Annotated in this window: 53 protein-coding genes, 1 tRNA gene and 1 other RNA gene (2 of these 55 only partly in view); 24 read left to right on the top strand and 31 right to left on the bottom strand. The window is 50.9% G+C overall.

Annotation, left to right across the window (positions count from 1 at the left end):
- The 4 genes from glnB to CWE21_RS09250 all read right to left on the bottom strand — a co-directional run.
- Positions 1-60, bottom strand: the 5' portion of a protein-coding gene (gene glnB / locus CWE21_RS09265; protein ID WP_126834147.1) for a nitrogen regulatory protein P-II. The gene continues 279 nt to the left of window position 1, outside the view; 60 of the gene's 339 nt are visible here — the first part of the coding sequence; its start codon is at positions 58-60; its stop codon lies off the left edge, out of view.
- A complete protein-coding gene (locus CWE21_RS09260; protein ID WP_126834146.1) occupies positions 47-1,723 on the bottom strand; it encodes an NAD+ synthase in 1,677 nt (558 codons plus the stop codon). The genes glnB and CWE21_RS09260 overlap by 14 nt, the downstream gene beginning before the upstream one ends.
- Before the next feature lie 74 nt (positions 1,724-1,797).
- Positions 1,798-2,316 (bottom strand): DUF1285 domain-containing protein, encoded by a 519-nt coding sequence (locus CWE21_RS09255; protein ID WP_126834145.1) that lies wholly within the window; start codon positions 2,314-2,316, stop codon positions 1,798-1,800.
- 4 nt (positions 2,317-2,320) lie between these two features.
- Entirely contained in the window at positions 2,321-2,947 is a 627-nt protein-coding gene (locus CWE21_RS09250) for a response regulator transcription factor (RefSeq protein ID WP_126834144.1), read from the bottom strand.
- Between the two features lie 143 nt (positions 2,948-3,090).
- Here CWE21_RS09250 and CWE21_RS09245 point away from each other — a divergent pair, with 143 nt between their 5' ends.
- Both CWE21_RS09245 and pdxH read left to right on the top strand, forming a co-directional pair.
- Complete coding sequence (locus CWE21_RS09245) at positions 3,091-4,770, top strand: amidohydrolase (RefSeq protein WP_126834143.1); 1,680 nt, start codon at positions 3,091-3,093, stop codon at positions 4,768-4,770.
- A gap of 9 nt (positions 4,771-4,779) precedes the next feature.
- Complete coding sequence (pdxH, locus tag CWE21_RS09240) at positions 4,780-5,421, top strand: pyridoxamine 5'-phosphate oxidase (protein ID WP_126834142.1); 642 nt, start codon at positions 4,780-4,782, stop codon at positions 5,419-5,421.
- Here the strand turns inward: pdxH and CWE21_RS09235 are convergent.
- Positions 5,399-6,472 carry an Ldh family oxidoreductase gene (locus CWE21_RS09235; protein ID WP_126834141.1) on the bottom strand — a complete coding sequence of 358 codons (1,074 nt, stop codon included), beginning with the start codon at positions 6,470-6,472 and terminating at the stop codon, positions 5,399-5,401. The two genes, pdxH and CWE21_RS09235, sit on opposite strands and share 23 nt — an antisense overlap.
- Positions 6,473-6,563: 91 nt before the next feature.
- Between CWE21_RS09235 and CWE21_RS09230 the strand changes: the two genes are divergently transcribed.
- The 4 genes from CWE21_RS09230 to CWE21_RS09215 all read left to right on the top strand — a co-directional run bounded on the left by CWE21_RS09230 (position 6,564) and on the right by CWE21_RS09215 (position 10,733).
- On the top strand, positions 6,564-7,598 hold the full coding sequence (locus CWE21_RS09230) for an ATP-dependent 6-phosphofructokinase (protein ID WP_276567301.1): 1,035 nt from the start codon (positions 6,564-6,566) through the stop codon (positions 7,596-7,598).
- 102 nt (positions 7,599-7,700) lie between these two features.
- Positions 7,701-8,636, top strand: coding sequence for an agmatinase (gene speB / locus CWE21_RS09225; RefSeq protein WP_126834140.1), 936 nt, complete (start codon positions 7,701-7,703; stop codon positions 8,634-8,636).
- Positions 8,636-10,552: a biosynthetic arginine decarboxylase gene (speA, locus tag CWE21_RS09220; RefSeq protein WP_126834139.1), complete on the top strand. Its 1,917-nt coding sequence runs from the start codon at positions 8,636-8,638 to the stop codon at positions 10,550-10,552. The genes speB and speA overlap by 1 nt, the downstream gene beginning before the upstream one ends.
- A 105-nt stretch (positions 10,553-10,657) precedes the next feature.
- Positions 10,658-10,733 (top strand) — tRNA-Phe (locus tag CWE21_RS09215).
- 59 nt (positions 10,734-10,792) lie between these two features.
- Here the strand turns inward: CWE21_RS09215 and CWE21_RS09210 are convergent.
- The 3 genes from CWE21_RS09210 to CWE21_RS09200 form a co-directional block, all read right to left on the bottom strand.
- Positions 10,793-11,443: a LiaF domain-containing protein gene (locus CWE21_RS09210; RefSeq protein WP_126834138.1), complete on the bottom strand. Its 651-nt coding sequence runs from the start codon at positions 11,441-11,443 to the stop codon at positions 10,793-10,795.
- Between the two features lie 11 nt (positions 11,444-11,454).
- Positions 11,455-11,991 carry a nuclear transport factor 2 family protein gene (locus tag CWE21_RS09205; protein ID WP_157982752.1) on the bottom strand — a complete coding sequence of 179 codons (537 nt, stop codon included), beginning with the start codon at positions 11,989-11,991 and terminating at the stop codon, positions 11,455-11,457.
- A gap of 72 nt (positions 11,992-12,063) precedes the next feature.
- A complete protein-coding gene (locus CWE21_RS09200) occupies positions 12,064-12,816 on the bottom strand; it encodes a hypothetical protein (RefSeq protein ID WP_126834136.1) in 753 nt (250 codons plus the stop codon).
- Between the two features lie 244 nt (positions 12,817-13,060).
- On the opposite strand from CWE21_RS09200, the gene CWE21_RS09195 reads away from it, so the two are divergent.
- The 8 genes from CWE21_RS09195 (at position 13,061) to CWE21_RS09160 (ending at position 22,770) form a co-directional block, all read left to right on the top strand.
- Entirely contained in the window at positions 13,061-13,522 is a 462-nt protein-coding gene (locus CWE21_RS09195; RefSeq protein ID WP_126834135.1) for a hypothetical protein, read from the top strand.
- Positions 13,523-13,591: 69 nt separating this feature from the next.
- Positions 13,592-15,730: a sensor domain-containing diguanylate cyclase gene (locus CWE21_RS09190; RefSeq protein WP_157982751.1), complete on the top strand. Its 2,139-nt coding sequence runs from the start codon at positions 13,592-13,594 to the stop codon at positions 15,728-15,730.
- A gap of 15 nt (positions 15,731-15,745) precedes the next feature.
- Positions 15,746-16,543 carry an SDR family oxidoreductase gene (locus CWE21_RS09185; RefSeq protein ID WP_126834133.1) on the top strand — a complete coding sequence of 266 codons (798 nt, stop codon included), beginning with the start codon at positions 15,746-15,748 and terminating at the stop codon, positions 16,541-16,543.
- Positions 16,544-16,697: 154 nt separating this feature from the next.
- The gene (gene nhaD / locus CWE21_RS09180) at positions 16,698-18,134 is read left to right on the top strand and encodes a sodium:proton antiporter NhaD (RefSeq protein WP_126834132.1); all 1,437 of its coding nucleotides are present in this window, start codon (positions 16,698-16,700) and stop codon (positions 18,132-18,134) included.
- A gap of 75 nt (positions 18,135-18,209) precedes the next feature.
- Entirely contained in the window at positions 18,210-19,478 is a 1,269-nt protein-coding gene (locus CWE21_RS09175; RefSeq protein ID WP_126834171.1) for an efflux RND transporter periplasmic adaptor subunit, read from the top strand.
- 16 nt (positions 19,479-19,494) lie between these two features.
- A complete protein-coding gene (locus CWE21_RS09170; RefSeq protein WP_126834131.1) occupies positions 19,495-20,208 on the top strand; it encodes an ABC transporter ATP-binding protein in 714 nt (237 codons plus the stop codon).
- A 10-nt stretch (positions 20,209-20,218) separates the two neighbouring features.
- Positions 20,219-21,532 (top strand): ABC transporter permease, encoded by a 1,314-nt coding sequence (locus CWE21_RS09165; RefSeq protein ID WP_126834130.1) that lies wholly within the window; start codon positions 20,219-20,221, stop codon positions 21,530-21,532.
- Positions 21,533-21,555: 23 nt separating this feature from the next.
- Positions 21,556-22,770, top strand: a complete 1,215-nt coding sequence (locus CWE21_RS09160) for an ABC transporter permease (protein ID WP_126834129.1) — start codon at positions 21,556-21,558, stop codon at positions 22,768-22,770.
- Between the two features lie 3 nt (positions 22,771-22,773).
- Here the strand turns inward: CWE21_RS09160 and CWE21_RS09155 are convergent, their stop codons facing one another.
- From CWE21_RS09155 to CWE21_RS13560, 11 genes are all read right to left on the bottom strand, one after another.
- Positions 22,774-23,709, bottom strand: coding sequence for a LysR family transcriptional regulator (locus CWE21_RS09155; protein ID WP_126834128.1), 936 nt, complete (start codon positions 23,707-23,709; stop codon positions 22,774-22,776).
- 86 nt (positions 23,710-23,795) lie between these two features.
- Entirely contained in the window at positions 23,796-26,996 is a 3,201-nt protein-coding gene (locus CWE21_RS09150; RefSeq protein ID WP_126834127.1) for an amidohydrolase family protein, read from the bottom strand.
- A gap of 16 nt (positions 26,997-27,012) precedes the next feature.
- Positions 27,013-27,174 carry a YqaE/Pmp3 family membrane protein gene (locus CWE21_RS09145; protein WP_126834126.1) on the bottom strand — a complete coding sequence of 54 codons (162 nt, stop codon included), beginning with the start codon at positions 27,172-27,174 and terminating at the stop codon, positions 27,013-27,015.
- Positions 27,175-27,188: 14 nt separating this feature from the next.
- Positions 27,189-28,727, bottom strand: coding sequence for a S10 family peptidase (locus CWE21_RS09140; RefSeq protein WP_126834125.1), 1,539 nt, complete (start codon positions 28,725-28,727; stop codon positions 27,189-27,191).
- 131 nt (positions 28,728-28,858) lie between these two features.
- Positions 28,859-30,070: an NRAMP family divalent metal transporter gene (locus CWE21_RS09135; protein WP_126834124.1), complete on the bottom strand. Its 1,212-nt coding sequence runs from the start codon at positions 30,068-30,070 to the stop codon at positions 28,859-28,861.
- 17 nt (positions 30,071-30,087) lie between these two features.
- Positions 30,088-32,280 (bottom strand): bifunctional diguanylate cyclase/phosphodiesterase, encoded by a 2,193-nt coding sequence (locus CWE21_RS09130; RefSeq protein WP_126834123.1) that lies wholly within the window; start codon positions 32,278-32,280, stop codon positions 30,088-30,090.
- A 5-nt stretch (positions 32,281-32,285) separates the two neighbouring features.
- Positions 32,286-34,328, bottom strand: coding sequence for a hypothetical protein (locus CWE21_RS09125; RefSeq protein ID WP_126834122.1), 2,043 nt, complete (start codon positions 34,326-34,328; stop codon positions 32,286-32,288).
- Positions 34,329-35,054, bottom strand: coding sequence for a PilW family protein (locus tag CWE21_RS09120; protein WP_126834121.1), 726 nt, complete (start codon positions 35,052-35,054; stop codon positions 34,329-34,331). It abuts the gene before it with no gap.
- Positions 35,055-35,066: 12 nt separating this feature from the next.
- Entirely contained in the window at positions 35,067-35,492 is a 426-nt protein-coding gene (locus CWE21_RS09115) for a prepilin-type N-terminal cleavage/methylation domain-containing protein (protein ID WP_126834120.1), read from the bottom strand.
- Positions 35,464-35,940 (bottom strand): type IV pilin protein, encoded by a 477-nt coding sequence (locus CWE21_RS09110; protein WP_126834119.1) that lies wholly within the window; start codon positions 35,938-35,940, stop codon positions 35,464-35,466. Before CWE21_RS09110 ends, CWE21_RS09115 begins: the two co-directional genes overlap by 29 nt.
- A complete protein-coding gene (locus tag CWE21_RS13560) occupies positions 35,934-36,356 on the bottom strand; it encodes a type IV pilin protein (protein ID WP_126834118.1) in 423 nt (140 codons plus the stop codon). The genes CWE21_RS09110 and CWE21_RS13560 overlap by 7 nt, the downstream gene beginning before the upstream one ends.
- Positions 36,357-37,086: 730 nt before the next feature.
- On the opposite strand from CWE21_RS13560, the gene CWE21_RS09100 reads away from it, so the two are divergent.
- Positions 37,087-37,503: a hypothetical protein gene (locus CWE21_RS09100; protein WP_206750250.1), complete on the top strand. Its 417-nt coding sequence runs from the start codon at positions 37,087-37,089 to the stop codon at positions 37,501-37,503.
- Between the two features lie 144 nt (positions 37,504-37,647).
- On the opposite strand, the gene CWE21_RS09095 is transcribed toward CWE21_RS09100, so the two are convergent.
- The 4 genes from CWE21_RS09095 to gcvT all read right to left on the bottom strand — a co-directional run bounded on the left by CWE21_RS09095 (position 37,648) and on the right by gcvT (position 42,626).
- The gene (locus CWE21_RS09095; RefSeq protein ID WP_126834116.1) at positions 37,648-37,965 is read right to left on the bottom strand and encodes a DUF2845 domain-containing protein; all 318 of its coding nucleotides are present in this window, start codon (positions 37,963-37,965) and stop codon (positions 37,648-37,650) included.
- Between the two features lie 166 nt (positions 37,966-38,131).
- Positions 38,132-41,017, bottom strand: a complete 2,886-nt coding sequence (gene gcvP / locus CWE21_RS09090) for an aminomethyl-transferring glycine dehydrogenase (RefSeq protein ID WP_126834115.1) — start codon at positions 41,015-41,017, stop codon at positions 38,132-38,134.
- 92 nt (positions 41,018-41,109) lie between these two features.
- Complete coding sequence (gene gcvH / locus CWE21_RS09085) at positions 41,110-41,499, bottom strand: glycine cleavage system protein GcvH (protein WP_126834114.1); 390 nt, start codon at positions 41,497-41,499, stop codon at positions 41,110-41,112.
- A gap of 47 nt (positions 41,500-41,546) precedes the next feature.
- Complete coding sequence (gene gcvT, locus CWE21_RS09080; RefSeq protein ID WP_126834113.1) at positions 41,547-42,626, bottom strand: glycine cleavage system aminomethyltransferase GcvT; 1,080 nt, start codon at positions 42,624-42,626, stop codon at positions 41,547-41,549.
- Between the two features lie 155 nt (positions 42,627-42,781).
- On the opposite strand from gcvT, the gene CWE21_RS09075 reads away from it, so the two are divergent.
- Positions 42,782-43,651: a LysR family transcriptional regulator gene (locus CWE21_RS09075; RefSeq protein ID WP_126834112.1), complete on the top strand. Its 870-nt coding sequence runs from the start codon at positions 42,782-42,784 to the stop codon at positions 43,649-43,651.
- Here the strand turns inward: CWE21_RS09075 and CWE21_RS09070 are convergent.
- The 4 genes from CWE21_RS09070 to CWE21_RS09055 are packed head-to-tail and all read right to left on the bottom strand — an operon-like array spanning position 43,632 to position 47,927.
- Entirely contained in the window at positions 43,632-44,771 is a 1,140-nt protein-coding gene (locus CWE21_RS09070; protein WP_126834111.1) for an FAD-dependent oxidoreductase, read from the bottom strand. The two genes, CWE21_RS09075 and CWE21_RS09070, sit on opposite strands and share 20 nt — an antisense overlap.
- Positions 44,768-45,991, bottom strand: a complete 1,224-nt coding sequence (ubiH, locus tag CWE21_RS09065) for a 2-octaprenyl-6-methoxyphenyl hydroxylase (protein WP_126834110.1) — start codon at positions 45,989-45,991, stop codon at positions 44,768-44,770. Before ubiH ends, CWE21_RS09070 begins: the two co-directional genes overlap by 4 nt.
- The gene (pepP, locus tag CWE21_RS09060; RefSeq protein ID WP_126834109.1) at positions 45,973-47,298 is read right to left on the bottom strand and encodes a Xaa-Pro aminopeptidase; all 1,326 of its coding nucleotides are present in this window, start codon (positions 47,296-47,298) and stop codon (positions 45,973-45,975) included. The genes ubiH and pepP overlap by 19 nt, the downstream gene beginning before the upstream one ends.
- Positions 47,299-47,324: 26 nt before the next feature.
- A complete protein-coding gene (locus CWE21_RS09055) occupies positions 47,325-47,927 on the bottom strand; it encodes a UPF0149 family protein (protein WP_126834108.1) in 603 nt (200 codons plus the stop codon).
- A 128-nt stretch (positions 47,928-48,055) separates the two neighbouring features.
- On the opposite strand from CWE21_RS09055, the gene CWE21_RS09050 reads away from it, so the two are divergent.
- Together CWE21_RS09050 and ssrS are read left to right on the top strand one after the other, a co-directional pair.
- Positions 48,056-48,364 carry a cell division protein ZapA gene (locus CWE21_RS09050; RefSeq protein ID WP_126834107.1) on the top strand — a complete coding sequence of 103 codons (309 nt, stop codon included), beginning with the start codon at positions 48,056-48,058 and terminating at the stop codon, positions 48,362-48,364.
- Positions 48,365-48,372: 8 nt separating this feature from the next.
- Positions 48,373-48,555: non-coding RNA, 6S RNA (gene ssrS / locus CWE21_RS09045), on the top strand.
- A 15-nt stretch (positions 48,556-48,570) separates the two neighbouring features.
- Here ssrS and CWE21_RS09040 read toward each other — a convergent pair.
- A complete protein-coding gene (locus CWE21_RS09040; RefSeq protein WP_241970268.1) occupies positions 48,571-50,091 on the bottom strand; it encodes an amidohydrolase family protein in 1,521 nt (506 codons plus the stop codon).
- Positions 50,092-50,148: 57 nt separating this feature from the next.
- Here CWE21_RS09040 and CWE21_RS09035 point away from each other — a divergent pair, with 57 nt between their 5' ends.
- The 6 genes from CWE21_RS09035 to CWE21_RS09010 all read left to right on the top strand — a co-directional run bounded on the left by CWE21_RS09035 (position 50,149) and on the right by CWE21_RS09010 (position 54,786).
- Complete coding sequence (locus CWE21_RS09035) at positions 50,149-50,769, top strand: 5-formyltetrahydrofolate cyclo-ligase (protein WP_126834105.1); 621 nt, start codon at positions 50,149-50,151, stop codon at positions 50,767-50,769.
- Between the two features lie 45 nt (positions 50,770-50,814).
- Complete coding sequence (gene rpiA / locus CWE21_RS09030; protein ID WP_126834104.1) at positions 50,815-51,501, top strand: ribose-5-phosphate isomerase RpiA; 687 nt, start codon at positions 50,815-50,817, stop codon at positions 51,499-51,501.
- Positions 51,502-51,527: 26 nt separating this feature from the next.
- Positions 51,528-52,769 carry a phosphoglycerate dehydrogenase gene (serA, locus tag CWE21_RS09025; protein ID WP_126834103.1) on the top strand — a complete coding sequence of 414 codons (1,242 nt, stop codon included), beginning with the start codon at positions 51,528-51,530 and terminating at the stop codon, positions 52,767-52,769.
- A gap of 87 nt (positions 52,770-52,856) precedes the next feature.
- Positions 52,857-53,141 carry a helix-turn-helix domain-containing protein gene (locus tag CWE21_RS09020; protein ID WP_126834102.1) on the top strand — a complete coding sequence of 95 codons (285 nt, stop codon included), beginning with the start codon at positions 52,857-52,859 and terminating at the stop codon, positions 53,139-53,141.
- On the top strand, positions 53,131-54,417 hold the full coding sequence (locus CWE21_RS09015; RefSeq protein ID WP_126834101.1) for a type II toxin-antitoxin system HipA family toxin: 1,287 nt from the start codon (positions 53,131-53,133) through the stop codon (positions 54,415-54,417). Before CWE21_RS09020 ends, CWE21_RS09015 begins: the two co-directional genes overlap by 11 nt.
- An 81-nt stretch (positions 54,418-54,498) precedes the next feature.
- The gene (locus CWE21_RS09010; protein WP_126834100.1) at positions 54,499-54,786 is read left to right on the top strand and encodes a hypothetical protein; all 288 of its coding nucleotides are present in this window, start codon (positions 54,499-54,501) and stop codon (positions 54,784-54,786) included.
- 44 nt (positions 54,787-54,830) lie between these two features.
- On the opposite strand, the gene phoU is transcribed toward CWE21_RS09010, so the two are convergent.
- The 3 genes in view from phoU to pstA are tightly spaced (at most 30 nt apart) and all read right to left on the bottom strand, a layout consistent with a single transcriptional unit that may run on beyond the window.
- Complete coding sequence (gene phoU, locus CWE21_RS09005; RefSeq protein WP_126834099.1) at positions 54,831-55,559, bottom strand: phosphate signaling complex protein PhoU; 729 nt, start codon at positions 55,557-55,559, stop codon at positions 54,831-54,833.
- Between the two features lie 13 nt (positions 55,560-55,572).
- The gene (gene pstB / locus CWE21_RS09000) at positions 55,573-56,391 is read right to left on the bottom strand and encodes a phosphate ABC transporter ATP-binding protein PstB (RefSeq protein ID WP_126834098.1); all 819 of its coding nucleotides are present in this window, start codon (positions 56,389-56,391) and stop codon (positions 55,573-55,575) included.
- Between the two features lie 30 nt (positions 56,392-56,421).
- On the bottom strand, positions 56,422-57,671 hold the 3' portion of the coding sequence (gene pstA, locus CWE21_RS08995; RefSeq protein WP_126834097.1) for a phosphate ABC transporter permease PstA. 406 nt of this gene lie beyond the right edge of the window; only the last 1,250 of its 1,656 coding nucleotides appear in the window; the start codon falls outside the window, past its right edge; the stop codon is at positions 56,422-56,424.

The raw sequence follows: 57,671 nt of genomic DNA, 5'->3' as shown, positions 1-57,671 counted from the left end.
TAAAGCTTCGCGCACGTCATCTAACTTGAACGGCTTGATTATGGCTTCAATTTTTTTCATGGGTTGCCTCTGCAGTTAACTCGCGCTCTAACTCATAGCGAAAGTGATTGGTAATTGGATAACGTCTATCTTTATTAAAGTTGCGTGAGGTTATTTTCGGCCCCACTGCGCCTTGACGGCGCTTATATTCATTAATATCAATCAAGCGCACAACACGCAAGACATCGGCCTTTGCAAAGCCGGCATCAACGATTTCACTCGGTGACCAGTCCTGCTCGACATAGAGACTTAAAATCTTATCCAACACAGCGTAGTCTGGCAGGCTATCCTGGTCGGTCTGGCCAGGTGCAAGCTCTGCCGAAGGTGGGCGCTCGATAACCCGCGTCGGAATCAATTCCTCCGCAGCCGTCTCATTCATGTGACGCGCTAAAGCAAACACCATCATCTTCGGTAAGTCTTTGATCGGCGCAAATCCTCCGCACATATCACCGTACAAAGTACAATAGCCGACCGCTAGCTCGCTCTTATTACCGGTCGTCAACACCAGCGAGCGCGTCTTATTCGAGAGCGCCATCAACAGCACACCACGACTACGCGCCTGCAAGTTCTCTTCCGTTACATCAGGTTCATGACCAGCTAGCTGAGGCGCCAGTTGCTGGAGAAAGCTTTCATAGATGGGTTCAATAGCGATAACGTCGTAACGCACGCCCAAAGTCTTGGCTTGTTTTTCAGCATCTTCAAGACTCATCTTTGAAGTGTAGCGAAACGGCATCATGACGGCATGCACAGCAGCAGCGCCCAAGGCTTCCACTGCTAGCGCAAGCGTGAGTGCTGAATCAATGCCGCCTGACAGGCCGAGCGTGACGCCTTGGAAGCCATTTTTACGGACATAGTCACGAATCGACAAGACGACTGCTTGACGCACTTCGGCTAAGCGTAGCTGTTCATTACTTTGACGCGCACGCGGGGCAAAAGCCGCATCAATAGGTCGAATGCCGGTGGCATCAAAACGCAATTCAGCGCAGCACGGTTCACAGTGTGGTAATTCAGCAACCAATTCACCGTCACTATCAAGCACTAAGGAATGACCATCAAATACGAGTTCGTCTTGGCCACCACAATTATTCACATAAACGATCGGGCAACCACCTTCATGCACGCGCTGCTGCATGACATGGAGCCGCTGTTCGTGCTTGTCGACCTCAAAGGGCGAAGCATTGATAGAAATGATCCAGTCGGCGCCGGCCGCAATGGTTTTCGCCAGAGGTTCTGGGTGCCAAAGATCTTCGCAAACCAATAAGCCGATACGATGCCCCATCCACTCAAATACACACGGCGCATGCCCTGGGATGAAGTAGCGTTGCTCATCAAAAACACCATATTGCGGGAGGCGTTGCTTATGGTAGCGTGCCAAGCACTTTCCACGATGCAGCACCGAAACGCTATTAAATAGCTCATTACCCACGCGTTGAGGATGACCCACCACGGCGACTTGATGCTGGGCGCCAGCAGCAATGCGCTCTAGTGCCGCATCAACATGACGCTCAAAGTCACTACGGAACAATAAGTCTTCGGGCGGATAGCCAGTGATTGCTAGTTCTGGGAAAACAACAATATCAGCGTTATCGTGCTCGCCGAGCGTAGATAAAATGGTATCGGTATTGCGCTTGATAGCCCCAACAGTGAAGTCAAGCTGCGCGATTGCCACCGTTATCGGTTTCATAGTGTACTTTTACCTCTGCGCGTAACTAAGCTGCGCATAATATAGCAGGCCGCGACGGCGGGCAAATGCTGTGATTAGAGGTGGCCGAGAATAAACGAGCTTGCACCGCTCGTAAGTCGCATGGTTTGCGACGCTTCATCTACCGTTGCGAGCTCAGCCCATTGATAATAGACATTACGTGCGACCTTCGCGCGCAAGCCGTGGTCAAGTTGTACGTAAGGGACTTGGTCTTTGACCACTAATGGATAGTCTTCGGATAGGGGATACTGAGTGTCAACATTGGTCGTGACTTGCATGACCTTGCCTTGCTCACTATCGATTTGCTGCCAAGCAACAATCATTAAAGGAGCGTCGGCGACGCTGATTTTCACTTTTTCAACCGGCGTCACAAGAAAGTGTTCGCCGTTTTCGCAAATCAACACCGAGGCAAATAGTTTAACGAGGCGCTGACGGCCAATAGGCGAATTTTGATAGAACCACTTACCATTGGCATCGATATGAAGTGGGATTTCACCACAATACTGCGGGTTCCACTGCTCTGTTGGAGCATGATTGCGCAGTTCTAACGATTTTAGAAGCTGCTGTAATTGCATTGTACTAACTCACGAGTCTTTTTTGGCGAAGCAGATACCATAGGGTTGCTTCAGTTCGATTCGAAACCTTGATAGCTTTAAATATAGCAGAAAGATGGACACGTATGGTGCCTTCTGTGATACCCAAAATAGTAGCGATTTCTTTATTCGATAGACCTTGTGCTAACAATTGCATGATTTCGAGTTGCCGCGGCGAAAGAAAATTCTCGGCCTGACTATGACGCGTTGGGCTGTCCGTGATTTTAGCGTCATCCGGCACATAGCGGTCATTGCGAAGTAAAGTGCGCACCGCATGCTTGGCATCGTCTGCACTCGAATCTTTAGGTAAGTAGCTGCGTACGCCCGCGGTCATTGCCTGACGAATTTCAGTCATCGGCCGTGACCAGCAAAAAAGAACCACATGCGCAGTTGGTGCGTAATGTTTTATTTGCGCTAATGCAGGACGTAACTCGGCGTCGGGTAAGTCCACATCGAGGAAAATTAAATTATACTGGCTACTGTGTTGCAAATATTCGCTCGCCAGATCAAACGTGGGCGCTTCAAAGATTGAAAGGTCCGAAGTGTAGCTGGTACACAAGTGGATAAGCCCTGCACGAGTAAAGAATTGAGAATCTATTATTAGAATTTTCATGGATATTTGCGTAATTGTTAGAATGTTGACAGTCTACACCGATCATAAACCTTTTTAAAACATTTAGGTGCGTTAGTTGTAAACAAATATAAACTTTAAATAAACGATACGTAATTTGTCATAAACACTACAGAGAGAACCCCATGCGAATTGTATTATCCTTGTTAGTGCTAACATTTAGCTTAGTCGCTAACTCAGTAAATGCACAATCGACGCTTTATTTTAATTTCAAAGGCTACACTCCAACTGGACTCGCCGGTGAAGGCGCGCAACTGAAACGCTTCGATGGCCTCGTTGTGCGCGATGGGAAAGTCGCGGCAACCGGTGACGCCGAAACACTAGCGCAGTTATTCGCTGGGAAGGATCTCAAACGCGTGGACTTGCAAGGCAAGACGGTCTTGCCTGGCATTATCGATGCGCACGGGCACATGCTTGGGCTTGGCGAAAATTTAATGCAAGTCGATTTACGGGAAGCGACGTCTGAACAAGATGCGGTTGCGCGTGTGGTGGCGTTTGCCAAGATTGAGAGCGGCGACTGGATAATCGGTCGTGGCTGGAACCAAGAAAACTGGCAAGTACGTAATTTCCCGACGACAGCGAGCTTAGATGAGTTTCTTAGCGATCGCCCCGTTTGGTTAACACGTGTTGATGGACACGCCGGTTGGGCCAATAGCAAAGCTCTTGAAATGGCCGGTATCAGCGCTGAAACAGTTAGCCCCGATGGTGGCGAAATCGTGCGGGATGAAAGCGGCCAACCGACCGGTGTTTTGATTGATAATGCGATGGCGTTGGTTGAGCAGCAATTACCACAGAAAGATGCCAGCTACCATCGCCGAGCGCTTACTGCGGCCTTTGACCACTTGGTGTCCGAGGGGATTACTGGCGTTCATGATGCGGGCGTAGATGCGACAAACTTGGCGGTATATCAAGAGCTCGCGGCGGAGCAAGCGATGCCCGTCCGTGTTTATGCCATGCTAAGCGCGATGGAACCAGCACTACCTGAACTTCTCGCCGCCGGACCGATCACCACAGCGGATGACCGATTAACCGTGCGTAGTGTTAAAATTTACACAGACGGAGCTCTCGGTAGCCGCGGGGCCGCGCTTATTGAACCTTACCACGATGATCCAAATAATCGTGGCTTGCTTGTCACCCAGCCTGGCGCCATTGAAGACTTGTTTGAGCTGATCATTCCCCATGGATTCCAAATCAATATCCATGCCATCGGCGACCGCGCAAATCGCATTGCCTTGGATAAGTTCGCATCGGCGTTTGACACGGTGGGTGGGCGTAACCTTCGACATCGTATCGAACACGCGCAAGTTGTACACCCGGACGACCTTGAGCGCTTTGCCGAACTCAATATCATTGCTTCGATGCAGCCGACCCACGCGACCTCTGACAAAAATATGGCGGAAGACCGTTTAGGGAAAGCCCGTATGCGTGGCGCCTACGCATGGCAAACCTTTCTACAGCAAGGTACGATCGTTGCGGCTGGCTCAGACTTCCCGGTTGAGCTTTCAAATCCGTTTTTCGGTGTACATGCCGCGGTGACGCGACAAGATCGCAGCAATCAACCGGAAGGTGGTTGGTATGCCCATGAAGCGATGACGCTGGAGCAGGCTTTGCGTGCCTTCACGTTGGATGCCGCATATGCGTCAAACCAAGAGGAATTGCTCGGCAGTCTTGAACCTGGCAAGTGGGCCGATTTCATTGTTCTTGATCAAGACCCGTTCGCAGTAGATAGCGCTAAACTATGGCGCGCTGACGTTTTAGCTACTTATGTAGCGGGCGAAGCGGTCTACCAACAGTCATCACAGTAGAGGTAAGCAATGAAGTTACATGATGAACGGCGTGACTATGAACGTGCGCAGTTACGCCGCGCAGTTCTCCAAGACGATCCTTTTGCACAGTTTGCTGACTGGTTTGGCGCAGCGAAAGAAAGTGGGTTATTGCCAGACCCTACGGCCTTTACCCTAGCGACCGTCAGTCGCGAAGGTCAGCCGCACCAGCGTATCGTGTTGCTGAAAGATTTCGATCACCATGGCTTCGTCTTTTACACCAACTACGCCAGCCAAAAAGGACAAGATATCGAAGCCAATACTCGTGTTTCGATGCATTTTGCTTGGTTACCACTAGAGCAGCAGATACGCATTGAAGGTCGGATTGAGAAAGTCGCGACCGCTGACAGTGAAGCCTACTTCCATAGTCGCCCACGTGCCAGTCAGCTCGGCGCCCTCGCCTCTGCGCAAAGTAGCCCTATCGCGAGCCGCGATGAGCTTGAGGCCCGCTATCATGAGCTAACCCAGCGCTATGAAGGAGAAACCGTACCGATGCCGGAAACTTGGGGCGGCTATCGTATCGAGCCGCAACTTTTTGAGTTTTGGCAAGGCGGTAAATACCGCTTGCATGACCGTTTTGTTTACCGCAAATCCACTGCTAGCGCATGGCTTATTGAGCGTTTGCAGCCGTAGGTAACGGCTCATCACAAAAATCAGCGCACCACTCGAGCTGACGCCAGGTGGCTGCGCTGTACTCTATACCGTGCGTTAACTGCCGTGCACGTGTTGCGAGAGCACCGGCACCGGGTACCCGCACAGGTTGCTGCGGATCAATCGGTTGGGTATTTTTCAGCGCCTCAACCAGTGCACTCGCTTGACGCTCAAAAGCTCCCTGTTCAGCCACCGCGGTAGGATCCACCACTTGTAGCCAAACCGTATTAGCATCAGCATCTGCTGGGGCGGCGTCTTTGCGCCCGTAGTCACTTAATGCAAGGGTCCATAGTTCACTAAATAGATTTAAGCCGGTACCTTTATAGCCAAGCTCCTTGCCACCTAAGCTCGCCAATACACTGGCTGGTTCAGCGACAAAAGTCGCAGGATCACAGCTGTAGTCACCCTCAGCCGTTATCAACGCTGCATAAGGCAACTGCTTGTTTTCCGCCAATGCGGTACGAACTTTCCCTGCGGCCGTCATTGATAAGCTCATATCGAGTAATATCGGCGCTGACTCGGTTGGCACGCCAAGGGCAAATGGATTAGGTGAAAAACAGGCTGATTTTGCGCCATAGGGGGCCACGACTTCTTGTGCCGGGGTGCTGCACATCATTTGAATTAACATGCCGGCATCCACTGCCTGCTCAAGGTACACCGCAAGCGCAGCGACATGTTGCGTGCGGCGAATAACTACAGTACCCGTACCGCATACTCGAGCCATAGCAATCGCTCGCTTGACCGCCTTCGGCACCACGTAAAGCCCTGATAGTAAATCAGCGTCCCAAAGTTCAATTGCCGCACGCCCTTGCACGAGCTCGGGTTCGCCCGCTGGCTTAGTTTGCCCCCGTTGCAAGGCTTGCAAGTTATAGCGTAGGCGCAGTAAGCCGTGAGTCCTGAAGCCAAGCAAATCACCCGCGACCAAATGCTCGGCCATCGACTGTGCGACATCTGGTGTCGCACCCTGCTTCATCAAACAACGGCTCGCCCATGCCGTCATTACTGCTGCCGTTGGCTTTTTTTCTTCGCTCATGAGCTCCATCGCTTGTTATTCGTGATTAGTTCGATAAGCTTACCAAATAATTTATGAAACATACGACACATTGCAGAGGAGTAAGCGCTCGGTGTCTTCGCAAACAATAAAACGGATTGGCGTACTCACCAGTGGTGGTGACGCCCCAGGGATGAATGCAGCATTGCGCGCCGTGGTGCTTGCAGCTGATCATTATGGTATCGAGACGATCGCTTTTCGCCACGGCTATAAGGGCCTACTAGAGAATGATGCGGTGCCGATTGTGGCAAAAGACGTACTGCATATTTTGCAGTACTCCGGCACCATCATTAAAAGTGCGCGTTGTCAGCGCTTTAAAGAAGTAGACGCAGCGAAGGAAGCCGCAGCTAACTTAGACTCCCACGCAATCGATGCGTTGGTTGTCATTGGTGGCGATGGTTCGTTTCGTGGCGCCGACCATTTAGCCAATCATTGGCAGGGCAAAGTCATTGGCGTGCCTGGCACTATTGATAATGACCTTTACGGTACGGACATGACCATTGGCTATGCTACGGCTGTCAATATCGCCATGGATGCCTTGGATAAGATCCGCGACACCGCCGATGCCATGGACCGTGTCTTTATTGTTGAAGTCATGGGACGTGATGCCGGCTTTATTGGCTTAGGCAGTGCAATGGCCGCGGGCGCAGAACGGATGATCCTGCCGGAACTGCAAAAAGAGAAGCCGTTGACCGTCGCTGCCCTCGTTAAACACATTCAGCGAGTGCAAGAGATTCGTGGTGAAGGTAGTTACGTTATGGTGCTAAGCGAGCATCAATGGCCCGGCGGCGCGGTGTCTTTAGCAGAACAGCTTGAAGCAGAACATCATTTACCCTGTCGCCCCTGCTTACTCGGTCACATCCAACGCGGTGGCGCGCCAGCACCGGCAGATCGCATTTTAGCCTCAGAGCTCGGTGTTCACGCAGTTGAGCTATTACTTGCAGGCGAGCATCGGGTGATGGCTGGGAAACGCGCTAATGAGCGTGTTGCAGTGCCCTTAACCGATACTTGGCAGAAGAAAAATCCGCTTGATCAGAACCTGCTACGTATCCAGCATGAAATATTTAATCCAGTGAAGAAAAATCGGCGTACGAAAACAGACAATTAACGCAGTAAAAGTGTAGCAATTCGGGGCTTTTGCACAGATAATAGCCCCCTTTTTTATTTGCCCATTTTTACTGCCCTGTTGCAACGACGGAGGTGCTTGACCTTGAGCCAACATCTAACTGACGCGGTAACTTCCGTAAACGTCCAAACGGTCGCGCCTGTGCGCGAGTTTTTTGGTGCCCAAGTTGATAACGCCATTCATGCGAATGCTACGCATATGATTGGTTTTGGTTTCGACGGTACTGCGTGTTTCCGTAAAGGAACGCGTAATGGTCCTGATGGCCTGCGTGCGGTCTCGGAAGATATCGAATCCTATTCACCGTACCTTGACGCCGATCTTTTTGATCAGACTTTTTATGATCTGGGGAATTTATCGCTCGGCCACGGAGAGGACATTGAAGGTCAATGGCAACATGCCACCGATCAGTTTGATGCTATTTTTGGCTCGCTCGACTTGGCAAAGGAGCAAATTCGCGTCCTCACCCTGGGTGGCGAACATTCGATTTCCTATGCGCCGATTCGCAAATACCTAGCGCAATACCCTGATTTGGTATTGTTACACCTCGACGCTCATGCGGACTTGCGCGATGGCTTTTTGGGCTATCACTATTCGCACGCGTCGATTATTCGCCGCTCACTTGATCATTTTGGTCCGGGTCATGAGTTGATTCAGTATGGCATCCGTTCAGGGACGCGTGAAGAATATCAGTTCATGAAAGAACACAAGACCGTACGCACCTCGCGGAAAGATTTCCTCGAGAGCGTTGCTGCGCTTGCGGCTGACCGCCCGATCTATCTAACGCTTGATTTGGACTATTTTGATCCAGCCTTTCTACCAGGCACCGGCACACCGGAACCAGGCGGTGAAGACTTTCACTCTTACGTGAGCCTGATGAAGATTCTACGCGAGAAGAATTTGGTTGGTGCCGACGTAGTTGAGTTATCGCCTGAGATTGATCCAACCGGTAACTCTGACGTGTTTGCGGCTAAAATTGTCCGTGAACTCTTAATTATTTTGAACGAAAAGGGAGCGCGCTAATGGTCGACAGCACGCACGACTGGAGCATCGACGACGCAGAAGAGCTGTATGGCGTCAATCGCTGGGGCGCAGGCTATTTCTCAATTGGCGAGAACGGCAATATTCAAATTGCGCCGAACCATCGCCTACCCGATGTCACCATCGACATGAAAGATGTGTTGGATGAGATCCGTGCCGAAGGCATTCAATTGCCAGCAGTGATTCGTTTCCACGACATTTTGCGCTCGCAAGTTGAAATCTTAAACGAGACCTTTGCCAAAACGATTGATGAGGCGAATTACCAAGGAAAATACTGTGGTGTATTCCCCATCAAAGTTAACCAGATGCGCGAAGTTGTCGAAGAGATTATTGACGCTGGCGAACCCTACAACTATGGCCTTGAAGCCGGCTCAAAACCTGAGCTCATGGCGGTGCTTGCCTACAACGAAAACCCGAATGCGCTTACCGTTCTAAACGGTTATAAAGACGAAGATTACTTGACCCTCGCACTGTTAGGCCGCCAGTTACGTCGCAAGATGATTATTGTCATCGAGAAATACAGTGAGCTGGAAATGCTGATTCCGCTAGCGAAGAAGCTAGGGGTGGAGCCCATGATTGGCTTGCGTAGCAAAATGATGGTGCGCAGCAGCGGTAAATGGGCGGGCTCCAGCGGCGACCGTGCAAAATTCGGCTTGAGTATTACCGAAATTCTCAACATCGTTGAGCTGCTCAAGAAAGAAGAAATGCTGCATTGCGCCAAACTTCTGCACTTCCATATTGGCAGTCAGATGTCGGATATTCGCAAGATCAAAGAAGCGGTTTCTGAGGGCGCACGCTTGTATGCCAAACTTATTCAAGAAGGCGTGCCGCTCGAGTACCTTGATATCGGTGGCGGCCTTGGCATTGACTATGACGGCACCAGCTCAACCACCGACTCGTCACGCAATTACTCAACCGACGAGTATGTTGCCGACGTTGTCTATGGTGTGAAGCAAATCTGTGATCTCGAAGAAGTCCCACATCCAAACCTGGTCAGCGAGAGCGGACGCGCCATTACGGCGCACCATAGTTGTGTGGTAACCAACATTGTGGGTGAAATCAAGAATACAGGGGCGCAGTTCGACATCTCAGCAGAAGAAGGCGAGCATATTCTCGTTTCCAACATGCGTGAGCTGGTTTCAGCGACCGAATTGCACCCACAAGAACGCTACAACGATGCTGCGTCATTCAAGCAAAGCGCCTATGAAGCGTTTAAGCTCGGGATTCTATCGCTGAGCGAAATGGCGAAACTCGATACCATGTACTGGCGGATCCTTAGTGAGATCCATGGCTCGATCGATCGCGATACGTTCGTTTTCCAAGAACTCGAAGAACTCGAAGACATGCTGGCGAGCCAGTACTTGTGTAACTTCTCTATTTTCCAATCTGCCGCTGACACTTGGGCCATTGGCCAAGTATTGCCAATCGTGCCGGTCAGTCGCCTGCAGGAAAAGCCTGAAGTGCGCTGCTCTATCGTTGATATCACCTGTGATAGTGACGGCAAGCTCAGCAAGTACATCGAAGGCACCGAGATAAGCGATAATATTCCGATGCACACCTTACACAAAGGTGAAGACTACTATGTCGGAATGTTCCTTACCGGCGCTTATCAAGACGTGATGGGTGATATGCACAACCTGTTCGGCCGTTTGACCGAAGTGCATATTTACTGCCACGACGACGAGCCAGGCGACTTCTACATCGAAGAGGTTGTGCCCGGTACTGCTGCCGAGAAAGTTCTTGAGACGATGCAGTACAATACCGACTTCATGGCCAAAACTGTGAAGAAGTGTATTGACCGTGAAGTTCGTAAAGGTCACATTGCGCCACGCGAAGGTGTGCGTTGGACCGATTACTACGAGAAATGTTTGGCGGGTAGCACCTACTTAAAGGCGTAAAATCCAACAAACTGCGTATTTACTGAGCAAACGACACTGAAACCGTAGAAAATCACGAAAAAGCGGTTGACTCAGAGCCGAAAAACTCGTTTAATACGCCCCGTTGCCCAGATAGCTCAGTCGGTAGAGCAGAGGATTGAAAATCCTCGTGTCGGTGGTTCGATTCCGCCTCTGGGCACCATTATTCCGAAAGCCTCGCACTCACGTGCGGGGCTTTTTTCGTTTCAGCGAACCAAAAATTCAGCGACGCTGCATACCAAAGGTTTCGCGCATGCTGTTGGCGAACGATAGCCAACGCTCGCGCATGTTGCGCTTGATGGACACGTCAACGGACCCCAACAACGACCAGCCTGTAACACTGATGGTCTGGGTGGTGCCGGCATCGCGCGGTGGGCAGTGGTCGTCACTTGAGCCCAAGATATGACTTGCACGGGATACGACGGCCACATGATCGGGCACGATAATGCTGAGCGACCCCAAGACATTGTTCATCTCTATGGTCACGTTCGGTTGAGCAAAGTGAGCTTCACTAAAGTCGAGTGTTACCGAGCCGAGCACATCGATAATCTTTAGATGTGCTGGCACGACCCAAGGCCCTTTGCGTGTATTGCTACTTAAAATACTGACGAGCTTTTCATCCGGCGCTGGGTCGGCCGTAGAAGTGGCACCAAAAGATGCCTGCTTCTGCTGTTGATAATTAGCATCAGCCGCTAAAGGTAAATCAGCAACGAGATCGACCAGTTCTTGATGGACGGTGGTTGCCATGGCCTCATCCAAGCGACGCTCAAAAGCTTCTTTCGAAATCACTTCATGGCTGTAATTAACGATGAGTTTATCAATCGTCTCTTCACGTACCTTTTCAATAGGCCGGTCTTCTAACTTAACAGACATCTTCTGTCTCTCTATTTTGATTGTGGAGCGCCTTCAGGCAGTTTATGGTCGTAACTAATAGCACGGGCAAGCTCCCATTGGCCATCATTTAAACGCCAAAGATGCATGTACTTACCGGTATCATCGAGTTCATATTCACCCTCTTGGTTTTTCACATAGTATCGGTTTTCGCCATATACCAGCGCACCGTAATTATGCATCGGATAAACTTTATGACTGCCTTCGACTAACTCACGCTTAATGGGTTTGTACTTGCAAAAATCCTCACTAAATAAGCCAATCCAGTATTCTTCTGAATTGTGTTGTGCACCACCGATATCATGATAAAACTCATGGTCATCGGGGAATACGTTTTTCAGCAATTCAGCGTCACATCCGCCAAATGCAGCGTCAAACATAGCATTGTCGACCGCCAGTACTTCACGCTCTAGTTGTTCCTGTGAATAGTTTGCAATAGGGTCTACAGGTTCTGATTCTTGAGCTTGCACGAGAACGGTAAAAGTAAGAAAGACTAGAAAGGTAAGAGCTTTAGCGACGTTCATTGTCATGTTCTCCATTCCTAAAAATAAGTTGCGGCGAGCTCCTTGACTCGCCGCATTTACTTAATTTTAGTTCAGTTATTAGGCTTTTCCAGCAAAACTAATATCTTCCAAATGAATGTACATATAGCTCCACCATTCATTGAGTGACTTCATGAAGTCTTGCTGTAGCTGGTTCTTTTTCTCCTCACCGAGTTTGGCTTCAACACGTTTCCAGATACTTGGGTCATCCGCATCGAGAGCCTCAGCATCCGCAAACTCTTCGACGACGAAGTAATCAGCGACATCACGGCCACCCATACTGTAGTACCAGTAAGAGTCTGGGCCGCCGTCATCTTTGACCGCTGACTCAATCGCTTCAACGGTCGATTCGAAGAGTTCATAGTCAGCAACTTTGAAGTTGTAAACGGCAACAAATTTACCGGTTCCCGCGGGATCGCCACTCCATTTCGGCATAAAACCTGCCATATTAAATGAGGTACTCGCCATGTGTGGCACAATCTGTTCATCAACTATTTTTTCGCATTGCTTCCCAGCTTCACTTTCACTAAAAAATGACTGCCAGTTTTTATAGACACTGGTTAACACAATCGTATTACCATCACCCTGCAGGCGTCGCCACACGTTGTAGGGCTTATCTCCGCCTGCTTTCATATAGCATTCACGCCAAGCTATCGCGCCTTCCATAAAGGGCTTAGTATGACCGGTTTTCAAAGTGAACTCGCTCATCGACAAATAGTAACTTTCGTCTTCGTGATCGTCGGCTTGCGTGACATTTGGCAGCAGCGTCATCGCTAATGCACTTGCAGTTAAATAGAAAGGTAGTTTCCGCATAGGTTATCCTCCTGAAGGACCTTTACTGGTTTTCCTTCCGTTACGGCAAGGGCTTCCTGCCCTAAGAGCAAAAAGCGTAGTTCAAAAAACGTACAATGCTAGCCTCCTATAGCAACTGAAAGATGAGCATGCGAGGCATTTGTAGAGCTATGTTAAGAAAGTGCAATGAGCGTGGAATAGTTTGCGTACATACAAACATTCGGCTAAACCTACAACTTAGGCCTGTTGCCTGTGGAGAACTATTATGAAAATTCAACATATCTTGATTTCGAGCTGCCTTATTTTTAGCACCGCCGCTTTTGCGGAACCACCGAAAGATAAGCAAGCAGCTAGCGCACAAAAGAAAAATGAGAAAATTGAATTAGCCGTCGAGAAAATCGAACGCACTGATAGAAAATTAAAAGCGCCGCAAGATGGTGACCTCGATGGTGATGGTTATGGAGATGTTGCCGCTGCAGCACGAACTGACTCAGATTATCCCAAAGGAGCCGCTAAAGCTGCTGGTGACCCTATTCCTGACATCGACATCACTGTGAACCAGAGCCCACCCAGCGAAAGTGCCAGCACAACGGGGGTGGAGAACGCGACAGCAGGACAAGCGAAAGCAGCGGAAAAGCGGACCGACGCCAAAGTAAAAAAAGCAGCGAAGAAAAAAGAAAAATGCACTCGTGATGAAGATTGTGACGACTACCAACCCCCTAGCTAAAAAGTGCATTTCCATGTTAGATAAATGTGGTAACCTCAAAGGACGTCAAAGCAATGGACTACTAGTTTTGTGAATGCACAATCCTCAGCAAATGACATGAATCAAAACCTCATCAGCATCTTCGCCGGCGTTGGCTTCGGTGCTGTTGCTGCTTTAGTTAACTACTTTCTCGCCTTTGAGTTATATGGCTCAGTAACGATTCTACTGGGCCAAGTTTTTGTCTTTTTAGCACTCTTTACCCGTGGGTTACTTAGTGCCCTCGTCAGCACTGTCATTGCTTCTGTTGCGGTCTACCTTTATACCGACAACTCCTTTTTCTTTGTTACCCTAGCTGCGGAAGTCATCGTTGTCTGGTTTTTATTTAAACGGCAAGTGCCAATTCTCCTCGCCGACCTTATCTACTGGCTTATCTTTGGTATGCCGTTGAGCTTTTGGTATTTGCCTACGGTTATTGACGTACCCACCAGCTTTTTAGTCTTGGTGCTCGCCAAGCTACTATTAAATGGCTTGCTCTATACCGCCCTCGCTATTTTGCTCTATCAACTCACGCCGAAGACATGGCGTAACATAACCATGAAGCCCGTTCCCGACTCGTTACGTGGCCGCGTCTTTTATTTGAGCTTTTTATGCATCATCGTAAGTTCGTTAAGCTTCTCGTTACTCTATACCGTGCGCTCTGCACAGCAGGTCGAGCAGCAAATCTTGACGGATATTGGTAGCAAAGCTAACAGCTTACGACAAGTTACCGATGACTTTATCAATACCTACAGAGTTGCCGTTCGCAACTTACGCGACAGCATGCGCGCCATTCCAAGTTATCCAGAGCGACTGGAGTTGTTACGCATCACGCAAGAAAGCTACCCGGGCTTCGTTTCTATGTTGCTTGCCGATGCGGACGGTCGGATTCTGCATGGGGTACCAGCCCGTCAGTTTCAAGTTTTACAAAATAACCCGAACACTCCGCCAGATATAACTGACCGTTCGTACTTTTATCAGCCTAAGGCCACTGGTGAGGGTTATGTCTCGAGCGCTTTCCGTGGGCGTGGATTTGGCACACAACCGATTCTGGCAATTAGCGAGCCGTTCGTAACAGATGGGGAGTTCCAAGGGATTGTAGAAGGCTCATTGGATGTGCCTGAGCTTGTGCGCTTAGTACGCCGGACCGATATCGACCCTGACTACCAATCAGTCGTCGTTACTGATAACCAGCATCAGGTACTGTTCGCGAGTGATGACCTGCGGCTGCGAACGCTTGGTCATTTCGAACCAACCACTCGACCCAACCTCTACACACAAAACTTACCGCTTACACAGATTCATGAGCGAGATTTACTCTTTACTCAGAGGCTCAATACACAAGGGTGGAATATCTATGTATTTTCGAGCCCCGAGCTCATTACCCAATTGTTTCTTAATAATCTGATCATTTTGTCAGTCTTTTTGACGCTCATTGCAATTCTATTTGCTTTTGTTACGCGCCGCTTTGCGCAGGAACTCAACCGTCCACTCGAGCAGCTCGCTGAACAGCTGCGAGACAATACGGATAGCCCACTCAACGTTTCTAGTGACGAAATGACTCGGGAGGTTCGAACCATTGCCGATAACCTTACCGCAGCGCGTCAGTTGATGGTGAATTTCAACCGTCAGCTGCAACACCAAGTGACTGAGAAGACCGCTGATCTCGAACAGCTGAATATGAAATTACAAAAACTCGCGCGCGAGGATGGCTTGACCGAGCTGCTTAATCGCCGAACTTTTGATGACCTCGCCGAGCAGCGTTATCACGAAGCCATGGCAACGCGTGAACCGATCGCATTAATCTTGATGGATATTGATTACTTTAAGCAAATCAACGACACCATGGGCCACCCTGCTGGCGATGAATGCATTCGTTGTGTCGGACAGTTGCTTAAAGCGCACTTCGAGCGCCGTGGGCATCTGTGTGGGCGCTACGGTGGGGAAGAATTTGCGGTCTTTGTGAGTGGCGTTAATGACGTCCGCAAACTGGTCGAAGACTTTCAGGATGCCCTTGCCACCTATTGTCAGGTCAATGGCCAAGTGGTACCGATGACCATGAGCATGGGCATCGCTGAAGTAAGGCAAACTTATGGTGGTGGCAGCTTCCGCCGCTTGGTTGCAGAAGCCGATAAATTGCTTTATCAAAGTAAAGACACGGGACGTAATCGTATTTCTATACAATCCAATTAATAGGTTATTCATTTCATGCAGCAACAACGTATCGTCATCACGGGCGGCGCGAGTGGTTTGGGCTTTGCCTTGGCACAACTTGCCGCTAAAGCTGGTTGGAAAGTCGCAATTCTTGACCGTGACACCGAGCGCGGTGAAGCCGTCATTGGCAGTCTACAGCGCTGGCAGCCGGACACGCGTTTCTTCACTTGTGACGTAACCCGTATTAGTGATCTTGAAAATGTCGCCAAAGAACTCGATGAGCAGTGGCAGGGAATCGACATACTGGTCAACAATGCCGGCGTTGCGCAAGTTGGTAAATTAAGTGATACCAGCATCAGCGATTGGCAATGGATCATTGATATTAATCTGTTAGGTGTGGTGCGCGGCTGCAAGGCGTTTTTACCACTGTTGCAGCGTAACGGCGGGCATATCATTAATGTGGCATCGATGGCAGGCTTACTCGATGTGCCCAACATGACCTCTTACAACGCAACCAAGGCAGCTGTGGTGAGTTTGTCAGAGACCCTCGAGAATGAGTTAGCCGAAGACAAGATTCACGTGACTGCGGTATGTCCATCTTTTTTCAAAACCAATCTTGGTCAAGGCATGCGCTCGTCGATTGACGGCATGGAAGCGAAACTCGATAAGCTGATGAGCAAGAGTAAGCTCAATGCAACTGATATCGCGAAAGCAATTATGCGTGCAATTGAACGTCAACATAGCTATACAATTCCTCATAAACAGGGGCGATACGCCTGGTACTTAAAGCGTTTTCTGCCCCGTTCATGGTATCGCCGAATTCTCTATAGAAGCATCAAAAAGCACTCCTAATCAAAGCCTTAAGTCAATTCTAGAGGTACCTGATCGGAGGTACCTCTAAAGACCTTTAACAAAATCGTAATACCCGCACTGTATTTGGTCATTTCTGTGGTAGTATGCGCGCGCAAATCTCCTCTAGAACCTTTGTGTGCAAGGACTCCGACACATGTGGAAGCTACTCTTTATCGCGCTCGCTGCATTACTCATGAGCCCTGCAGCTTTGGCTGCCGCTGGCCCGCTTGACTTAACTACCTCGACGGTTGGCATTGTCGCTATCATCATCTTTACCGCCGCCTATATATTGGTCATGGGTGAAGAACGCTTGCATATGCGCAAATCCAAGCCGGTACTGGTCGCCGCAGGTTTGATTTGGATTATGATCGGCTGGGTTTATGTTGATCAAGGCTTCCCCGGTGTCGCCGAAGATGCGTTCCGCCACAACCTGCTTGAGTTCGCTGAGCTCATGCTGTTTTTGTTGGTTGCCATGACCTACATCAATGCGCTGGAAGAGCGCCGTTTATTTGATGTGTTGCGTTCGTGGATGGTGAAAAAGGGCTTTACCTATCGCCAACTGTTTTGGCTCTCGGGCTTCCTTGCCTTCTTTATTTCACCGATCGCCGATAACCTGACGACCGCCCTCCTCATGTGTGCGGTCGTCATGAAAGTTGCCGATGGTGACAAAAAATTCATCGGTATGTCGTGTGTGAGTATTGTCGTTGCGGCCAACGCCGGCGGCGCATTCAGTCCATTTGGTGATATTACGACACTGATGGTTTGGCAGGCCGGCATTGTTGAATTCCAAGAGTTCTTTGTTTTATTTATTCCGTCGCTGCTGAACTACCTGTTACCAGCACTCATTATGAACTTCTTCATTGAGAACAAAAAGCCACAGGCCGTCTACGAAGAAGTCGAACTCAAGCGCGGTGCACTGCGCATTACTGGTCTATTCTTACTGACCATTGCTACCGCCGTTGCCTGTCATATGTTCCTGCATCTGCCACCGGTTCTCGGCATGATGATGGGGCTAGGCTACCTGCAATTCTTTGGCTACTTCTTGCGGATGACCCTACCTGGCTCACTTGCACGCAAACGCGCAATGGCCGAACGCGCTGGCGATATGGAACGTCTTAAACGCCTCGGTGGTGTGGTACCGTTCGATGTATTTAGCCGTGTGCAACGCGCCGAGTGGGATACGTTACTGTTCTTCTATGGCATCGTTATGTGTGTCGGTGGTTTGGGCTTCTTAGGCTATCTCCACCTGCTTTCCGATACTCTCTACAACGAGTGGTCACCAACCTATGCCAACGTTGCATTGGGTATCATGTCTGCCGTGATTGACAACATTCCAGTCATGTTCGCAGTGCTTTCAATGCAGCCTGATATGTCGCATGGCCAGTGGTTATTGATCACTCTAACCGCAGGTACCGGTGGTAGCTTGCTGTCGATCGGCTCTGCTGCCGGCGTAGCGCTCATGGGTCAAGCGCGCGGCTATTATACGTTTGCTAGCCACCTCAAATGGGCGCCGGCGATTGCCGTTGGCTTTGCAATGAGTATCTTGGCGCATCTATGGCTTAACGAACACCTGTTCACTCTATTTAACTAACACCCTGTAAACCTTTCCAACGTTCATCTCGTCCTAAGTTCGAAACAATAACTTAGAACGGGATGAACAGCTTTGATTAAACTCGCCGATACCAGCGGCCAAGATGTGGTCCGCGAACCTAGCAAACAACGCCCATGGAAGCTCATCGCAGGTGTAACAGCATGCCTTATCGTTGCAGCTTTAGCTTGGCCGGCACTCAGTAAATGGAGTCAGACAGAACAAGCGATTCCGCTTGATCGCGTGCGTATCGCTGCGGTAACGCGCGCTGACCTCACACGCGATGTCTCAATTGAAGGGCGTGTGATTGCGGCAGTCGCGCCAACGCTCTATAGCCCCGCTGAAGGCACGGTCACCTATCATGTCGATGCTGGCGACACTGTCACCAAGGGGCAAGCGCTCGCAACCATCGAAAGTCCTGAGCTCGAGAGCCAATTAGCTCAAGAACGCGCCTCCCTAGATGCCGCTACCGTCGATCTTGAACGCCAACGCATTGAAACCCGGAGCGCCAAACTACAAGCTCAACGTGATATTGATATGGCGCGCGTCACCTTCACTGCCGCTGAACGAGAGAAACGTCGTGCTGACGAAGCATGGAAAGCAAAAGCCATTAGCGAAATTGATTTTGAAAAAGCACAAGACGATCTCGAAAACGCCAAACTGGTATATGAGCACGCTATCGCCAGTGCTCAGCTTGCCGCCGATGCGCAGGTGTTTGAGCTGCAAACAACAGAGCTTCAGGTGGCCCGCCAACAAGCCCTTGTCGATGACTTAGAACGCCGCGTTGCGAGCTTGTCAATCCTGTCACCCGTAAGTGGCTTGGTCGGCAATCGTGAAGTCGACCAAAAGAATCAAGTAGCACGCAATCAAGCCATTTTGGGCGTGGTCGACCTATCAGCTTTTGAGGTCGAGATAGCCATCCCCGAAAGTTATGCCGATGACTTAAGTATTGGTATGGCCGCTGAGGTGAACTACTCCGGTGCCATTTATGCTGCGCAGCTCGTCGCTATTTCGCCGGAAATCCGCGATAACCAAGTCGTAGGTAATGTGCGCTTCGTTGATCAGATGCCTGCCGCACTTAGACAAAATCAACGCCTCACGACACGCGTGATTCTTGAGCAAAAACCAAACGTCTTGCAGGTCAATCGTGGCCAATTCCTCGAGAGTGGCGGCGGCCGTATCGCATATGTCGTTAGCGATGATATCGCCTATCGCACCACTATTCGTACCGGCGCTTCAAGTATGAGTGCGGTCGAAATTGCCGACGGCTTGCAGGTCGGCGACCGCATCATCATTTCCAGTATTGAATCTTTCGGCGACGCTGACTCTGTTCGCCTTACTAACTAAAACGAGAACATTCCGCATGTTAAAAATGACTGATATTCGCAAAACCTTTCGTACCGACACGGTAGAGACGCACGCCCTCCGTGATTTCAATTTACACGTAGAAGAAGGTGATTTTGTTGCGGTAACAGGGCCTTCAGGCTCCGGTAAAACCACATTTTTGAACGTGGCTGGTTTGCTGGAAAGCTTTGACGGCGGTGACTACCAACTCGACGGCAAGAGTGTTCGCGGTATGAACGACCGCCAGTTGGCGCAGCTACGCAACGAGAAAATTGGTTTTATTTTTCAAAGCTTCAACCTACTCCCTGACCTTAACCTGTTCGACAATGTCGATGTGCCGCTGCGCTACCGTGGTTTCGGCGCAGCCGAGCGTAAGCAACGCATCGAACAGGCTTTAGAAACTGTTGGCTTGGCCAACCGCCTGAAGCATTATCCAGCGCAACTCTCGGGTGGTCAGCAGCAACGTGTGGCGATTGCGCGGGCGCTTGCCGGTTCACCTCGTTTTCTGCTCGCTGACGAACCCACCGGTAACCTCGACTCAAATATGGCCAGTGGCGTGCTTGATCTGCTTAGTGAAATCAATGCACAAGGCACGACCATTATTATGGTGACGCATGATCCGGGTCTCGCACAACGCGCTCAGCGCAATATTTTCGTGCGCGATGGTCAGGTCACTGAGGTTAAGACTGGCACCAACATCAAAGAATTGCTGCAACAAACTGCGCAAGTTTAGTGAGGTCGTTATGATTGCATATTACGGCCGCTTGGCCCTGCTCAGTTTAAAAAAGAACGTGTCACTGACCGGTTTGATGATTGCTGCGATCGGTCTAGGTATCGGCGCAGCGATGACGACGATTACCGTCAACTATTTGATGTCCGCAGACCCCATCCCAAATAAAAGCGATCGGTTGTTTGCCGTGCAAGTAGATAACTGGTCACCAAATGAAGCTTATAGCGAACCCAATTTACCGCCCGATCAAGTCACCTGGCTCGAAGCCACCCAACTGACCGAGGCGAAGATGGCCTATCGGCAAGCGGGCATGGGGACTTCTTATGGTGTTATCGAACCGAAAGGACAGGACCAAAAGCCCTACTTGGCTTCCGTGCGCATCACTTATGCAGACTTCTTTCCTATGTTCGAGCCGCCGTTTCTTTATGGCTCTGGCTGGAGTTCACAAGCAGATGAAGCACGTGAGTTAGTGATTGTCCTCAGTAAAGAAGCCAACAATGAAATCTTTGGTGGAGCCAATTCAGTCGGTGAGACCGTTACTTTCAGCGGCAATATCTTTCGCGTAGTAGGTGTACTCGACGAGTGGGAACCTAAACCCAAGTTTTTTGACCTCGCAACGGGGGCATTCAATGACATGGAAGATGTCTACATGCCCTACACCTTAAAACAGGCACTCGAGCTCGATACCAGCGGTAACAACAATTGCTGGAAGCCTATTGCGGAAGAAACCTTTCAAGCTTTTTTAAATTCCGAATGTGTGAATTCACAGTTTTGGATTGAACTTGAGGACCCTGCTGATAAGGGCGCTTACCTTGATTTCTTGCACAACTATGTTGCTGAACAAAAGCAACTAGGCCGCTTTCCACGCGAACAAAACAACCGTCTACACAACGTAATGGAGTGGCTGGAGTACCAAGAAGTCGTCGCCGATGACGCACAAATGATGATGTATATGGCGCTGATGTTCTTGGTTGTTTGCTTGCTTAATACCATTGCTCTGTTGTTGGCCAAGTTTACCGGCCGCTTCGGTGAAATCGCTTTACGCCGCGCTGTAGGTGCGAGCCGCCGCACCTTAATGCTCCAATATTCGGTTGAAGCAGCGATTGTTGGCGTGCTGGGTGGTCTACTTGGATTAGTCTTGGCATGGTTCGGCTTACAGGGCATCAGCGCACTTTACGGTGACTCTACGGAAGGCCTTACTTCACTTGACGGCACCATGATTTTCGTCGGTTTTGCCCTCGCGATCATCAGTTCGATCTTAGCCGCACTTTATCCGACTTGGCGGGCCTGCAGTATTGCTCCCGCAGGTCAGTTGAAGACGCAATAAAACGCCTACAAAGGAAACGCATCATGAATCAAATTGGCCCTATTTTTAGAGCGTTACTGCGTAACAAAGTTGGCGCATTATTGCTCGCACTGCAAATCGCCTTAACCATGACCATCATCGTTAATGCTATTCATATGATTGAAAACCGCAGCAGTATGATGGCGCGTGAGTCGGGCATGGATGAAGCGAATCAATTCCACTTAATGTACGTTGGCTACAAAGACAGTTTCAACGAGCGCGTTGCGGTGGAAACCGATCTACTGGAGATCCGGCAGCTCAACGGAGTGGTCGATGCCACTCAGATCAACTCGACGCCACTCAGCGGTGGAGGCTGGTCGATGGGACTCTCGACCTCGGCTAACAGCCAAGATGGCACCCCAGTCTCGCTCTACTTCGTTGACGACCACGGGATAAACACACTGGATGTCGAATTGATTGCAGGTGAGAACTTTAGCCCGACTGAAATCACCTATCGCCAGTCAAATGACAAGCAATGGCCGCAGAATATTTTGCTGACCGAGGCCGCGGCAAAGAATTTATTCCCTGACCTCACGATGGCCGAAATCGTCGGACAAACAGTGTTCATTCGCGGCGACGAGCCGATGACGATTAAAGGCATTATTGACCACTTGCAGGCACCTTGGGTGCAATGGAGTAACGTCAACAATGTCATGCTGGTGCCGCAACGTGGCTTATGGAACGCCAACCGTTACCTCGTACGCGCTGAACCAGGCGAGCGCGATCGGCTGATGCGTGAAGTCGAAGAATTGCTGCTCGCCAAACGCGATGGCCGCTTGATCCGCAATGTGACCGCTATGGATGAGCAGCGTGACGAGGCCTATCAGGACTTTTTCGCCTTGCAGACGGTGCTCTGGGTTATTGTCACTGTCTTGACGCTCGTGACTGCACTGGGGATTGTCGGGATGGTCAGCTTCACCGTGAATCAGCGCCGCAAACAAATCGGCACACGGCGTGCGCTAGGAGCGACCAAGAGCGACATCATGCGCCAGTTTATGCTCGAGAACCTATTGATTACGGGCAGTGGCCTTATTATTGGTGTGGCTTCTAGTATTGCGCTGAATATTTGGCTCGTCGACACTTTCAGCCTGCCACGAATTGGTTGGCATTACCTGCCGATTGCCATGGTAGTCTTGGTGGTTGTCGGACAGCTTGCGGTGCTGGGTCCGGCCCGCAAAGCCGCTAACCTCTCTCCAGCGTTAGCGACGCGCACCACTTAATTGCTAGCCTTCTGCTGCTGTTTCCGCCACCAATTGGCGGAACCAGCGGTGACCTGCATCATGCTGGAGCAGCGGGCTCCAAATCATGGTGAGATCAAGATCAGGAATCGCAAACGGCGGCTCGCGCATAGTGAGCTCGTCGTCATCTTTGTACAGACTCGCTGCGCGCGTCGGTAATGTAGCAATCAAACCTTGGCGCGCTAGGTGCATCGCCACGTGGTAGTTACGGGTAAACACCCGAATGTCACGTTTGTGACCAAGGTCCGCTAACGCTTCGTCTACCCAACCGAGTTTTTGCACGTCTTGCGGGTCCATCCCCACTCCCACACCAAAACCGGTCTTACTCACCCAAACATGTTCGGCTTTAAGATAGTTTTCGAGACAGTAGTCTTGCAGCAGCGGGTGATCATTACGCATTAAACATGAGAAGTCGTCTTTCCATAACGCTTTTTGGTGAAACGATTGAGGTAACTTCTCAAAACGGTTGATGGCCACGTCAACTTTGCCATTTTCAACATCGTGAAAGCTAATATCGCTGGGCGTCATAATATCTAACGTCACCGACGGTGCTTGCTCCTGAATTGCCGGCAGTAACCGTGGCAGTAGCGTCGATGCGGCATAGTCAGAAGCCATGATACGGAACACACGATCGGTGGTTGCCGGATCAAATTCGCGCGCTGGTTGCACCATTTCTTCAACTGAATAGAGGATTTGTCGTACGGGCTCTTGCATACGCAATGCGGTTTCGGTCGGGATCATGCCCTCACTCGTACGCACTAGGATGGGATCGTTGAGAAGACTCCGTAAACGTTTTAAACCGTTGCTCATAGCAGGCTGGGTGATATTGAGCTGAGCTGCTGCTTTGGTGACATTACGCTCGCGCAAAAGCACATCGAGATACACCAATAGATTGAGGTCGATATCTTTAATGTTATTCATAAGAAAAATAAATCCCGCTACAAGAATATAGCGGGATTATAACTAGCTTCTGCAAAATAAACAGCCGTAAAAGCTACGACCTTGGTCTATTCCCAGAAGAATTTTGCCCGTGGCTCTGCCGCTGGCACCAATTGGTTCATGGTCGTTGCATCGTATAAACGGCCATTCACCATGGTATGGGTGACCCGATCGGTCACGCGGATGTCCTCTAACGGGTTACCGTCGATAACAATGATATCGGCAAGCTTGCCTTGTTCAAGCGAGCCTAGCGCATGATCCATACCGAACTCCATAGCAGGGTTGATGGTGGCCGTTGCCAAGGCTTCGAGAGGTGTCATACCACCTTGCGCCATCATCCAGATTTCCCAGTGCTGCGCCAGACCTTCACGTTGGCCGTGCGCACCCGAAACCACCTTCACGCCAGCATCCGTCAAGCGCTTGGCGACTTCGGCGTTATTGATATGGTTGTAGTGATTATGCGGCGCTTTTTCGCGGCGCATTGACTTTCCAACCAACACGTCTTGTGGCACAAATTTCGAGAGTTTCGGGTGCTTCCACACGTCGGTCTCGGCATACCAATAGTTCTCACCCCAAATACCGCCGTAAGCGACACCTAAGGTTGGCGTGTAGTACACATCGGTCTGCTGCCAGAACTGCTCGATGTCATCATAAATCTCTGCGACAGGAATCGAGTGCTCAATGGTGGTGTGACCATCCGCAACCATCGACAGGTTATGCTGCAACAACGAGCCACCTTCAGGCACGACCATCATTTCGAGCTCACGACCGGCTTCAATCACTTGCTGACGCTGGTTACGACGCGGTTGGTTATAGCTCTTCACCGAGAAAGCACCGACTTTTTTCAGGCGCTCCAAGTGGAACTTGGCGTCGTCCAAGCTATCGATATGCGAGGTGTAGCCCGGCCCATTGGCACCGTACAGAATAGTACCAGTCGAGAAGGTTCGCGGTGCGGCGATCAAACCAGCTTTTTGCATCTCACTCGCGGTGAAGATTTCCGTGGTGTCATTTGACGGATCGTGAATCGAAGTTACACCAAACGCCAAATTGGCATAGCTTTGCCAGTTTTGCTCAGGGATAATTTCATACTCACCTGCTGGGCCGTGGGCATGGCCATCAAACAGGCCAGGCATAACGGTCTTGCCGGTGGTATCAATAACCGTTGCGCCACTTGGTGCCTGTACCTCGTCTTTAGCGCCCACCGCAACGATCTTATTACCACGCACAACCACCGTACCCTCACCGATGACCGTATCGCCGTTCATGGTAATGACTTGCCCACCAACAAAGGCGACTGTCTCGTCATGAATGCCGTGCTTGGCGGTAAAGCTAATATCGCTGCCATTGGCAACTTTCTCGAAGCTGTTGTCGGCGTTCTCGATCGCAAACAAGCCAGCGACAGACGCGTGATAAAGCTCCGGACCGAGTGACCAATAGAGGTTTTTACCATCAGCGGTCCAAGAGATGTTCTCACCTGCACGCACTGACAGCTGCTCCACTGGGAACTGCTTGTCGCTTGGACTAATTGAGATTGGCGCTCCACGCTCAACCAAAGGCGTCACAAACACTTTAAAGCGCTCCGCAAAGGCCAAGTGCTGACCGTCTGGTGAGACGCGATATTCGGTCGCATGCTCAGACGTATAAAGCGTGCGTTGTTGTTTGGTTTCTAAATCGACAGAAAGTAGCTTTTGCGCACCACTTGAATCCATCAAGTACACACGGTCACTACGTTTACCGAATTGTGGCTGGAAACCGTTCTCGCTGATCAAGCGCGGTTCAGCGCCCTCTTCTAACGCGAGGTGATAGATACCAGGGTTGATGCCAAAGGTATCAGGGGTGATGTAGCCACCACGCACTTTACGATACACCACGGACTTACCGTCAGGGCTAAATACCGGCTCAACAAACTTACCCTTACCGGTCGCGAGCACTTGCTCCTTGCCATTGCGCAAGTTGCGCACAATGACCTGTCCTTGTTCTTGATCGTCCCAAGTGACGTAAACCAGCTTACTGCCATCACGTGAATAACTTGGGAAAAGCTCCCATGCACTCTCGCGGTCCGTCAAACGCTCAACGTCACCACCAGCAAGGTCGCGCTGATACAAGTGACCTAAGGCTTCATACACGACTTGCTCAGCGTCAGGCGATACCTGCACGTTGCGAAGCATTTTAACTTTGAAATCATCGGCTTCGATGTTTTGCTTGAAGTGCAACGCGGTTTGGACTTTCTTGGTGGTTTCCACACTAAACGGGATCACGCGTGCTTGGCGGCTCGCGACATCAAGACGCATGATTTTGCCGTCGGCCCAGAACACAATAGCTTTGCCGTCTGGAGTAAAGTCCATGGTCGGATACACGCCATGAATCGCCCATGTCTCTTGCATGTCGCGATCAAGTTGGGTGTAGAGGCGTTGCTCTTCGCCGGTTTCGAGGTTGTACAGATACAACACACTATTGAAGTCTTCGCGCTTGATGTAAGCCAAGTGCTTCCCATCCGGCGAAGGGGTCGGACGAATTGCTCCGCCAGCACCGCCGCGGATCACGTCAATATCACCGGTTTCGCGATCGAAACGCTTGATGGTGTAAATACCTTCCAACGAGTCTTTGCTGTAGTGGAAGGTTTTGCCTGGCGTGTCATCTTGTGAGAAATAGATGTAACGGCCGTCTGGTGAAAAGGCCGGTTCACCCAAGTCTTTTTGGTCATTTGGACGTTCGGTCAACTGCACGCCTGAACCGCCATTGACGTGGTACATCCACACCTCACCCGCACCTAGCGAACGACGCGCTGTGAAGTGCTTACGCGCCACGATAAATTGGCTATCAGGGCTCCAAGCCGGGCTATTGAGCAAGCGGAAGGTTTCGTCAGTCACCGCGCGTTGGTTACCGCCGTCGGCATCCATTACCCAAATATTGTCGCCGCCGCTTTGATCCGAGGTGAACGCAATATGCTTGCCGTCCGGTGAATAGACCGGCTGCATTTGCCAAGCAATACCACCAGCTAAAAGCTCTGCTTCGCCACCTTTGGCAGGCATACGATAAATATCGCCGAGCAAATCAAAAACGATGTACTCACCGTCTGGGCTCATGTCGACGTTCATCCAAGTACCTTCGTTGACTTGGATTTTAATGTCTTTAAATTCGCCTTGCGGAGCTTGCACGTCCCACTTGGCTTCGTCGTCTTGCGGTGCAAACGCCACGCTTGGCGCAGAAACAGCAGACGCAGAAAGCGCGACGCTGACCGCAAGGGCCAGCGTTGATAATTTAGTCATAGTTCAACCTATAGTGTTATTTTTTAGCAATGACCCAGACCGCGTGAACAATACCCGGAATGTAACCAAGCAACGTCAATATAATATTGATCCAAAAGTGTTTGCCGATACCGACCTGCAAAAATACACCAAGTGGTGGCAATAAAATTGCGATCAGAATACGGATTAAATCAGCCATGGGTTATCTCCTTATTATTCGTATTTCGCGGCCTCGCCTTTAGCTGGCACCGTTGCGTTGATGAAGTCTCGCAAATCATCATTCGCTAATTTTAGATCTTCGGCACGTAAATACATCATATGACCGCTACGGTAGCCTTTAAAGTCGATGCGGTCAGACATGCGCGAGCTCGGATCCAAGTGCCAGCCAGTGTACTTCGCGTCAAAGTAATTAGTGGCGCCGTCGTAATAGCCTGACTGAATCAACACGTTCAAGTAAGGGTTTTGTGCCATTGCCTGACGCAGGTTCTCACCAGTGTTGTTATTGGTGCGGTCCCAAGGATGGACTGGACCAAACATGTTGTACTTCACGTCAGTTTCATAACCGAGTTCTTCACGCAGGTAGTAATTAATCGCTGGCGTGAAAGAGTGCAACCATGACGTCAGTTCCGCATTGTAATCAGGGCTATCGCCAACGTCGTCACGGTCGATACCTAAGTAGCGCGAGTCCAAGCGACCGACTGTTTGTCCACGGTCACGCAGCAACTCTTTCCAGAAGAAGCGCGGATTAATGTCGAGGTTTGCACGAAGAACCGTTTGCTTGCTTAAACCAGAGAAACGTGCGACTTCAGTGGCAACGGCATCACGCTCGTCAGCAGGCAACATGGCGCCTTTCGCCAACGCTGGCAAATAGGTGTTCAGGGTGTAAGCTTCAACTTCTTCAAGCACTTCAAGTAAGTCTTTGTTTTGCAGATCTTCGCCTAAGGCATCGTGATACCAAGCTGTGGCGGCAAAGTACGGTAAGCGGTTGGCGGCTTCGACCGGGCCTTCACGGTTGATACCAATCTCAGTTGGCGATACCAATACGACGCCATTCAAATACATCCACTGACGGTTCTGCAGCTCTAACGCCAAGCCGGAAACGCGAGTCGTACCGTAGCTCTCACCGATCAGGTATTTCGGCGAGCGCCAGCGCTCATGACGGGTCACAAAGGTATTGACCCAATCAGCGAGGTAGCTAACGTCAGCGTTCACACCGAAGAACATTTTTTGCTGTTGCTCACGCGATGGCATTTCGCCTTTCTCATTTGGCAACACGCGTGAATAGCCGGTATTGACTGGGTTCACAAACACGATATCGGCAACATCAAGCACTGAGTGAGGGTTATCTTTCACACCGTAAGGCATGATCGGGAAGCCTTCATCGTCAACACGCAACGATTTCGGACCGGTGTAGGCAATGTGCATCCATACTGACGCTGAACCCGGACCGCCATTGAATGAAATCAATAATGGGCGCTCTTCGCGGTTCTTCACGTCTTGGCGTTCATAGTAAGTAAAAAACAAGGTCGCGGTGGCGTCACCATTGTCATCGAAAACCGGCTGGGTGCCGGTGGTCGCTGTATATTCAAAACGCTCACCGTTAATATTGGCGCGATGCGAAGTGACGACCACGTCATCAGCAGCAATTTTCGCGCTTGGTAACGAGGCCTCTTGCTGGGCATGCGCTAAAGGACTCAACATCAGCGTTGCGGCAACGCACGTCGCTGCTACCGCTTGTGAAACTAATTTCATGGATTCAACCTCATTCTTGTTGGAATTCTTGTTGGAATGGAACCATTAAAGGAGATGCTAAGGCAAACCTCAAGTGCAGTGAGGTCAACGCCCCTAAATTGCAGATAATCCGCACGAACCAGGGGCTAGCCTTATAGGAACAGGCGCCAGTAGATAAATAGCAAAGCGAAGCCAAGGAGGTACGCAAGACCTAACCATGCCCACAAATGAAGTGCCTTGGACATCGGCTGACGTCGTACGAGCAGGTAATTCAACCATGCAAAAAACGGCGTGGTTAAAAAGGCCAAGGTCATCGCAAAGCTCAACATGGGCCCCAGTGCAGCTTGGAAGTAAATGATCACTAACATCCCTGCAACGGCTTGCCCTAACACCCAGTAACGCAAACTCGAACGACGCTTGGTGACCAGTCGATAAGCTTCGCGTAAAGTGCGCGCATAGCCATCGAGTACGGCTAAGGTGGTTCCAAACATACACAAAAAGGCAATGGCGCCGACCAAGTACTCTGACCACGCTCCAATGGTGGCACTGTACATCGCCACAAATTGCTCAGCGAATTTGGTCCCCGCCATCGCGATAGGCTGCGGCGCACCAAACTGCACTAAGGCTCCGAGCGCCAGAAACACCAAGGCCAATAGTGCTGTGCTCCAATACCCCAAATTAAAATCAAATAAGCCATCTTTCAGTGTAACTGCTGTTAGCTTCTGCTTGCTGCGCAACCACAGTGAGTTAATCGCAGAAAGCTCAATAGGTACCGGCATCCAGCCCATCATCGCCACGAGAAATGCAAGTGCCGCAAGCTCCCAAGGCGACGGCGCAACAAAATCAGCTGGCGGTGGCACTGCCGTTTGCCAAGCAATGACCACAGCAATGACCGTTGCCAATGACAACGTCACCATGATCCATTTGGCGATCGCATCGAGACTACGGTACTGACCACCTAATAAAATAAGCAAGCAGGCCAGCAAGATAAGCCAACAGAGCATCACCAAACTTAATTGCGGTACAAACAGCTGCAGCAGGCTCGCCGTAAGCAATAAAACTCCGGCTGTGTTCACAACTGCAGCGATAATACTGAGTGCCGTAAATGCCCATAGATAAAGCTTATGCTTGCGGTAGTAACCACTTACTAAGCTTTCGTTGTGAGTCAGTGTGTAAGTGACGCCGAAGCGGAAAAACGGATACTTGAGCACGTTTACGAGCAATAAGAGCCACCAAAGCTGCCAGCCAAAGAGTGCGCCGGCTTGCGTAGAAGCGACCAAATGAGAAGCGCCAACAGCTGCGGCGGCGAGAATGACACCAGGCCCAAGACTTTTGAGGCGCGAGGCAGTAGTTGATGAGGCCATAGTTACCTAGTTATTTGTTATTGTTGTTGTAACCAAGTCTTAGCGAAATCTTCGGGCGACATGGGGTGAGCAAAATAATAGCCTTGCCCATACTCGCAGCCAAGCTGTTTTAGTGCCTGGGCTTGCTGTTCCGTTTCAACGCCTTCCGCAATCGTTACCAGATCCAGCGAACGAGCCATCGCAATAATCGTATTGATCAGTGTTTTGCTTGAAGCATCACGGAGCATTTCATGCACAAAGCTCATATCTATTTTTAAGATATCGACTGAAAATTGCTGTAAATAGGCGAGCGACGAGTAACCGGTACCAAAGTCATCAATGGCTAGGCGAAATCCATGGTCGCGTAACCGTCCGGTGACCGTCAGCGCTAACTGCGGATCCAGCATCAGGTCACTTTCGGTAATTTCTAAGGTGATGAGCTGCGTGTCGAGCCCTGCACAGGTCGAAAGAAAATCATCGACCACATCGGGCGCGGCGAACTGTTGCGCGCCGACATTCACTGAGACATAAGGCAGTTCGAAACCGTCGTATTGCCAACGTCTTAGCTGCTCGCAGGTTTTGGTTAAAACCTGTGAGCCCAGCTCCGGCAATACTCCTTGCTTGCGCGCAATGTCGATGAAAACGTCAGGGCTCACAGCTCCGAGTTCATCATCAAACCATCGACATAAAACTTCTGCGCCAACACATTGATTGTCGCTTAGGCAAATCAGCGGTTGTAAGTAAATGCTTAACTTGTCCTCACGCAGCGCTTTAAGAAAGCGCTCGGTGCGGTGTCGCTCAGCAGAAACCTTGCGCTCTAAGCCCTCATCAAAAATGCAGTAGAGGAGTTCGTGTTGTTTCGCCTCGTGCATGGCAATACTTGCTTGCTGCAGCAATTCAGCGGCCGAATCCGCATTGTATGAAAATGCGCCACTGATACGTAACTCCACGTCCCATTTATGCTCGCCTAGCAAAATTGAGTCTTCGAAGCAGGATTTTAGGTTGTTGGCGACCGTCATGAATTGCTCAGCTTTTAACGCATTAGTTTTCACAACCACTACGAACTCATCGCCTGTTATCCGCGCTAACATGACGATGTCCTGGAAGTCGCGAGCGCCGTCTCGCAGTCGCTCGGCAACAATACTGAGTAGACGGTCTCCAGCATGGAGCCCAAAACGCTCGTTTATACTGCGAAAGTAACGCACATCGAGCAAGACTAATAGGTAATCTTGCTCGCCATTTTGTTCATATTGGCTTTCAAGAAAGTCGAGGAGCCCCGCGCGATTCGCAAGGCCTGTCAGTTCATCGCGGAAGGCAATCTCGGCAATGTGCTCTTGATGCTGATGTTGCTCCGTCACGTCTAGGATGAAACCCTCGAAATGCGTGACCTCGCCTTGGTCATTGGCAATACCTTTGCCCTGCTCCCATACCCAACGAATGCTCTCATCGGCACAGATAATCCGATAGGCCAAACGAAAATACTGACCCCGCTTGGTGGCATCGTCGCCCCCTTGCTGCACGAGCTCACGATCTTCTGGGTGAATCAATTCACCCCAAGCAATCCGACTGTTATTAATGAGATCTTGCGGTTGGTAACCAGTTAAATCCAGTGCGCCACGGCTGACAATTTCCATACTCCAGAGCTCGTCGTTTTTACAGCGATACGCCATTCCGGGTAGGGAATTCATGAGCGTTTCGAGGCGACGTTGGCTTTCTTGAAGATTGCGCGTGATACGCAGCTGAGCAAGCTCTGCCGCCGCTTGCGCTGCTGCGACCTGTAATAGCTCAAATACTGTTGATGAATAGTCGGTAGGGGTGTCATTCAGGACGGCAAGCAGGCCAAGCTTATTTTGATCGGCGGTAAGCATGGGAACACCGATATAGCTTGCCGCCCCTAACTCTTGCAGCATTTCGTCGTGTGGGAATGACTCGCACACACCTTCATTAAAAACGCACGAGTCCGCGCTCAAAACCTTTTCACATGGTGAACCGACTAAGTTATAGCTTACCGGCTGTTGTAGTTCGCCGTTGGAATAGAAAGCCACCACATGTGCGGTATCCGGTGCATCTTCAAAGATTTCTGAGACCATGACGTGATCAGCACCAAGCAGCCGACTCAGCAACTTGGTCAGATTCTCAATGAATTCAAGCTCTCGCGCCTCGCGAAGGTTTGCTGCGAATAAATGGAAAGCTTTATCGATGTCGACCTGTTTGATCGCTTCTACTCCCAACTAACTTATAAATAACGACTCCATACTAATACCACTCTATCGAGGGCGCCAGCGCTTCCGCCACCACCATTATTACCGCCGCCATTTCCTGGATTGAGCGCACTGCCTGGAGTGAAGGTTGGCGGTAAGTCACGTAAGATAATACTGGTGCTGCCGCCCATATCATTAAAGCTTGGTGCGCCCTGCGCTAAAGCACTGATATATCCGTGCACTTCAGTGTTACCGCCACTCTGGAATTCGTTACCCGCGAGCACATTACCATGTGAGCGCGTTGAAGCACCGAGCTCAATATTGCCGCCGACATAGGTCTGGTTGACTTCACTACCAGCCATATAAGCGTAATTTCCTAAGCCATTTGAAGCTTCTGTATCAAAGCTACCGTCGGCTTTACAGAATTGCTTGGGTGCCATACCGACGATACGGTTGGTACAAACCCCTTTGGGTGCGTACTCAACGTTGTCAACTTCACCGCTGTAACCAGCATAGTTGGGAGCGTAGTTCGCGTGGTTACCTGAAGTTTCAATATCACCGGTGGCAATGAACGTGTTGTAGTAAACACCATTACTCAAGCGCAGATTGCCCTCAAAAAGCGCTACGCCAGGAGCCATACTGACGCCGTTTATCACCCATCGATTCTGCTGTTTCTGATAGCTAAAACAGTTATTCCAGTCTGAGTGACCTCGGCACAGGGCAAAAGATTGGCCGCTACAATTTTTGTTTTGGCAAAGGCGATCTTTTTTCGGCCCTTGCACACCGGTATTGTCGCCTAAGAAATACTCACCATCGGGGATGCCCTCGACATTTTTCACTTCAACTTTCATGTCGTTGTTGGCCATACGGAAAACGTAGTTCGCCTCGGATTCATACTGGTAAGCATTGAAAGTTGCGGTATCGACAATCAACGGGTCGAGCGGAGTGAGCCCTAAACTTAAATTAGGGTTGCGCGTCACCCGGTTATCCATCGCTGGGTTACCGTAGTTGTAAAAGTTTCCTTTGATTACACCATCAACGTTGCCGCCCCAGTTTAGGGTGATGAGATCAGCTTCGCCCTGCAAACTCCCAATGTCGCCAGAGTTAAGTTGCACAGTCCCGCCACTCTTAACGGAAATCGCCGACGCATTATTGCGCAAGTCGACTGCAATGATGTCGCCGTTGCGATCGTCACCTATAGGACGGCATAACAAGGTATGAAAGAGGTTGTCACTTTTACCTATTGCCGTTACGTCACCATAACTCGCGCTGCCGGAGCCAACCACTGAACCGTTTGCCTTCACCGTGCCCATCGCAGAGGCACCACCGGTGATACAAATATCTCCGAGCGCTGTTAGGTTTTGTTCACCCGAAACACTACCGGTAAGTTTAATGTCACCGTTGGCGTTGAGATTGTTGAACGAGGAGCCACTACCAATTTCAATCGAACCGTCTGCGTTAATCGTATCGATACCGCGAATACTGTTGCCTTGGGTGGTGACGTCCCCTTTCACATTCACCACATATTCTTGGTCGTCTTCGGTGACAACATCGATATTGCCGCGCAGATTAAGGTTACGATTAAAGGTGATGACTGAAGGTAAACCATTACCTCCGCCGACACTACCTGGCCCAGCCAACAAGTAGACCAAGCGCAAAGTCGAGGTTGCTGCCGCAGGCCCGCCGGTACCTGAGGAAGCCACGATATCGACTGTTACATAGTGCTCATCAAGGTTCGGGTCAGGGGTGGTGACTGCACGAATAAAGGCAGCAGGATCACCATCGAGAATGTCGGCTTCACTTACATTGGTCGAACTAATGGCGTTACTCAGCTCGACTTCAAGATCGGCCCAGCTATTGCCCTCGGTAACAGTCAGTTGGTGAAAATAATCATAGACAACATCGGCGCCGCGCCATGCTTTGAGCTGCGCTTGGCTTTGTGCGTGCAATGCTTGAGTTTTGTCTTGCGACACCGATATTTGCCGCATGCCAACAAATACCGCGGCGACAATTGCTAAGCTCACGACTAACAACAACAATACCGCTGCAGCACCTTCTTGCTGACGTAGACGAGTCATTTAGGCGTCCTCCGGTAATAAGTTGACTAAGCAAGTCGTACTTGCCACCGTTTGATTCGTACCGTCCACCAAACGTTGATAGCCGATAGTGACGGAACGACGCCCCAACACTCCTTCAGAGCTTGTCGTCGCGCTTACTCCATAAGGCGAGCAAGGCGGATCGCGGTCGTCCATACGCATGAAAAAGTTGGCAATTACCGGCGCCTCGCCACTTGGGGATACCAAACGCGAAGGCTCGAGCAAAGGTAACTGAACCCAGTTCTTACTTGGCCAGGTATTGCTGCGCGCAGTGGCGCAATTATCTGAGCTGACCAACTGCACGATTCCGCGGTCGGCACTGACATAGAGGCCTTCGCACTGGTAGCTATCAGCAAAAAAATCATTATTCGTATCAATACCGACGCGCCAGACCAAAGCGGTACCTGCGCCGCCGGGCACGAGTTTACCGGCGCCATTAAAATGCGCGGCATTTAGGTCGATTGCTGATTCTGGATTATCGGCAAGCTCCTGTGGCGGTACGCCGAAACCGGCACCTTGAATACTCAAATGTGTGGTCAGCAGACTGGCCAAGCTCTCACTATGCAAGCGCGCCGACTCCGCCGAAGTCGCCATTGCGCGCACACTGGTTTGGTAGACAGTCATCATCGCTAAGACCACGATGGAAGCAATAACTAAGCCCACCAGTAAGCTGATTAAGGAAACACCGCGTTGCGTCTGTTGCATCATCGTCTTGGTTCCTTAGTTCTCAGTGAACAGCAATTCACCATCACCGCCAAAAAGTGATTGGTTTTGCGCTGTGTTCGCTGTGGTCAATTGCAAGCGCGAGCTGGCAATCGTGCGTTCCAACCCCGGTACTGACACTTCAACGTCAGCATTAATACATTGCGCCGTGGCCGCTACATTCGTTGGCAAGTTCGTGACCGCTTGTGGAGTTTCACCCTGAGCGCAGATACGCTCCAGGCCAACACCTTGCAGATTCTCTCGGGTTTCTTGTAGCCAAAGACTTTGCGTTTCGGTGTAGCGCTGGCTCACGATTGCTCGCGACAACGCGTAGGTAAGCCCTAAGAGGATGATACCGAGTAGCACTGCCGCAACCAGCGCCTCGATGAGCGTCATACCTTTTTGTTTGTGCTGACTAGTAGAGACGGTTATTCGCGTCATCATCACGCACCTCCCCACGGGCCACGGTGTAATTAAGGACTTGGACTTGGCCGCTACCGTTGATGATACGGCCGCGATTATTCATCGCGATGGTTGCTAAAGCGGCACCTTCTACATTGAGCGTTACACCGGCGGGTAACTCTTCACGCCAAATCAGTGCACTGCCGGCCGCACTGCAACTGGCAGATGTCGGGCTTCCTTCGCAGACTAACAGCGTCGTACCGGTTTGCTTTACGCCCGCAGCGGCCGCACTGGCGTCACTGCCAGTGGGATTGCGCAATGCCACTGCCTGCGCCTTGCCAACCGCGCGCTTCAAAATCGATTCGGCTTCCGCCACTTGGGCACTATCATTCCAGCCACGCGTAAAAGGTATCGCCACTAAAATAAGGATGCCGACAATGGTCACCACCACTAGCAGTTCAATTAATGAGAAAGCACGCTGATTTACCATGATTCAACTCCCGCGCAATCGCCTGAAATGCTGCGTGTGTTGTCATCTTGCAAGGTTAAAGTACAACCATCGAGGCGACCTTTACCTGTCGCGGTCAAGGTATACCCAGCTGTGGTTGAGGCCATGGTGAAATCGAAATACTGCGTTTCAGCGGGCGCCCAACCGGTCACCTCACTTTTAGTATCTGCAGTTGAAGTCGTCGTAACGGTTGGATAACTGAGCTGGCGTTGGAACCGATTCGTCAACGCAAGACTCAGTGCCACAAGGTCTGCGCTGGCGGTGGTCACGTAACCACGTTCCACATAATCTTTATAATTAGGTAAGGCGACCGCAGCCAAAATAGCCACAATCGCCGCGACAATCATTAGCTCTACCAGCGTAAAGCCCGACTGCCACACCCTGCATCTGCCTGTCATTCGTTTTACCAACCAAGGTTTGTGTAAAAATTACGTACGCTTTTGTAATTAAATGTGAACAATAATTGCGCATGTGTCAATACGACAAAGCTCACATACTGTAAGCAAATATGAAGAGAGCTAGGGGATTGAGCGGTCTTTTGAAACGTAGGCTTTTTCGTTCGTTGAAACCTTTCGGCTAGGATTTCTCGATGCGTGCTTATTTGGGTTATTCTCGCGAGCATGCGAAATCGCATCAATTACTCCGATGAAAGCCCGCATGAACCTATTAGTGATTTGCCACAATCTTCGGTCTAGACCCAATTATCGGAACAGTCGAGTTTAGAACGTCTCACTAATGGGGAAGTGGACAATCTGAACTTTCTGCGAGTGAGAATGCATTTTCTGATTATTCCTTGGGTGCTTAAACTTGGTCGTCCGCTATGTGCCAACAGCTGCCGCCTCTAATTTATTTCGCGAGGGCAGCTTAGTACGTAAAGCCGACATTTCAGATTCCTTCCTAAGAAAACAAAGAATATGGTTTCTAAGGGGAAACGAGTGCTACTATGAAGTCTTAGTAATAAGCTGTTATGCATAAGGACTCAGTGTGATGCGAAAACTATTTATGGTTTTAGTAATTGCGTTAATTCCAGCGCTCGCTTGGTCATATGCAAAGCCGTTAAGGTTACTTCTGCCTCATTTAAATGGAGTGACGTGCAACGGCTCAGTGTGCGTGGAGGATACGAGGGGGATGGATCAGGCTATTGAACTTTATGGCTCTGCGGTAAAGAACATCTCTGCAGCTCGACTTCCACTTAGAGCTAGCCCCACGTTTGTTTATTGCTCTACTGTAGAGTGCTACCAGTCGTTTGGTGGAGGAAATGAGCGAGCGATTTCTTATCCGTTTCTCGGTACGGTTATAGCTCCTGAATCGTGGCAACGTTACATCACTCAGCACGAATTGGTTCATTGGTTCCAATTTTATGAGATTGGCCCTGTTTCGACCATGATGAAACCTGAATGGTTTAGAGAAGGTATGGCGTATGTGTATAGCAACGCGCCAGAATCAGACATTCCAGAGCATTACTTGCCAATAATGGTAAAGTACGATGAGTGGCATTCCAATAAATCTTGGTCTGAAGTAGTTCAGGACGCAGTAGACCTATAATAAGCATAACCAAGCCATCAATTACGCTCCCTTCGGTCGCCCGACGCTCGCGCAGCTTAAGGCGGCGTTGAAGGTCCGCAATTTGTCTGAAACGGACGAACATATAAGAACAAGTCAACGTCCGCTCTTCGCTCAAAGCCGACACTACCAACGCGCCTGCCGCGATTCAATCTCCACAACTTTACTGCCCGAAAATAGAACGGTTAGGTAGTACTCACCGCCGATGTCGCCGCGTACGATGTAAGACCATGCTTCGGCGGATCTGCCGCCACGGCCGAATCCGGTATTGACGCCAACAGATTGTCGATCGCGCATGTCGGGGTTGCCGATTTTGTCCATGACTTCAATTTTAGTCATGCCACAACGAATGAGGTCGCCACCTTTAATGCGAAATGAGCAGCTCTCTGCTGTCGGTGAGTAAAAAGTCAAAATACTAACTAATGCAATGAGAAGCCACTTCACAACGAACACTCCCTGTAAGGCTTAAAAATATTAAGCTAGCTTCTTAATTCCGTGTGCGCAATTACACAAAAGTCATAGTGGACAATATCTGCTTACCAACCCCCACAAACAAAAATGCCCTCCAAGCGGAGGGCATTCATCATTCAAAACCAACTACCAACAGGCGTTAACGATAATCATCAATCGCTGGGCAGCTACACATCAGGTTACGGTCGCCGTACACGTCGTCGATACGGTTAACCGATGGCCAGAACTTGTTCTCGGCAACGGCAGCGACTGGGTAGACAGCGGTGACGCGGTCGTACGGACGGTCCCATTCACCAGAGGTGATGTCAGCCAAGGTATGTGGTGCATGGTGCAACGGGTTGTTGTCCTGCGGCCACTCGCCACTTTCGACTTTCTTCACTTCTTCGCGAATCGAGATCATGGCTTCGATGAAGCGATCCAGCTCGTACTTCGACTCTGACTCGGTTGGCTCGACCATCAAGGTGCCCGCAACTGGGAAGCTCATGGTTGGTGAGTGGAAGCCGTAGTCTTGCAGGCGCTTGGCGATGTCGATTTCAGCAACGTCGGCGGCGTCTTTTAATGGACGCAGGTCGATGATGCACTCGTGCGCAACACGGTCGTTACGGCCTTTGTACAAGATCGGGTAGTGACCACTGAGCTTCTTAGCGATGTAGTTGGCGTTCAAAATCGCTACTTCAGTCGCTTCGCGCAAGCCACGTGAGCCCATCATCACGATGTACATCCATGAGATTGGCAAGATGCTCGCGCTACCAAATGGTGCTGCTGAGACTGCGCCATTGTTCAAGCCTGTGCCGTGAATTGGCACGACGCTGTGGTTTGGTAAGAACGGTGCTAAGTGCTTCTTCACACCGATTGGGCCCATACCAGGACCGCCACCACCGTGTGGAATACAGAAGGTTTTGTGCAAGTTCAGGTGCGATACGTCCGCGCCTACATAACCTGGTGAGGTCACGCCTACTTGCGCGTTCATGTTGGCACCGTCAAGGTAGACCTGACCGCCGTGCTCGTGCACTACGTCACAGATGGTACGAATACCTTCTTCGTACACGCCGTGCGTTGACGGGTAGGTGACCATGATGCACGACAGGTTGTCGCCCGCTTCTGCCGCTTTGGCTTTCAGGTCGTCAAGGTCAACGTTACCGTTCTTGTCGCAGTCGACAACCACAACTTTCATGCCCATCATCTGAGCAGACGCAGGGTTGGTGCCGTGCGCTGAGCTTGGGATCAAGCAGATGTTACGGTGCGCGTCACCACGGCTTTCGTGGTACTTCTGAATGGCTAACAGACCAGCGTACTCACCTTGTGCGCCTGAGTTTGGCTGCATTGACATGGCGTCGTAGCCAGTGATGTCGATGAGCCAGGTCGACAAGGTGCGTAGCAACTCGTAGTAGCCAGCAGCTTGATCTTCAGGGCAGAACGGGTGCAACTGACCGAACTCAGGCCAGGTCACTGGGATCATCTCAGCGGTCGCGTTCAGCTTCATGGTACACGAGCCGAGTGAGATCATGCTGTGGTTCAAGCTCAAGTCTTTGTTCTCAAGCTTTTTGATGTAACGCAGCATCTCGGTTTCTGAGTGGTGCGTGTTGAATACTTCGTGTTCCAAGATAGCGCTGGTGCGCTCAAGCTCGCTTGGAATCGACTGTACGTCACCTGAACCGACACGCGAATCGAGCATGTCCACGTCAAGGCCGTGGTCATCGCCGAACAATGCGGTGAAGAGGTTTTCCACGTCATCACGAGTCTTGGCTTCGTCCAAGCTTACGCCAAACTGGTTGTCGCCATCCACTCGTAAGTTCAACCCATGCGCCACGGCGCGGTCGATGATTTCTTCTTGATTGCCTTCAAGCATAAAGGTCAAGGTGTCGAACCAGTGTGAGGTTTCCAGCTGTACGCCTTTATCTTGCAAGCCAAGCGCAACGATGTCGGTCAAGCGATGAATGCGCTCAGCGATTGTGCGCAAGCCTTGTGGACCGTGATACACCGCATAGAATGACGCCATATTGGCCAGTAATACCTGCGCGGTACAGATGTTCGAGTTGGCTTTCTCACGACGGATGTGCTGCTCACGGGTTTGCATCGCCATACGCAAAGCAAGCTTGCCGCGGCTGTCTTTTGAGACACCGATAATACGGCCAGGCAATGAACGCTTGTACTTGTCACGAGTAGCAAAGAACGCTGCGTGTGGACCGCCATAGCCCATAGGTACACCGAAGCGCTGCGCTGAACCGAGTACCATGTCGGCACCCATTTCGCCCGGCGACTTCAACATCACCAAGCTCATGATGTCCGCAGCAACCGCTACCACACCCTTCTTCGCCTGTACGTCAGCAATCAGTTGCTCAAGGTTGTGCAACTGACCAAAGCGATCTGGGTATTGGAACAAAGCACCGAAAACATCGTGGTCAGCCGCTTCACGGGCAGGAGCCACAATGATTTCAAAGCCAAACATTTCGGCGCGGGTTTTTACCACGTCGATGGTTTGTGGGTAGACGTTGTCAGCAACAAAGTATGCGTTCGATTTGCTCTTGCTTACGCGCTTGGCCATTGCCATGGCTTCGGCAGCGGCAGTGGCTTCATCAAGCAATGACGCGCTGGCAAGGTCAAGGCCAGTCAAATCCATGGTCATTTGCTGGAAGTTCAAAATGGCTTCCAAACGGCCTTGGGCAATTTCCGGCTGGTACGGCGTGTACGCTGTATACCAACCTGGGTTTTCCAATACGTTACGCAAAATAACGTTTGGCACTAAGGTGTCGTAGTAACCCATACCGATGAACGAGGTCAGAACTTTATTTTTCTGCGCAATGGTTTTCAGCTTCGCAAGAGCTTCACGTTCAGATAGCGGCTCACCTACTTGCAAGAACGGGTCACGCAAAATTGCGCCTGGTACCGTGTCTTTGGTCAGTGCTTCGAGTGACTCGGCACCTAAAACGGCGAGCATTTCAGCCTGTTCATCGGCGCTTGGGCCAATGTGACGGCCGATAAATTCGCCATGATTCTCTAACTGCTTGAGCGTTGCTGTGGTCATTTACTTCTCGTCCCTCAGTTCGGGGTTAAAACACAGGTCAGGAAACACAAAACCCCGGTTTCGTGACCGGGGTTTTGCAATCCATTGCCAAATTAGTCTTCGTCGATAACTGCTTGATAACCTTCGGCATCAAGCAAGCCTTCTACTTCGCTTGGGTCGTCGGCTTTAATCTTAAATAGCCAACCGTCGCCATAAGGATCACTGTTTACTGTTTCTGGCGCATCTTCGAGGTCTTCGTTGATAGCGATAATTTCGCCACCAATTGGCGCGTAGATGTCAGACGCTGCTTTAACTGACTCTGCTACTGCAACATCATCACCTGCCGCTACAGTGTCACCAACTTCTGGTAACTCGACAAACACCATGTCACCCAGCAAGTCCTGAGCGTGCTCAGAAATACCTACGGTGAACACACCATCACCTTCGTTACGAACCCACTCGTGGGTTGATGCGTACTTTAATTCCTTTGGAATTGAGCTCATGTTGTGATCCTCAAATTAGTTGTTCTGTTGTGTTTGCAGGTTGTCGCTTAGACCAGACCTTTACCGTTGCGTACGAAGCTTGGCTTCACCACGCTAACTGTAACGAATTTTTTGCGCATTTCCACTTCAGCGGTTTCGCCCACTGAATTCGGTACGCGCGCCATCGCAATCGAGAAGCCTAAGGTTGGCGAGAAGGTACCTGAGGTGATCACACCTTCGCCACCATCGACCACCACTTTCTGGCCGTGACGCAATACGCCTTTTTCGCGCATGACTAAGCCGACAAGCTTGTCGTGGCCTTCGGCTTTTTGTTTCTCGAGTGCTTCGCGACCGATGAAATCACGGTCTTCTGGCTCAAATGCCACGCTCCAGCCCATGTTGGCTTCGAGTGGAGTAATGCTCTCGTCCATATCTTGACCGTACAGGTTCATCCCTGCTTCTAAGCGCAAGGTATCACGTGCGCCTAAACCACATGGCTGTACGCCAACGTTTAACAGGTCATCCCACATTTTCTCAATGGCGCTTGCTGGCAATACGATCTCGTAGCCTGCTTCACCAGTGTAGCCAGTGGTCGCGATGAACAAGTCACCGACCTGTGCAGACATAAATGGGCGCATGCCATCAACTTCAGCGAATGCTTCGTCGCCAATCACTAAACGTAGTTTTTCAGCAGCTTTCGGGCCTTGCAACGCAACCATGCCTAGCTCGGTTTGTTCAGTAATGGTCACATCGAACTTGCTGGCAACTTCTTGGATCCAAGCAACATCGCGCTCACGCGTTGCTGAGTTAACAACTAAGCGGTACGACTCATCAGAAAAGTAGTAAACGATAAGGTCATCGATAACGCCGCCCTTGTCATTCAGCATGCTGCTGTACTGGGCTTTGCCAGGGACTGATAACTTCGCCACGTCGTTGGCGAGCATTTTACGTAAGAAGGCTTTGGCTTCGGCGCCCGCTACATCAACGATGGTCATGTGGGAGACATCAAACACACCCGAATCTTTACGCACGGCATTGTGCTCTTCGATTTGCGAGCCGTAGTTGAGCGGCATGTCCCAACCGTGAAAGTCGACCATTTTTGCGCCAGCTTTCACATGCGCGTCGAATAAAGGGGTACGATTTGCCATGGCATCGATGTCCTGTTGTTTCGCATAAAAGTGGCGGCAATTATAAAACTCTAAGGCGCTGGCAACAAATTAAAATTCCTTATGCTATTATTTGTTTTATTAATAATCTTTAGCCGTATATTACGTCTAATTATATTTTAAGGGCTAAATCACCTATGCAGCAGCTCTCGATGGACAGTCTTCGTGCTTTTGTCAGCGTCTATGACCTACAAAGTTTTACCGCTGCCGGACAACAGCTCAATCGCTCGCAGCCGGCTATTAGCCTGCAGTTGCAGCGTTTAGAAGAAATGCTAGGGATGCGTCTATATGCTCGCACCGGAGGCCGCATTCAGCTCACCCCGGCAGGCAATGAGCTACTTGAAGCAGCGCGTTCCATCTTGAGCTTGAACGATCAAATCATCGCTCGCCTAACCGAGCCAGAACTGAGCGGTCGCGTGCGGCTGGGCATGACCAGTGAGTTTGCCAGTAAGTTATTACCGCAAGTGCTTGGGCAATTTGCCCAGGGCTATCCTAACGTCGCGCTCGAAGTCAGTTCGGGCCTGAGCCGTCAATTGGTGGCCAGCGCCGATGATTTTGATGTCATTATTGCGCTCACCGAAAGTGGCGGCAAAGATGCGGCGCAATGGGTGAATCCGGTGCAATGGCTGGAATTACGCCAAGAACCACTGGTTTGGGTGGGCAATAGTGATAGCCACTTACTGCCCGCACCGCTACCTTTGGTGGTTGCGCCGGACGGCTGTATTTATCGCCGACGCGCCTTGAAGGCCCTGCGCAACGCTGGAATTCAGTCGCGTATTACCTATACCAATTCTGATTTTAGTGGTCTTACTGCAGCGATTGAGAGCGGCTTGGGGATCACGGTTTTGGCGCAAAGTACGGTCCCACCGCACCTTGAAAAGATTCAGCGCTGTGCTGATGGCACGCCGTTACCAGAGCTAGGTGAAGTTGGGGTGATGTTGTCTACGCGGGCAGCAGAGAATTCCGCCGCCCAGCAGTTAGCGGCCTTTATCCAAGAGCGGATTTGATCAGGCTGCGCTTTAATGGCGCCACATCGTTAGCTAGTTTCAAACCGATACCGCGAACCAGTTTAAGCAGTGGGTTACTGCCAGCAAAACCACGCTTGAAGCTTTCCATGGCGGTGATCATTTGTACCGCTGCCACTTTGCGCTCGCGCTCCCAGTTGCGTAATTCGGTGTGGCCGAAGTCGTTATTGGTGAGCTTCAGCAACGCCTGTACGTCACCAAAGCCAAGGTTTGCTCCCTGCCCTGCCAACGGGTGGATACTGTGCGCCGCATCACCAAGCAATAGCATACGCTGCGCCAACCAACTGCGAGTGTATTGCATGCGCAGTGGGAAATAGGCGCGCTCTGAGGCTAACTCTAAGGAGCCTAAAGCGCCATCACTGACGGCTTGTAGACGTTTGCTAAACGCTTCAGCGCTCAGACCTTTAAGCTCTTCGGCAATCGCGGTATCCGCCGACCAAACCAGAGAGACATGATGGCTATCACCCAACGGTAACCACGCCACTGGGCCACTCGGTAAAAAAACTTGGCGCGCACAACCGCCGTGCGGCGCTGAACATTTGACCACTGCCACACAGCCTTGCTGTTCATAGTCCCAAAAGGTCATAGGTAAGCCAGCGGCTTGGCGCAGTGGCGAGCGCACGCCATCGGCGGCAATCAGATAGTCCGCAGTGTAGGTGGTCGCCGCGGTGGTCACGCTTACTTGGTCGTCCGCGATACTGTGCTTGAGCACTTCGGTCTCGGCTTGCAAGTCGACCCCAGCCTCTGCCGCTGCCAGCCATAATTCGGCTTCAATAACTTTGTTTTCAACGATGGCGCCGAGGTCCGTTTGATTGACTTCGTGTGCGCCAAACTGAATACGGCCAAAACTGTCGTGGTCCCAAACTTCCATCGCTTGATAGGGCCCTAGTCGGGCAGTGGGCAGGCGCTCCCAAACACCCAGTTGTTGCAACAGGTCGCGACTGTGATGCGCAATAGCACTCACGCGCAACTCTGTTTCCTCGCCATAAGAAGGTTGTGGTCCACGCTCAAGCAGCACCACACGGTGACCTTGCTGACGCAGACCTAAAGCAGCCGCTAAGCCAATCATGCCGCCGCCGACCACAATAAAACGTTGGCTCATGATCTCTCTCCTTTCTCTATTTGCAGCGAGCTTGCGCGACGGGCGAGCGGCGCCAGCCCCATGGTTTGTCGCGCAAACGCTTGGCGCAATGGCGGCACAGCATCGAGTCCCAAAAGTGCAAGGTTACGGAACTTGGTGAGTGGCCAGTGGTGATTGGAAAAGCCACGCACTAAAAGATCGGTTAAGCCAATGATGTTGTTGTAGTCCTGTTCACGTTCGCGCCAGTAGGCAGCAAGCGTTGCATAGCTGCCAAAATCGGTGGCTCGCGCGAGCTGATCGCTTAAACAAATCGCATCGCGAACACCAAGATTAAAGCCTTGTCCAGCAATCGGGTGCAAAGTATGCGAGGCATTACCTATGAGCACCGCTCGATGCGCCACGCTGCGTTCAGCTAAGTGTAAACGCAACGGAAATTGCAGGCGCTGACCGATGCCGGTAAAGCGTCCTGCGCGGTAACCAAATGCACTTTGTAATTGCGCTAAGAATTCATTGTCCGAGAGTGCCAACACGGCTTCCGCCTGCTCTTCGTCAACGCTCCATACCAATGACGCTTGCTGGTCCGGCAGTGGCAATAATGCCAATGGCCCGGTTTCGGTGAAGCGTTCGTAGGCCCAGCCTTCTAATGGTTTGTCCAAGTCAATGTTGGCAATAATGCCCACTTGCCCATAGTCGGTGGTCTTTACGCCAATGCCAAGTTGCTCGCGGATAAACGAACGTTGGCCGTCGGCTCCCACCACTAGTTGCGCTTGTAGTTGTTGCTCGCCGCTGGGCGTTTCAAGCGTGACGATACAATCATCTTGCTGTTGTTCGAGTCGTGCGACTTTGCTACCGGCAAGCCACTCGACGTTCGGTAAGCTTTGGATGCGTTCATATAAAGCTTTATTGAGCGCGGCCGCAGGCACAACATACCCGAGTGCGGCAACGCCTTCTTGCTCGGCATGCAGTCGCGTGGCGCCCAGATAACCGCGGTCGCTGACGTGGATGTGACGAATCGCTTCGGCTTGCGCCGCAAGATCATGCCAAATTCCTTGGCCGTTCAACAGGTCTACGGTAGCAGCCGCTAAGGCAATGGTGCGTTTGTCCGGTACTGGCCCGTCCGCTTGGGGTTCAACAACTTTAACCACAACGTCTGGGCGTTGTTGGGCAAACAAAAACGCCATCAGCGAGCCAACGAGGCCGCCGCCAGCAATCACCACCGGTGTTACTTGTTTTGCATCCACGCTTCTATCTCTGTCACTGTTTTCGGAACGGCTGCGGTGAGGTTGTCATGGCCCGTTTCGGTCACCACTACATCATCCTCAATACGAATCCCCATACCACGCCACTTTGCGTCAACTTCTTCGGCATCGGCCGGAATATAAAGTCCAGGTTCGACGGTCAGCACCATGCCCGGCTTAAACGGCGTTGATTTATCGCCGCGACGGACATCACCCACGTCATGCACATCAAGACCTAACCAATGGCCGAGGCCATGAATAAAGTAGCGCCGGTAGGTTGCTTGCTCCATATTGTCCTGTACGGAGCCGCGCAGGATTCCAAGCTCAACCAGACCTTCGGTCAATGCCTGTGCCGCGATATCTTGTATTTGCTGCAACGTCGCGCCGGGCTTAATACTCTCCAAAGAGGCCAGTTGCGCCTGCAACACGACCTCATAAAGCTGTTTTTGTGGCTCACTAAAACGGCCATTTACCGGGAACGTCCGAGTAATATCGGCAGCATACCCCTGATATTCGGCGCCGGCATCGATCAAGATCAAGTCACCGTCATTTAGCACTGCATTATTTTCGGTGTAGTGCAAAATGCAGGCGTTTTCACCACCTCCACAAATGGTGCCATAAGCCGGTGCCGCAGCACCTTGCATAGCGAACGCGTGATGCAGCTCAGCTGCCACTTGATACTCAAAGCGCCCAGGCGCCACAAACTGCATGGCCCTTTTGTGGGCATCGACACTGATGTTTGCAGCTTTGCGCATGACCTCAAGTTCAGCCGCGGATTTCACTAATCGCATGCTATGCAACCAAGGCGACACATCTTGCCAGCGTTGCGGCGGCTGCACTCCGCGCTTACCACTGTTGCGCAGCTCGGCTGCTAAGCCCAAGAGCTGTTGAAAGAAGTCTTGATTGCTCTGATCGCAATACACCGTGTGGGTACCGTCCAATAATTGCCACAAGTGCTCATCAAGGTCGTCAATGGCGTGCGCAACGTCTACACCCAGGGCTTCGACCGCGCGCGCGACGCCTAATCGACGACCGTGCCACACTTCTTGCTGCGGATCTTTCGGTTGGCAGTAGAGTTGTACCGGTAATTCGGCATGTGGCGCCAGTACCAGTACTGCATCGGGTTCATTGAAACCGGTCAAATAAAAGAAGTCACTATTTTGCCGAAACGGGTACTCCGTGTCGTTGCTCCGCGTAGCTAAGTGGGCGCTTGGAATCACCGCAATGGCCGTTTCGCCACACGCTTCAAGCTTTTCGAGAACCTGCTCGCGGCGGCGCTGGTATTCGGCAACGGGTACAGCTGAGGCCATAGCAACATTACTCCTTGGAGATCAACTTAATGCAGGGTTTTATTCGTTTTGCAGGTGGTATTGGCGTTTTGCCCAAGCTCGTTGAAGCACAACATGGCTGAAATTCGCAGATACTCCATGATTTCAAAATAGGCACGCTCGGCTTCTTCATCGTCTTCGATGGTGATATCGAGTTTCGCAATTTCGACCATGTCATCGATAGCTTCACGCAAATCGGCAGAAAGTCCGGCTAAATTCGTTTGATTTACGCCAAAACCGACTAAAAACGATTGCACCCACGCTGTGAGTGCCTGCAGACGCTCATGCAGCGGCTCGTGATCGCTAGGTAAAATAAGCTGAAAACCAAGATCCGGATCACGCAAGCTCGCACAGGTTTCTGCTGCCATCATTTTTACGTGTTCACGCAACTGCGGCTTAAACGATTGCCCTTCGTTAATCAAATCACTGAGCAACAACAGCCACTCGTCACCTTCAATACTGGCGCCCCCAGCGACCATCCCGGTCAGCAAGCCATGCACCTCTGCCCCGCTTGCAAGTAACCCTTGATGCTCAAAAAACTCGGTCAACCGATCGTAGCTCTGTGAGCTGGTAAGTTCAGTTTTATCTTCTGGCGATTTGCGCTCTGACATAAGCTATTTTCTCTTGCATGGTTTGCATTGCATCCTACCACTGTCAGTCTTTTCAGGCTAGCTGACAAAGCCCCTTCAAGCATGGCATAATGTGCGCAAACGACAACAAAACAGCAAGGAACTGTGAAATGACTCAACGCACCATGGACATCAAGTTGATGGACCGTCACTACAAAGTGAATTGCCCTGAGGGGCAGGAAGTTGCGTTGCAGCAAGCCGCAGACAAGCTGAATCACAAGCTTGAGCATATTCGCCAAGCGACCAAGCTCAGCCACCCCGAGCAGATAGCGGTGATGGCAGCGCTGAATTTAAGCCACGAGAGCAGCAAACTCGAGCATGAACAACAGCAGCGCATTCAAGAGCTGGAAGAAAAGATTAAGTTGCTGCAAGAAACCCTGGAGCAAGTTACCAGCGAACAGCGTCCAGGGCGGAAGTAAAAAGTTAGGATCGCCTGGGATGTGCGCCAGCACGCTAATGTCCCTGAGCCGATGTCATCAGTAAAGGGGCTCACTGACCGGCTATTGTGCAAGCTCGACATGTATCGAGAAGCCTACGGCCGTTGATTTGCGCCCCGCCTTGAACCAGTGGGTTCAAGGGCCAAAGCACGCAGCGGCATCCTGGGTGATCACCCTTTTCCCTATTTTTACTCTTGGTCGGCCTTCGCCTCGGCGACCAAGCGACGCACATCACTGAGTAATTCTTGCGCATCGTAAACGATACCGTCTTTAATGGTGTAGCGAACGCCTTTGGTGCGAATCGGTTCGTTCTGATCGTTCAACTTGAAATGGCCTGTGCCGTACAACACTTTGAAGTTCGCCAGTGGATTCTCTGCTACGACCACGAGGTCAGCTTTTTTACCGGGCACCACAGAGCCAATTTCATGCTCAAGACCCAATGCCTCTGCACCATTCAAGGTTGCCGCTTGCACCACTTCGAGTGCGTTAAAGCCCGCTTCACGCAGCAATTCGAATTCGCGAATCAATCCGAAACCGTAGATTTTGTAGATGTAACCCGCGTCAGAACCCGTGGTAATACGCCCACCGTGGTTTTTGTAGTCTTGCAAGAAGGTCATCCACTTTTGATAATTCTTGCGCCACGCGACTTCTTCGTCGGTGGTCCAGTCAAACCAGTAAGAACCGTGAGCATAGCGGCTGGGTTCGAAGAACTCCCACAACTGCGGCAGCGTGTATTCGTTGTGCCAAATGGCTTGGCGCTCACGCATCAAGTCGCGGCTGGCTTCGTAAATGGTCAGCGTCGGGTTAATGGTGAAATCGAGCTCAATCAACTCATCTCGCACTTGGTTCCATTTTTCTGAACCCGGCTCGGCAGCTTGCTTCCACAAGCGCCCCGCTTCGGCAAAGCGATCTTGTTCGTTGTTGTAATTGTAGTCGGCTGGATAGTCCTGAATCACTTGCTCGGTGAACAATGCCTCTGGCAAGCCGTACCAATGTTCCATGCTGTCGAGGCCCAAACGCGCTGAGTCCACCACGTTGGTGCGCACTACATTGAGTTGTGCATGGTGCATCATGGTGCCAAGGCCCTGCTTCTCAGCTTCATCGAGCGCTGCGGCCATAATTTCAGGCCGTGCACCGAAGAATTTAATGCCTTCTGCGCCCTTTTGCTTGATGTCACGCACCCACTCACGGGCCTGCTCTGGCTTGAAAATCGGCTCGTCGCTGTTCATACCATAGCCGAGGTACGGAATAATACGCGGTGAAACGATGGAATTATTTGCGGCCTGCTCTTGGTGCCATTTGGTCCACTCGAGCCCATTAAAACTACCCGGCTCGCGCACCGTGGTAATGCCGTGCGCTAACCACAATTTCAACACGTACTCTGCTGGGATACCGTCGGCAGAACCGCCAATGTGTCCATGCATGTCAATGAAGCCCGGCAAAACGTAGTGGCCGGTTAAATCGAGTTCTTTATCGCCAGGCTCCGCTTTCGGGCGACGCTGCTCAAGGATCGGCACGCCAGGATTACCCACGCTGACGACATTTTTGATGCGATCGTTTTCAATCACAATGTCGACCGGGCCTTGCATCGGTGCGCCTTCACCGTTGATCAGATTCACCCCACGCAAAATCAGCCGTTCGTAGGGCCCTTCACCTTGCTCGCCACGTGGTGGTGCTTTCGGCGGAGCCGCCATGAGCTGTGAAGACATAATGGTGGACAAAACTAGCGTAGTCAGAACCCGTTTCAACATGCTATAAATCACTCTATGAAAAGACAATTGCCTCAGAATAGCAGTGCGCCGAGCCGACAGCAATTACGGCGCGAGTTGCTTGCCGCACGTAAAGCGCTAAGTGCCGCAGAGCGCAAACAGGCTGCTGCTGCCATCCAAACGCAACTATTGACCCTTGCAGAGCTGCAGCAACCGTGCTCTATCGGCAGCTATCACAGTGTTCGTGCCGAGCTGCCAACCCATACGCTCAATCAAGCGCTACAGCACGGCGGTCACAGTGTGGCGCTCCCGGTCCTGCACCCTATCGTCAAGCATCATTTATTGATGCTACATATTGACGAACACAGCGAATGGCGCCACAACGAATACGCCATACCGGAGCCAGTGCTTGAATGCCAGCGTGTTGTGCCGCTGCAAAGCCTCCACGTCTTATTCGTTCCTTTGGTTGGCTTTGACGCTGTGGGCAACCGTCTCGGCATGGGCGGCGGCTTTTATGATCGCACCCTCGCCGGTTGGCGCGCAGGTCGCTACCCCAACCTACATCCCATCGGCCTCGCCTATGATTGCCAGTTCGTCGAAAGCCTGCCGACCGAAGCTTGGGACGTACCACTACCTAGGGTCATTACACCAACAAAAATATGGGACTTTAGATGCTAAAAATGTATACTGAAAAGCCATAGCCCACTCACTCAGGAAGCAGGCATGGCTACCTCATCAGAACAACAGAAAAACGAGCAAAAACAAAAGGCTGCAGAAGCAGCTCTCGACTACGTCAAAGCCAATTTGCCGCAGCAAGCAGTCATAGGTGTCGGCACGGGCTCCACGGTCAACTTCTTCATTGATGCGCTCGCTAGTATCAAACATGATATCGAAGCCGCCGTTTCAAGCTCGGAAGCTTCAACTGAGCGATTGAAGCAGCACGGCATTCGTGTGGTTGACCTAAATAGCGTCAGCGAGCTACCGATTTACGTCGATGGCGCCGATGAAATTGACGAGCACATGCGCATGGTCAAAGGTGGTGGCGCTGCTCTCACCCGCGAAAAAATTGTCGCCGCAGTTGCTGATACCTTTGTTTGTATTGTTGATTCAAGTAAGCAAGTAGGTCGCCTCGGTCGCTTTCCAATACCTGTCGAAGTCATTCCCATGGCGCGTTCGTATATCGCCCGCGAAATCGTCAAACTCGGCGGTGACCCGGTTTGGCGTGAAGGCGTGACCACCGATAATGGTAACTGGATCCTCGATGTGCATAACTTCGATATCCTCGACCCGATTCATCTCGAGCAGCAGCTGAACAATATCGTCGGTGTCGTCACCAACGGACTCTTTGCCCAGCGCGGCGCTGACGTGACCATCGTTGCCAGCGCAAGCGGTATCCAAACCCTTAAATAATCCCAATAAAAGGTGCAATAACAGCCATGTCGCAAGTATCGCTCGCCAAAGACCGAATCAAAATTTTACTTTTAGAAGGCGTTCACGACAGTGCGGTCAACGTGCTCAAACAGCAGGGCTATGATTCGATTGAGTATGTGAAAACTTCATTGAGCGAAGAGGAACTTTGCGAGCGCGTCAAAGACGTTCACTTTTTGGGGATACGTTCTCGTACGCAACTGACCGAAAAAGTCTTTGCCGCGGCTGAGAAGTTAATCGGCGTCGGTTGTTTTTGTATCGGTACCAACCAAGTGGATCTGGCAGCGGCGCGCCGTCACGGTGTGGTGGTCTTTAACGCACCATTTTCCAACACCCGTAGTGTAGCCGAACTGGTTCTAGCCGAAATCATTATGTTGTTGCGCCGCGTACCTGAGAAAAATGCCGCAGCTCACCGTGGAGGCTGGGACAAATCAGCCAACGGCTCATTCGAAGCGCGCGGCAAAGTGCTTGGCATTATTGGCTACGGCCATATAGGTAGCCAGTTGAGTATCCTCGCCGAACAAATCGGTATGCAGGTGCGTTTTTACGACATTGAAACCAAACTGCCACTAGGGAATGCCCTCTCGGTCGGTTCACTCGACGCCCTGCTGGAGCAAGCAGATGTGGTGACTTTGCACGTACCCGAAACAGCGCAAACCCAATGGATGATCAGTGCTTCACAACTCGCCAAGATGAAACAAGGCGCCCTTCTTATCAATGCCTCACGCGGTACTGTGGTAAATATTGAAGATTTGGCTGCCAGTCTGCGCAGCGGTCACTTGGGCGGCGCAGCGATTGACGTCTTCCCAGTGGAACCAAGCAGCAATAACGACTTGTTCGAATCACCACTACGCGGTATCGACAACTGCATTCTGACCCCGCATGTTGGTGGCTCAACCCAAGAAGCACAAGAAAACATTGGTATTGAAGTGGCGGGTAAACTGGCTCACTACTCTGACAACGGCTCTACCTTGTCAGCAGTCAACTTCCCAGAAGTATCATTGCCAGCGCACCACGGCGCCCGCCGTTTGCTGCATATTCACCAAAACCGCCCCGGCATGTTGACCAAAATCAATCAAATCATGGCCGAGCAAAACATCAACGTCTCGGGTCAGTACCTGCAAACCGACAGCGAAGTGGGTTACGTGGTCATCGACGTCGACACGCCGGAAGAGAGCACCATCGCCGACGACCTGCTCGAGCAAATGCGCGCCATTGAAGGCACCATTCGCGCTAGGGTTTTGTACTAAGAATAGCCGCTCAAATAGATATCATTGTATCCAAAAGCACATTTTTTAGGCTATAATAGACACCATTATGTCTACTTTGGGTGCACTATGAAGTATCAATTATTGGTGGAGCAAGATGTTCAGTCTGCGTTTGCGGACTACCTGCGTGCCGCGCGTGAGCAAGCAAAACTGTCGCGCGCGGCTCTTGCCGAAAAAAGCACTGTTCCCGCCTCCACAATTAAGAAATTCGAGTTAACTGGGCAAATTTCATTTCGCCAGTTGCTATTGTTGTGGCAAACCCTCGATGACTTAAAACGACTTTACGCACTTACTCAAGCACAACGGTCAATGACGCCGACCTCTATCGAAGAGGTGCTGAAAGATGAGTTTTAGACCCGTTAAGAAACTCCAAGTACACCGCACCCTTATGTCTGGAGTGAAAGTCCTCGTGGGTACGCTTGCACAAAATCGGCAGGGTGTATTCTTTCAGTACGCGCAAAACTACCTCGACCAGCACGATAACCTCTCACCGTTCGGTCTTCGCTTCGACAATTCTGTGCAAGCTGCGCCACATTCACCACACGCAGGTTTACATGGATTGTTTGCCGACTCACTGCCTGATGGTTGGGGATTGTTGCTACAAGATCGCGTGTTTCGGCAACACGACCTACTACCTAACACCGTCACCGCAATGGATCGACTTGCGTTCGTCGGCAATTCCGCGCTCGGAGCGCTGAGTTTCAGCCCCACATCTGATTACGTTCCGCTCGACCAGGGAGAAATCGACTTGGCTACACTTGGTCTCAACGCCCAAGCCGTTTTCGATGGACAAACCGATGATGTGTTAGCACAGCTTATTGCCGCTGGCGGTTCAGGCGGTGCACGCCCGAAAGCACAAATTTATTTCCAAGGTAATGATTACGCCAGTTGTCGCACTAAGCCTCTTGCGGGAGACGATGCTTGGTTGGTCAAATTTACTTCAGCTAGCCTGCCATTAGGCCATGAAGAAGGCTTATGTGAAGCAGCCTATTTAACCTTAGCGGCAAAAGCTAAGCTCAGCCCACCGAAGTGGCAGTTACTCGATGCACCGCAAGCCTCGGGGGCTCGACAATGGCTCGCAACGCAACGTTTCGATTATGTGAGAAATTCTGCGACTACTTCGGGGCGACAACATTTTCATAGTGCTTGTGGGTTGCTTGACGCTGATTTTCGCACGCCAAGCCTCGACTATGATGATTTAATCAAAGCAACCAGAATGCTCTGTAGGTCACCAGCCTATGGTCAATTACAATTTAAGCGCGCAATTTTCAATTTACTCACCTGTAATCAGGATGATCACAGTAAAAACTGGGGATTTTTACTCGATGACAATGGAGCATGGCATCCAGCTCCGTTCTACGACATCATTTTTAACCCCAGCGCATTTAACGAGCATGCCACAGCCTACGCTGGTTATGGTAAAGAACCGCCGCTTAAAGCTCTGCAGAAGTTAGCGAACTCTGCTGGCTACGCGCGCTGGTCACAGGCAAAACACGATATTTTTGCAGTTACCGAGGTTGTTGATGAGTTTAACGCAATTGCAAAGGAGCTCGATATTCAGCAACAAACCCGACGGCTTATTTCGCAACGCATTGAACGCTCTCGCGATGCTCTTGTAAAACAGCTATGACACCGGCGCTATGTAGTTGGACTCTTGCAGTTCCATTCCAACTTGGTTATTTTAAAAAAACGTTGCAAAAAGGATAATCAAATGGCAGACACTTTAACACTAGTCGCCGAAGTTGGTATCGCCGCACTGCTTATTGTTGTTCTGAGCTATGTTTTCAGACTACGCTGGCGTGGGTTTGCAGTGCTCCTGCTGTTGTTGACGCCAATCATCACGTTCGCGCTCGTGACTTGGCACGCATGCTTTATCTTCTCGACGTCATGTGCGAATGACGGCTGGATGATTATCGCCCATGTTAATTTAGCGCTTTATATTATCTTGGCAGCAGTGATTCTCAACTGGCTGCGGACCAAGTTTATGCCCTTCAAATAAAAACGCCGACCCTAGTGGTCGGCGCTTACAGCAAGCAATCCTATTTACTCAGTGTCAGGCTGCGGCCGACCCACGGTGCGCGCCATGGATTCTGGCGACACATGACGTACGTCTTTACCTTTGACGAAGAAAATAATGTACTCGGCGATGTTCTGGCAACGGTCACCGATGCGCTCGAGTGAACGCGCTGACCAAAGTACATTCATGACCTTCGGAATCCCACGCGGGTCTTCCATCATGTAAGTCATCAATTGACGCGTTAAGCCTTCGTATTGACGGTCGGCTTGGGCGTCCATTTGGTGCACTTCATAGGCGCTGTCGAGGTCCATACGTGCAAATGCATCAAGCACGCCATGCAACATCGCCAAGACCTGCTGACCGAGGTTCTCAAGACTGACCAAGAACTGCTGCTGGTCGTTGTTGAAACTCTCAAGAGCCACACGCGCAATACGCTCAGCTTCATCACCAATGCGCTCTAAGTCGGCAATGGTTTTGAAAATAGCGATAATCAAACGCAGGTCACTTGCCGCAGGCTGACGTTTGGCAATGATTTGCACACAAGCTTCATCAATCTGCACTTCCAACGCGTTAATTTTATAGTCGCGTTGCAAGACTTGCTCGGCAAGCTCATGGTCTGAGTTTTCAATCGCGACCAGCGAGTCACGTAGTTGCTGCTCAACCAAGCCGCCCATGTTCATCACTTGGGTACGGACGGCATCGAGTTCGTCATTAAATTTGCCGGAGATGTGCCGACCAGTATTTAATTTATCCATGATTCAGCTCCTCTTAGCCGTAACGTCCAGTAATGTAATCTTCGGTTTGCTTCTGGGTCGGCGTGGTAAACAGCGTATTGGTATCAGCATATTCAATCAGCTTACCCATGTACATAAAGGCTGTCTGGTCCGATACCCGCGCCGCTTGTTGCATGTTATGCGTGACAATGACTACGGTGTATTTTTCTTTCAACTCAGTGATCAACTCTTCGATCGTCAAAGTTGAAATTGGGTCAAGTGCCGAAGTCGGTTCATCGAGCAACAATACTTCAGGCTCGATCGCGATAGCGCGGGCGATGACCAAACGTTGTTGCTGACCACCTGACAAGCTGAAAGCACTCGCGTTTAGACGATCTTTTACTTCTTCCCAAAGTGCTGCGCCTTTCAATGAACGCTCGACCACTTCATCTAAAGTACGGCGGTCGTTCACACCCATCAAGCGCATGCCATAAACCACGTTCTCGTAAATTGATTTTGGGAACGGGTTCGGGCGCTGGAATACCATGCCCACACGACGACGTAATTCCGCAACGTCGACATCTTTGTCATAGATGTTTTTCTCGTGCAGACGAATCTCGCCGGTAATTTTACAAATCTCAACCAAGTCGTTCATGCGGTTAATACAACGCAATAAGGTTGATTTACCGCAGCCCGATGGGCCGATAAAAGCGGTGACGCGGTTCTTTGGAATTGCCATGGAAATATCATGCAAAGCTTGAGCATCGCCGTAGTGCAGATTCAAATTGCGAATTTCCAGAGCGGTTTGATCCGCCGTTAAATTTTCTAAATCGAGGCTCTCTGCCTGATTGTTTGTCGGAGTTACCGAAATCATAGTAAGACCTTTTCGCTTCTGCTTCGTTAATTAATGCTCAAGTGAGCGATACTTTTCACGTAAATGGTTACGCACACCAATAGCCGTTAAGTTCAAGCCAATAATCACCGTTACCAACAGGAACGAGGTGGCGTAAACCAGCGGCCGCGCCGCTTCAACGTTCGGGCTCTGGAAGCCAACATCATAAATGTGGAAACCTAAGTGCATAAATTTGCGATCTAAATGGAAGTACGGGAAGTTACCATCCACCGGTAACATCGGTGCCGACTTCACCACACCTACCAACATCAATGGTGCAACCTCACCCGCCGCTCGGGCGACGGCCAAGATCAGACCGGTCATAATCGCCGGTGACGCCATTGGAATAATAATCCGCCACAGGGTTTCAGCTTTGGTCGCACCGAGTGCCAAGCTACCTTCGCGCAGCGTGCTTGGAATACGCGACAAACCTTCTTCGGTCGAGACAATGACCACTGGCAAAGTTAGAATCGCCAAGGTAATCGCCGCCCACATGACGCCCGGTGTACCAAAGGTTGGGCTCGGCAAGGCTTCTGGATAGAAGATTTGGTCAAGCGAACCACCCACCATGTAGACGAAGAAACCTAAACCGAATACCCCGTAAACAATCGAGGGTACACCCGCCAAGTTAATCACCGCGATCCGTATAAGCCGAGTCACTGCGTTTTTACCTGCGTATTCATGCAGGTAAATTGCAGCAACGACACCAAATGGCGTCACAATCACCGACATCAACAGCACCATAAATACGGTACCGAAAATCGCTGGGAATACACCACCTTCAGTGTTCGCTTCGCGCGGGTCTTCGCTGACGAACTTACCGATTTGGACGAAGAAGTGGCCAAGCTTTTCAACCAAGTTCATGTCGTTTGGAAAGTACACGGCTAACATGCGATACATCGGTAGCGTTACTTCTACTCCACGCATGTCGCGCATCACGACTTCATCACGGCTAGCTTGATCACGCAGTTCGAACAGCTCTTGTTCCAGCACTTGATAGTCTTCACGCAGTTGTTGCTCAGCGGCACTGATGCGAGCCTCTTCCTCAGCGGTGAGTTGCCCTTCAAGATCCAACGCGCGTCGCTCAAGACGCAACTGGTTCAACTGATAGTTGATGGCACCAATTTCGGTGTCTTGCAGATCCGCAGCTTGCTCGTTGATTTCAACGACGCGCTCTATACGCTCCTCAAGAATTTGATGCACGTTCTCTGAATTCGCTACTGACTCGCCATTTTCGAGAACATCGACGACGTAACCGTAGA

The organism is Pseudidiomarina aquimaris, from assembly GCF_003987395.1.
Lineage (GTDB): Bacteria > Pseudomonadota > Gammaproteobacteria > Enterobacterales > Alteromonadaceae > Pseudidiomarina > Pseudidiomarina aquimaris.
This window is presented reverse-complemented; position numbering and strand designations above follow the sequence as displayed.

What these genes read in the sequence shown, in the direction of transcription:
- pstB (WP_126834098.1), bottom strand. Translation starts at nt 56,391, where the DNA reads ATGATTTCGGTAACTCCGACAAACAATCAGGCAGAGAGCCTCGATTTA.
- CWE21_RS09165 (WP_126834130.1), top strand. Translation starts at nt 20,219, where the DNA reads ATGATTGCATATTACGGCCGCTTGGCCCTGCTCAGTTTAAAAAAGAAC.
- CWE21_RS09210 (WP_126834138.1), bottom strand. Translation starts at nt 11,443, where the DNA reads ATGTCTGTTAAGTTAGAAGACCGGCCTATTGAAAAGGTACGTGAAGAG.
- CWE21_RS09185 (WP_126834133.1), top strand. Translation starts at nt 15,746, where the DNA reads ATGCAGCAACAACGTATCGTCATCACGGGCGGCGCGAGTGGTTTGGGC.
- CWE21_RS09070 (WP_126834111.1), bottom strand. Translation starts at nt 44,771, where the DNA reads ATGAGCCAACGTTTTATTGTGGTCGGCGGCGGCATGATTGGCTTAGCG.
- CWE21_RS09155 (WP_126834128.1), bottom strand. Translation starts at nt 23,709, where the DNA reads ATGAATAACATTAAAGATATCGACCTCAATCTATTGGTGTATCTCGAT.
- serA (WP_126834103.1), top strand. Translation starts at nt 51,528, where the DNA reads ATGTCGCAAGTATCGCTCGCCAAAGACCGAATCAAAATTTTACTTTTA.
- CWE21_RS09020 (WP_126834102.1), top strand. Translation starts at nt 52,857, where the DNA reads ATGAAGTATCAATTATTGGTGGAGCAAGATGTTCAGTCTGCGTTTGCG.
- CWE21_RS09010 (WP_126834100.1), top strand. Translation starts at nt 54,499, where the DNA reads ATGGCAGACACTTTAACACTAGTCGCCGAAGTTGGTATCGCCGCACTG.
- pepP (WP_126834109.1), bottom strand. Translation starts at nt 47,298, where the DNA reads ATGGCCTCAGCTGTACCCGTTGCCGAATACCAGCGCCGCCGCGAGCAG.
- CWE21_RS09035 (WP_126834105.1), top strand. Translation starts at nt 50,149, where the DNA reads ATGAAAAGACAATTGCCTCAGAATAGCAGTGCGCCGAGCCGACAGCAA.
- CWE21_RS09205 (WP_157982752.1), bottom strand. Translation starts at nt 11,991, where the DNA reads ATGACAATGAACGTCGCTAAAGCTCTTACCTTTCTAGTCTTTCTTACT.
- rpiA (WP_126834104.1), top strand. Translation starts at nt 50,815, where the DNA reads ATGGCTACCTCATCAGAACAACAGAAAAACGAGCAAAAACAAAAGGCT.
- CWE21_RS09245 (WP_126834143.1), top strand. Translation starts at nt 3,091, where the DNA reads ATGCGAATTGTATTATCCTTGTTAGTGCTAACATTTAGCTTAGTCGCT.
- CWE21_RS09150 (WP_126834127.1), bottom strand. Translation starts at nt 26,996, where the DNA reads ATGACTAAATTATCAACGCTGGCCCTTGCGGTCAGCGTCGCGCTTTCT.
- gcvH (WP_126834114.1), bottom strand. Translation starts at nt 41,499, where the DNA reads ATGAGCTCAATTCCAAAGGAATTAAAGTACGCATCAACCCACGAGTGG.
- speA (WP_126834139.1), top strand. Translation starts at nt 8,636, where the DNA reads ATGGTCGACAGCACGCACGACTGGAGCATCGACGACGCAGAAGAGCTG.
- CWE21_RS09135 (WP_126834124.1), bottom strand. Translation starts at nt 30,070, where the DNA reads ATGGCCTCATCAACTACTGCCTCGCGCCTCAAAAGTCTTGGGCCTGGT.
- CWE21_RS09140 (WP_126834125.1), bottom strand. Translation starts at nt 28,727, where the DNA reads ATGAAATTAGTTTCACAAGCGGTAGCAGCGACGTGCGTTGCCGCAACG.
- CWE21_RS09255 (WP_126834145.1), bottom strand. Translation starts at nt 2,316, where the DNA reads ATGCAATTACAGCAGCTTCTAAAATCGTTAGAACTGCGCAATCATGCT.
- CWE21_RS09145 (WP_126834126.1), bottom strand. Translation starts at nt 27,174, where the DNA reads ATGGCTGATTTAATCCGTATTCTGATCGCAATTTTATTGCCACCACTT.
- gcvT (WP_126834113.1), bottom strand. Translation starts at nt 42,626, where the DNA reads ATGGCAAATCGTACCCCTTTATTCGACGCGCATGTGAAAGCTGGCGCA.
- CWE21_RS09050 (WP_126834107.1), top strand. Translation starts at nt 48,056, where the DNA reads ATGACTCAACGCACCATGGACATCAAGTTGATGGACCGTCACTACAAA.
- CWE21_RS09195 (WP_126834135.1), top strand. Translation starts at nt 13,061, where the DNA reads ATGAAAATTCAACATATCTTGATTTCGAGCTGCCTTATTTTTAGCACC.
- CWE21_RS09200 (WP_126834136.1), bottom strand. Translation starts at nt 12,816, where the DNA reads ATGCGGAAACTACCTTTCTATTTAACTGCAAGTGCATTAGCGATGACG.
- gcvP (WP_126834115.1), bottom strand. Translation starts at nt 41,017, where the DNA reads ATGACCACAGCAACGCTCAAGCAGTTAGAGAATCATGGCGAATTTATC.
- CWE21_RS09075 (WP_126834112.1), top strand. Translation starts at nt 42,782, where the DNA reads ATGCAGCAGCTCTCGATGGACAGTCTTCGTGCTTTTGTCAGCGTCTAT.
- CWE21_RS09110 (WP_126834119.1), bottom strand. Translation starts at nt 35,940, where the DNA reads ATGGTAAATCAGCGTGCTTTCTCATTAATTGAACTGCTAGTGGTGGTG.
- CWE21_RS13560 (WP_126834118.1), bottom strand. Translation starts at nt 36,356, where the DNA reads ATGACAGGCAGATGCAGGGTGTGGCAGTCGGGCTTTACGCTGGTAGAG.
- pdxH (WP_126834142.1), top strand. Translation starts at nt 4,780, where the DNA reads ATGAAGTTACATGATGAACGGCGTGACTATGAACGTGCGCAGTTACGC.
- CWE21_RS09235 (WP_126834141.1), bottom strand. Translation starts at nt 6,472, where the DNA reads ATGAGCGAAGAAAAAAAGCCAACGGCAGCAGTAATGACGGCATGGGCG.
- CWE21_RS09040 (WP_241970268.1), bottom strand. Translation starts at nt 50,091, where the DNA reads ATGTCTTCACAGCTCATGGCGGCTCCGCCGAAAGCACCACCACGTGGC.
- CWE21_RS09260 (WP_126834146.1), bottom strand. Translation starts at nt 1,723, where the DNA reads ATGAAACCGATAACGGTGGCAATCGCGCAGCTTGACTTCACTGTTGGG.
- nhaD (WP_126834132.1), top strand. Translation starts at nt 16,698, where the DNA reads ATGTGGAAGCTACTCTTTATCGCGCTCGCTGCATTACTCATGAGCCCT.
- CWE21_RS09015 (WP_126834101.1), top strand. Translation starts at nt 53,131, where the DNA reads ATGAGTTTTAGACCCGTTAAGAAACTCCAAGTACACCGCACCCTTATG.
- phoU (WP_126834099.1), bottom strand. Translation starts at nt 55,559, where the DNA reads ATGGATAAATTAAATACTGGTCGGCACATCTCCGGCAAATTTAATGAC.
- CWE21_RS09055 (WP_126834108.1), bottom strand. Translation starts at nt 47,927, where the DNA reads ATGTCAGAGCGCAAATCGCCAGAAGATAAAACTGAACTTACCAGCTCA.
- CWE21_RS09125 (WP_126834122.1), bottom strand. Translation starts at nt 34,328, where the DNA reads ATGACTCGTCTACGTCAGCAAGAAGGTGCTGCAGCGGTATTGTTGTTG.
- CWE21_RS09160 (WP_126834129.1), top strand. Translation starts at nt 21,556, where the DNA reads ATGAATCAAATTGGCCCTATTTTTAGAGCGTTACTGCGTAACAAAGTT.
- CWE21_RS09170 (WP_126834131.1), top strand. Translation starts at nt 19,495, where the DNA reads ATGTTAAAAATGACTGATATTCGCAAAACCTTTCGTACCGACACGGTA.
- CWE21_RS09100 (WP_206750250.1), top strand. Translation starts at nt 37,087, where the DNA reads ATGGATCAGGCTATTGAACTTTATGGCTCTGCGGTAAAGAACATCTCT.
- CWE21_RS09115 (WP_126834120.1), bottom strand. Translation starts at nt 35,492, where the DNA reads ATGATGACGCGAATAACCGTCTCTACTAGTCAGCACAAACAAAAAGGT.
- CWE21_RS09120 (WP_126834121.1), bottom strand. Translation starts at nt 35,054, where the DNA reads ATGATGCAACAGACGCAACGCGGTGTTTCCTTAATCAGCTTACTGGTG.
- CWE21_RS09250 (WP_126834144.1), bottom strand. Translation starts at nt 2,947, where the DNA reads ATGAAAATTCTAATAATAGATTCTCAATTCTTTACTCGTGCAGGGCTT.